The sequence below is a fragment of the Amycolatopsis sp. NPDC033938 genome (assembly GCF_055575975.1).
Genome location: NZ_JBVIRO010000011.1, coordinates 2,137 through 57,405, shown reverse-complemented (window position 1 = coordinate 57,405; position 55,269 = coordinate 2,137). Strand labels below are relative to the sequence as shown.

Sequence of the window (55,269 nt, the reverse complement as noted above, 5' to 3'; positions counted from 1 at the left end):
TAGGCGGATTTCCTGATCCGTGCGCGGATCGCCGACACCAGTTCGCCGACCCCGTCCTCCTTGAGGACGCTGTAGTGATCGCCTTGGAGCGTGACCACCTCCGGCGGCGTGGCCGAATACCCGGAGCTGTTCTCGACGAACGAGTAGTCGTCGCCGTCGGCCTTGAAGAGGGTCACCGGAGCCGCGATCCGCCGCCGCGCCAGTTCGCGGAAGGTGTAGTCGAACTCGTAGGTCTCCTCGACGATACGGATGATCCGCCGGATCAGCCGTTCGTCAAGGGCGGGCAGCAGGTTCGCCACGAAGGCCACGAAACCTTCCTCGTCCCGGACGGTTTCCCGGCAGGCCAGCGGTTCCGGCCCGGAGATCGAGCCGAGGAAGACCGACAGCAGGATCGTCAGGTAGGCCGGATCCAGGTAACTCGCCACCCGCTCACCGCCGTCCCCGAGCTCGGGGTTGCCGGGGCAGATCAGCAGCAGGTCGGCCACCCGCTGCCCCTGCTGTTCCAGCTGCCACGCCGTTTCGAAGGCGACCCGCGCGCCGAACGAGTAACCCCACAGTGTGTACGGGCCCTCCGGCTGGAGGCGCCGGATCTCGGCGACGTCGGCCTTCGCCATCTCTTCGACGGTCGCGTAGGGCGTCTCACCCTCGTTGACGCCATATGCCTGCACGCCGTAGAACGACCGCCCCAGACCGTTTCGCGCGGCCAGTGGCCGCAGGTTCATCGGATAGCCGCCGAGTCCCGGCCAGCAGAACACCGGGCTGCCGCCACCGGTCGCCAGCGGGACCAGCCGCGACGGCGGTTCGGCGGAATCCTCACCGATGCGGGCGGCCAGCTCGGCCAGCGTCGGGCATTCGAAGACGACCTGCAGCGGCAACCGGGTGCCGTACTCACAATTGATCCGGTTCACCAGCGAGACCGCGGTCAGCGAGTCGCCGCCGGCGGCGAAGAAGTCGTCCAGTACCGAGACGTCGTCGTACTTCAGCGCCTTGCCCCACACTTCGGCCAGCCACCGCTCGTGGACCGTCGAAGGTGCGACATAGGGCGTGTCACCGCTCGCGGAACGGACGGCGCCGCTCTCCGCCAGCTTCCTGGCGTCGACCTTTCCGTTGGCGGTCAACGGCAACTCGTCCAGTACCAGCACCCGGTTGGGGATCATGTAGTCCGGCAAGATCCGGGCCAGTTCGTCGCGGATGATCTCCGCCGGCCCCTTCATGTGCACCGCGTCTTCGCGCATACCCTCGTCGCGTATCTGCTCCTGACTCACCTTGCCGCCGACGAAGAAGTACGAGGGCCCGGGCGCGATCCCTTGTCCGGCGAGGATGTCGTCGATCCGCCGGGCGGCGGGCAGCGGGTTTCCGCTCTTCGAGCTGTAACCCGACGACATGAAGCCCAGCGCCGAACCGTTGCGCTGCAGGTGATGCAGTTTCCTGCCGAGGCCGAGGTACTCGAGCCGGTCCTCGTTCGCGCGGCTGACGGCGGTGATACCGAAGGCCGCGCGCTCGTACACCTGCTGGTTGATCGCGATCACGTGCTTGCGCTCGATCAGCTTGCCGGAGAGCCGCTCGAAATCCCCGTCTCGCCACCGGTAGGTACCGGCGGGCAGCCCTTCGACCCGGTCCGGATGGGCCTGGACGAACAGTTCGGTGTCCTCCGGTCGCGGCGTGCCGTCGTTGGCGTGCCAGGAAAAAGTGCCGAGATAGTGGTCGTCGGCGGCGGCACCGACGCGGTCGGCCACCCGGGTGTCGAACGCCGCCGGGCTGATCGTGAGGCCGTACCCGGGCAGGATCTCCTCGAATACGCCGACCATGTGGCCTGCCTCGAATTCGAGTACCTCACGGATGTTGTTCCGGTAGACCGGTTCGATGGCTCCGGTGCGGCCGATGAAGTGCACCGAGTGCCCAGTGCCCGCGTTCTCGGCGATCAGGACCAGCGTGTGGTCGATCGGGTGGTAGTAGTAGATCCCGGCGCCGAGCCCGTCGAGACCGCTGGTCTCCAGGTACAACTGCGTCGCGTACAGCGCGCCCGGCGAGGCGTAGGAGTACTTCGGCAGCAGACGCTCGTCGCTGGTGAATCTGCCGAACCATCGCAGCAGCTCACCCAGTTCGGCGAACGAAAGCTCGCCGGGTTCGCGGGAGTACGTGCCGACCGGGCCCGGCGTCAGGAGCGCGGCGAGGTCGTCGCGGGTGACCGCGCCGCCTTCGTAGTACCGGTAGGTCTTGCGGGCGAACACCTCCCGCCGCTGACGGCCGGTCTCCTGCTTGCCCGGCAGCACGGTGACCGGGCGATCCCCCGTGTCACGCACCCCCGGGTTGGACAGCTGCGCCTTGACCTGCAGCTTGCTGGCCTTGGACTGATGGTGCCCGCCGTGGTTGCCCTGATCCATCACCGCGGCTTCCCTCGGATTCAGTTCCACGCAGGCGACGAGTGCCTTCGAGCCGGTCCGCGCGTCGTCGGTCACCACCGCCGCGGCCCGGCGCACCCAGGTGTGTTCCTCGATCGCCACGGTGATTTCGTCCAGTTCGACGCGGTAGCCACGCAGTTTGACCTGGTTGTCGGCGCGGCCGGCGAACTGGATGGTGCCGTCCGGGTTCCAGTAGGCGAGGTCGCCGGTGCGGTACAGCCGCTCGGTCGCCGCGATCGGGTTCGGCACGAACCGTTCGCTCGTCTGCTCCGGCCGGTTCAGATACCCGCGGGCCAGCTGGATCCCGCCGATGTACAGCTCACCCGTCTCCCCGATGTCGACCGGCGCGAGATCGGCGTCGAGCACGAAGCACTGGGTGTTGTCGACAGGCACACCGATCGGAATCGTGCCCGCGCCTTCGTCGATCGTGTCCGGGTCGACGAGGTGGGCGGTCGCGTTGATCGTGCATTCGGTCGGCCCGTAGAGGTTGACCAGCCGCGCCGACGGCAGCTCGCGGACGAGCTCCCTGGCCAGCTGGCGCGAGAGCGCTTCGCCGCCGGAGAACAGCTTCCGCAACGTGGTGCAGGTGCCGAGACGTTCCGTGTCGAGCAGTGCCTGCAGCAGCGTCGGGACGCACTGCAGCGTGGTGACGTCGTACTTCACCACGGTGTCGATCAGGGCCTCGGGATCCCGGAACGCCCCTGGCGCGCTCATCACCACACGGGCGCCCGCGGCGGGCGCCAGGATCTCCCACTGCGCGGCGTCGAAGCTCATCGGCGTCTTCTGCAGCACCGTGACGCCCGGGCCCAGGTGACCGCAGGACCGCAGCCAGCGCATCTGGGACACGACGCCACGGTGCTCGATCAGCACGCCCTTCGGTTTGCCGGTGCTGCCCGAGGTGTAGATGACGTAGGCGAGCGAGTCCGGACAAGGCTTGTGCGGGATCTCCCCGGTCTCGCCGCGGACGTCGGCCACGGACACGATCCGCGTCCCGGCGGGCACCAGCCCGGTGAGCCGCGCGACGAGGTGCGGCTGCGTGACGACGACGCCGGCGCGGCTGTCTTCGAGCATGTAGCGAAGCCGGTCTTCCGGGTACTCGGGAGACAACGGCAGATAGGCGGCGCCGGCGGCGAGGATGCCCCACACGCCGACCATCAGGTCCGCGGAAGGCTCGACGTAAAGGCCGACGGGATCGTCCGCGCCGATCCCCAGGCGCGCGAGATGAACGGCGAGTTCCGTGGTCGCTTCTTCGAGTCCGCGAAAAGTCATTTCGCGGTCACCATCGACGACGGCCACCGCCTCCGGCCGCGTTTCCGACCAGTGCCCGAGCAGATCCGTGAGGCAGCTGCCGGGACGGACGCGATGATGCGGTGTGGCGTTGCCGATCGATGTCATGGTCATCCCCCAGTGCGAATTCCGTGGTTTTCGTTCCCCGGGTCAAAGGAGTGGTGCGGTCTTCCCGAGATACCGGCCGATAAACGAAAATCCGAAAAGCGCCCAGCCGTCCCTTCTTTGCCACCCTTTGGGGCGAGGACGCTCACGGCACGCGCGAATCCAGGACACTCGGAACCATGATTCCCACTTTTGTCTTCGTGCACGGTTCGGGAAGCGCGGCGCACGGCTGGACGGCGACCCAGCGGGAAATGGCGGCGCGCGGGCACCGGACGCTCGCGATCGATCTTCCCGGCCGCGGCGCGGGTTTCACCCGTGCCTACCACGAACAGGACCTCGAAACCTTCGCGGCGGAACCGTCGGTGATGAGCGAACTGACCTTGGACGACTTCGTCGGACAGGTCGTCGACGCCGTTCGTCGAGTACACCACCACGGCCCGGTGATCCTGGTCGCGCACAGCTTCGGCGGGCTCCCGGTCACCGGCGCCGCCAACGCGATCCCCGAGCTGATCGACCGGATCGTCTACATCGCCGCCCAGTGCCCGGTGAATCGCGCGCCGGGGGAATATCCCGCCTTGCCCGAATGGTCGACCGCCGAATTGTTCAAGGCGACGGCGCCGCTCCTCATCGGTGACCCGGCGCGACAGGGTTTCATCCGGGTCAACTGGCGGGGCGCCGACAGTGGGCAGCGGGCCGCGCTGCGGGACGCCATCTCCGGCGAACTCACCGAGGACGAGTTCCTCCAGGTGGTCGTCACGAGCCAGCCGGACGAGGTGTTCTGGCTGACCGGACCCGGATGGGACCTCCGCGCCGACAAGGAGTCCTGGGGCCGGATCCCGCGCACCTTCGTCAAACTGACCAGGGACCGTTCCATGCCGCTCGCCGTACAGGACCTCTACATCGCCGAGGGCGACGCGCTCACCCCCGGCAACCCGTTCGACGTCCGCGAATTCGACAGCAGCCACGCCGGCTTCCTCCGAAAGCCCGCCGGACTGGCCGAGATCCTCGACGACCTCAGTGTCCGAGCAGGCGCCGGATCTCGGTGACGGCCGAACGGCCCGCGCGGTTCGCCCCGACGGTGCTGGCGGACGGCCCGTAGCCGACCAGGTGCAGCCGCGGTTCGGCGACGACCCGGGTGCCGTCCATCCGGATCCCGCCGCCCGCGGCGCGCAGGCGAAGCGGCGCGAGATGGTCGATGGCGGCGCGGAAGCCGGTGGCCCACAGGATGACGTCGGCGGGCTCGAAGGTCCCGTCCGCCCACAGCACGCCGTCCGGGGTGATCCGCTCGAACATCGGGCGGCGGTCGAGGATTCCCGCGTCCAGCCCCGCCCGCACCTCGGGCGTCACCGCCAGATCGGTCACGCTGACGACGCTTTCCGGCGGAAGGCCCTCCCGGACCCGCCGGTCGACCTTGGCCACGGCCTCGCGGCCCCAGTCCTCGCTGAACGGCTCTTCGCGCCAGACCGGCGGACGCCGGGTCACCCAGCGCGTCGACCGGGCGAAGGGCGCGATCTCCAGCAACAGCTGGACGGCCGACGAACCGCCGCCGACCACTACGACGCGTTTGCCGCGGAAGTCGCCGACGCCGGTGTAGTCGGCGGTGTGCAGCTGACGGCCGCGGAAGGTCTCCTGGCCCGGGTAATGCGGCCAGAACGGCCGGTCCCAGGTGCCGGTCGCGCTGATCACCGCGCGGGCGGCCCACGTCTCCGTCGCGCTCGCCACGATCAGGCGGTCTTCCTCAGCACTCACCGACAGGACGTCGACAGGGCGATGGACCGGGAGGTCGTAGGTGCGTTCGAAGCGGCCGAAGTACTCGGAGACGACCTCGGCCGCGGGCAGCTTCGGATCCGGGACGCCGAAGGCCATCCCTGGCAGGTCGTAGACGCCGTGGACCTTCTCCATCACCAGCGAAGGCCAGCGGTACTGCCACGCGCCACCGGGGCGTTTGCCGTGGTCGAGCACGACGAAACCCGTTTCGTTGGCGAAACCCGCGCGGCGGAGGTGGTACGCCGCCGACAGGCCGGCCTGTCCCGCCCCGATCACCGCCACGTCGACTTCGTGATCCGCCTTCATACCGGGTTCAACGGTGGCGGGCCCCGGCTATTTCCTTCTCCGTCAGTGTGTCCGCCGCGTCACAGCCCGCACGATCGCGACGATCACGAGCACGCCGGCGAGCACGACCAGCACGGGCGCGACCCGTTTGGCCACCGATTCGCCCGCGTACTCCATCAGGTCGATGGCTTCGCCCTCCGACACCGGCTTGACCGCTTGCAACGGCGGGCGTTCCTTGGGTTTCTCGGGTTCGGGCTCGGGCGTGCCGAGCTTGCCGGACAGGCAGTCCGCGAACGAGTCGAGGATCTTGCCGCCGACCTCCGAGATCATCCCGCGCCCGAACTGCGCCGGTTTGCCGGTGACCGCCAGGTCGGTGGCGACGGCGCCATGGGTGACGCCGTCCTTCTCGGTCAAGGTGAGCGTCACCGTCGCCGAGGCCGTACCCGCGCCGCGGGCGTCCTTGCCGGAAGCCTTGATCACCACCCGTTTCGCGTCCGCGTCCTTCTCGACGAACTCGCCGGATCCCTTGTAGAGCAGGGAGATCGGCCCGAGCTTGACCTTCACCGTGCCTTTGAAGGTGTCGCCTTCGAGCCCGGTGATGGTGGCGCCCGGCATGCACGGTGCCACCCGTTCCGGGTCGACGACGGCCTGCCAGACCTCGTCGACCGTGGCCGGGACGGTGAATTCGTGGTCGAGCCGCACGGGCCGACCTCCCTTCTCGTGGTTACGAACCTGCCGCGGCGAGGACCGCCCTGCCGGTCAGGACCCGCGCGAGATGCTGCCGGTATTCGACGTCGGAGTCGCCGTCGGCCGTCGGGTTCGTCCCTTCGGCCGCGTGTTCGGCCGCGCCGCGGATCGCCTCGGCGGTGGCCGCGCAGCCGACCAGCGCCGCCTCGACCCCGGCCGCCCGCACCGGTGTGGAGCCCATGTTGGTGAGCGCGACCCGCGCCTCCTCGATGGTCCCCGCCTCGGTGCGGACACAGGCCGCGACGGCGACCATCGACCACGCCTGCGCGACCCGGTTGAACTTCTCGTAGTGGGCACGCCAGCCGGTGTGCTTCGGGACGCGGACCTCGACCAGGATCTCGTCCGCCGCGAGCGCCGTGGTGAACATGTCCTGGAAGAAGTCCGCCGCGGGCACGGTCCGCCGCCCGCCCGGTCCGGCGACGACGAGTTCGCAGCCGAGCGCGAGCACGGGCGCCAGCAGGTCACCGGCGGGATCGGCGTGCGCGATCGCGCCGCCGAACGTGCCGCGGTGGCGGATCTGCGGATCGGCCACCGTGTCGGTGGCGGCCTTGAGCAGCGCGGCGTGTTCGGCGACCAGCGCGTCCCGCTGGACGTCGTAATGCGTGGTCATCGAGCCGATGACCAGCGCGTCGCCGTCTTCGGTGATCCCGCGCAGCTCGCCGATCTTCCCGAGGTCGATCAGCGTGGTCGGTGTGGCGAGCCGCATCCGCAGCACCGGCAGCAGGCTTTGCCCGCCCGCCAGCACCTTGGCGTCCTCGCCCGCCTCGGCGAGCGCGCTGATCGCTTCGTCCACTGTGGACGGAGCGACGTAGTCGAACGGGGCGGGGATCACTGGGCACCTCCGGAGGCGTCGATCGAACCGAGACCGCCACCGGCTTCGGAACCGAGGCCGCCCGCCGAGGCGGCCCCGTGCTGGATGGCGTGCCAGACCCGCATCGGGGTCAACGGCATTTCGATGTCGTTCACCCCGAAATGCCGGACGGCGTCGATGACGGCGTTGACCACGGCGGGCGTCGAGGCGATCGTGCCCGCCTCACCGACTCCCTTGGCGCCCAACGGGTTCGTCGTCGACGGTGTCTCGGTGCGGTCGGTGGTGAAGTGGGGCAGATCAGCCGCCGAAGGGAGCAGATAGTCGGCGAAGGTCCCGGTGGTCAGCGTCCCGCCCTCGTCGTGGACGGCCTCTTCGAACAACGCCTGCGCGATACCCTGCGCGAGCCCGCCGTGCACCTGGCCTTCGACGATCAGCGGATTGACGGCCACGCCGACGTCGTCGACACAGACGTAGGACCGCAACCGCACCCGTCCGGTCTCGGTGTCGACCTCGGCCGCGCACAGATGCGTGCCGTGTGGGAAGGAGAAGTTCTCCGGATCGAACGTGTCCGCCGAATCCAGCGAGGGTTCGACGCCGTCGGGCAGGTTGTGCGCCGAGAACACGGCCCACGCGATGTCCTGGATGGACGTCGACGAATCCGTGCCCTTGACGGAGAACTTGCCTGCCTCGAATTCGAGGTCGTCTTCGGAGCACTCCATCAGATGCGCGGCTATCGGCTTCGCCTTCGCGAGCACCTTGTCCGCCGCGTTGATCACCGCGATCCCGCCGACGACCAGCGACCGCGAGCCGTAGGTGTCCATCCCCTTGTGCGAGGACTGGGTGTCACCGTGGAGGACCTCGATGTCCTCGAACGGGACGCCGAGTTTGTCGGCGACGATCTGGCTCCACGCCGTCTCGTGGCCCTGGCCGTGCGCGGAGGAGCCGGTGATCACCTCGATCTTGCCGGTCGGCAGCACCCGGATCTCCGCGTGTTCCCAGCCGCCCGCCGCGTAGTCCAGCGAACCGAGCACCCGCGACGGTGCCAGCCCGCACATCTCGGTGAACGTCGAGATGCCGATGCCGAGCTGGACCGGGTCACCCGCTTCCCGCCGTTCCTTCTGTTCGCGGCGGAGGCCGTCGTAGTCGAACAACTCCTTGGCCTTGGCGGTGGCGGCCTCGTAGTCACCCGAGTCGTAGGTCAGCCCGGCCACCGTGGTGAACGGGAACTCCTCGTGTTTGATCCAGTTCTTCTCCCGCAGCTCCATCGGGTCCATGCCCAGTTCGACGGCGAGCTCGTCCATCATCCGCTCGATCCCGAACGTGGCCTCCGGCCGCCCGGCGCCGCGATAGGCATCGGTGAGCGTGGTGTTGGTGAACACGTTGGTGCAGGCGAAGTGGTACGCCGGGAACTTGTAGATGGCGTTGAACATGAACGCGCCGAGGATCGGCACGCCGGGGCCGACGAGACCGAGATACGCGCCCATGTCGGCGAGCAGTTCGACCTTGAGGCCGGTCACCGTGCCGTCGCGGTTCGCGGTGATCGTGAGGTCCTGGATCTGGTCGCGGCCGTGGTGCGCGGCGACCATCGTCTCCGAACGCGACTCGGTCCACTTGACCGGTTTGCCCAGCCGCTGGGCGATCAAGGTCGACATCATTTCTTCCGGCAGCACGGCGATCTTGCCGCCGAACCCGCCGCCGACGTCCGGCGCGATCACCCGCACCTTGTGCTCGGGCAGGCCGAGCGTGGCCGCGGTCATCGTCTTGAGGATGTGCGGGACCTGGGTGGCCGACCACATGACCAGCTGGCTGCCGGTCGGGTCGACGACACACGCCCGCGGTTCCATGAACCCCGGGATCAGCCGCTGCTGGCGGAACCGCCGTTTGACCACGACCTCGGAGTTCGAGATCGCGTCCTCGACACTGGAACCCGTTCCCGCGTCGGCGGAATCGAAGACCCACACGGCGTTCTGGTTGGTGCCGAGTTCCTCGTGCACCAGCGGAGCACCCTCGGCGAGCGCGTTCTCGAGTCCGAGGACGACCGGCAGTTCGTCATACTCGACGTCGATCGCTTCGAGCGCGTCATGCGCTTCGGCCGACGTGCGGGCGACGACCACCGCGACGCCTTCACCGGCGAAGTTCACCGTGTCCGAAGCGAGGATCGGCCGCCTCGGCGATTTCATGTCCGGCGTGATCGGCCACGCGCAGGGCATGCCGATGGCGCTTTCCGGGTCGAGGTCCTTCCCGGTGAACACCGCGACGACCCCTGGCGCGGACTTCGCCCCGGTGACGTCGATCGACACGATCTTGGCGTGCGCGAACGGGCTGCGGAGCACCGCGAGATGCAGCATCCCCGGCAGCGTCAGGTTGTCGGTCCACCGTGTCCTGCCGGTGATGAGCCGCTCGTCCTCCTTGCGGCGGCGGGCCTTGCCGACCTCAGGCTCGATCGTGGAGGTCATCACTCACCACCCGCGCCGACGCGGGAAGCGGTGTCCGAGGCGAGCCGCTCGGCCTCCGGACCGGCACCGGGCCGCATCTGGTGGGCGGCGTCGCGGACCGCGCGGACGATGTTCTGGTAGCCCGTGCAGCGGCACAGGTTGCCTTCGAGTCCTTCACGGACGGCCTTCTCGTCCGGATCGGGATTGTCGGCGAGCAGGTCTATCGACTGCATGATCATGCCGGGCGTGCAGAAACCGCACTGGAGCGCGTGGTTCTCGTGGAAGGCCTTCTGCACCGGATGCAGTTCGCCGTCGCGGGCCAGTCCCTCGATCGTGGTGACCTCGCAGCCATCGGCCTGCACCGCGAGTACCGAACAGGATTTCACGCTGTGCCCGTCGAGGTGGACGGTGCAGGCCCCGCAGTTGCTGGTGTCGCAACCGACCACGGTGCCTACCTTCCCGACCCGTTCGCGCAGATGATGCACGAGGAGGGTGCGGGGCTCGACGTCGTCTGTGTAGCTGGTGCCGTCGACGGTGACGGTGATGCGCATCAGGCCTCCAAAAGCGAGAGAAACCCCGCGCTGGTCCGGGGTCGTTCGGGAGCGGCCGGTCAGTCGGCGGTCACGGGCGGACCGTGATCGGACTCACAGCCGAGCGTGCTACTTCTGCCCGTCCGGGACAACCCCCACCAGGGGGTCACTCCCAGCCGGAACCGCAGACGCGTTGCCAGTCAAGGTTTTTCGCCGCAAGCGCGGACTTGTGAGCCTTACTTCAAGCGCTCGAGGAATCCGTTGGCGATCAACCATCCGACAGTGACCGAAGGCGGTGAACCGGGCAGCAACGCACCGTCCACTTGGTACTGGAGGCCACCACCCGGCTGGGCGAACCACGCGGCGATCGGACCGGACTGGACCGCGAAGGACTTCGCCACCCGGTAGGCGTGATAGTTGCAGCTCGCGGCCGGCGCGGAGTCGAGGCTCTGCGGCGGGATCGCCCTCGAAGCGTACGGAGAGCCCTTCGGCGCGAGGAACGAGCCGTACTCGCTGCCATACCGGTCGATCCGCTTGCCCGGCGTCAACGTGATCACGTACTGGATGGGCGTCCCGTCGGGGCGCAGGACGTAGCCGTTCTTCGGCGGGTAGCGCCACGAGGAGGCCGCCGGGTCGTAGTAGGTGTCGAGGAAACGCTGCTCGGTCAGTGCCCCGGTGCGGCGGTAGCCGATGAGCTGGAAACCGACGTCGCCCAGCACCGGGAGTTTCTCCGGGCCGAGCCGTTTGTCACCGTGGTGATCGGCTTCCGAGCATTCGGTGAGCGATCCGGCTTGGGCGGCGCCGGTCTGTGCTGTCGTTCGTGCGGCGGCGGTCTGGGTCGTGACCGGGGCGAGGAGCAGGCCGATGGCGGCGAACACCGTCAAGGTGCGTCTCAGCAGCATGCTCCGAGCACACCAGCCGGTGCGCGGGACGGGCGACGGCTGATCGACTGACTTCGTTGAGCCGACCGGCTAATTCCGCTACCGGGCCGCCCGGCATCAGTGGGTCATGAGCGCCACGCTTGACGGTGAGCGCCGCCGCCCCAAAGTCACCGGGTGTCCTGCGGCCTTGCTGACGTGAGGTACATGATGGCCCCCTTCCTTGCGCTAGGCGCAAGGAAGGGGGCCATCATGTACTGGGGAAGGTGTGAAGGGGCCGTCACCGGGCTCAGGCCGTCATGCCGAGCACCGAGAGGTCGGCGTTCGCCCCGGTGACCACGGTGGCGACCAGGTCGCCGGGAATGTCGTGCACGGTCAGCGCGGCCAGACCTGCCGCACCCGCGGGTTCGGGGACGACGCCGAGGGTTTCCGCGCCCAGCCGCATGGCCGCGCGCAACTCGTCGTCGTCGACGAGCACGAAGTCGTCGACCAGCGACCGCAGGCGCCGCACGGATTCCGGCTCGGGGGTCCGGATCGAGATCCCGGCGGCGAACGAGTTGGCGCGCTCGACGGTGATCGGCTCACCCGCCCGCCAGCTCGTCACCATGGCCCGCGCCGACTTGGCCCCGACGCCGACGATCCGGACGTCCGGCGTATGCGCCTTGAGCCAGAGCGCGACCCCGGCGATCAGCGCGCCGTCGCCGACCGGGAGCACGACGGTGTCGATCCCGCGCTCCGCCGCCAGTTCGAGGCCGATCGTGCCCGCCCCTTCGGAGATCGCGGGGTCACGGCCGTCGACGGCGAAGACACGGTCCGGGGCTTCGGCGGCGAAGGCGGCCGCCGCGAGCTTCGCCTCGCCGTCGACCCGGCGCACCCTCGCGCCCAGTGCCTTCATCCGCCGCAGTTTCACCGGCGAGATGTCGGCGGGGACGAAGATCTCCGCTCGCAGGCCGCGCTTGCGGGCGGCGAACGCGATGGCCTGCCCGAAGTTGCCGCTGGTCCCGCACACCAGGGTCGTCCCCGGCTCCAGTCCGGCCGCGAAGTATTCCGCGCCGCGGCCTTTGAAGCTGCGCAACGGATTCAGCGTCTCGATCTTCACCAGCACACGTCTGCCGAGACGCTCGTTCAGCTGTTCGTCGCTGTACTGCGGGGTGTTCAGGAAAACGGGATCGATCACCTTCGCCGCTTCGGCGACGTGGTCCAGCTGCAGGTCGATGTCGGTCATGACGTCGAAGTTAGGCGGGAAGCCGATCATCCCGATTGTAAATTTTCCCGCTCGCGTGCAAAAATCTTGCGTGCCTCTGGACGAGATCGACCACCTGCTGCTCGACCTCGTCCAGGTGGACGCGGCCCGCCCGCTGCACGAATTGGGTGACGCCGTCGGCCTCTCCCCGAGCGCGGTCCAGCGACGGCTGACCCGGTTACGCGCCGCGGGCGTGATCCGCGCGCAGGTCGCCGTGCTCGATCCGGAAGCGCTGGGCGCCGGGATGGCGTCGGTCATCCTGGTCGCGCTGACCGACGACGACGAGAAACACCACACCGCTTTCCGCGAGCGCATGCTGGCCGAACCCCGCGTCCAGCACTGCTACAGCATCGTCGGGCAGTGGGATTACGTCGTCGTCCTGCTCACCCCGGACCTCAAAGAGAGCCGCTACCTGTCCAGGGAACTGTTCGAGGAGCACGTCAAACGCTTCGAGACCTTGCCCGCCTTCGAAGTGGTCAAGTCGAGTCAGTCCGTCCCGGTGCCCGGCGTCAGCCGTGGATCCGGCCGGTGAGTTCGGCGAGCCTCGAACCCGAACCGCTCCACCGCAGCGCGATGATCTCCGCCGCGATCGACACGGCCGTCTCCTCCGGCGTCCGCGCGCCGAGGTCGAGGCCGATCGGCGAGGACAGCCGTTCGAGTTCCGCCTCCGTCAGCCCGGCCTCGCGCAGCCGCGCGAACCGGTCGTCGTGGGTCTTGCGCGAGCCCATCGCGCCGACGTAGCCGACGTCGAGGCGCAACGCGACCTCCAGCAGCGGCACGTCGAACTTCGGGTCGTGGGTGAGCACGGCGATCGCGGTCCGGCCGTCGATCCGGCCAGCTTCCACCTCGGCCGCGAGGTACCGGTGCGGCCAGTCGACGACGACCTCGTGCGCGTCGGGGAACCGGCTCTTCGTCGCGAACACCGGTCGCGCGTCGCAGACCGTGACCTGATAGCCCAGGTACGCGCCCATCTTCGCCATCGCGGCGGCGAAGTCGATCGCGCCGAAGACCAGCAGGCGCGCGGGCGGCTCGAAGGAGTTGACGAAGACCGTCATCCCCTCGCCGCGGCGCTGCCCGTCCGGGCCGTAGTGCAGGGTGCCGGTGCGGCCGGCGGCGAGCATGCCACGCGCGTCGTCCACGACGGCGTCGTCCATCCGCGACGAGCCGAGCGAACCGGCGACACGGTCCGGCCAGACGATCAGATGCTCCCCGACCAGTCCGGGACTTTCGTGCTCGACCACCGTCACCACGGCGACCGGCTGTCCACTGTGGACCGATTCGACGACGTCACCGAGTTCCGGCATCGAGTCGCGGTCGACGTGCTGGACGTAGATGTCGATGATCCCGCCGCAGGTCAGCCCGACGGCGAAGGCGTCGTCGTCGGTGACGCCGTAGCGCTGCAGCACGGGCGCGCGCTCGGCGACGACCTGCTGCGCGAGCTCGTAGACCGCTCCCTCGACGCAACCACCGGAAACGCTGCCGGTGACCGTGCCGTCCGGGGCGACGAGCATCGCCGCGCCGGGGCTCCGCGGCGCCGACGAGAACGTCGCCACCACCGTGCCGACCCCCACCGTCTCACCGGCGGCCCAGCGGCGGTGCAGTTCGTCCAGTACGTCACGCATCGGCGATCTCCACAAGCAGTCGTTCCAACGTGGCCAGGCTGTGCCCGGCCAGCAGCCGGTCAAGGTACGGGAGCGCGGCCACGATGCCGGACTGCACGGGAGCGTAACCCGCCCGCCCCGCATGGGGATTCACCCAGAATACGACGTGCGCGAGCCGGCGCAGCCTGGCGAGCTGCTCGCCGAGCAGTCCCGGGTCGCCCCGTTCCCAGCCGTCGGAGAACACGGTGACCACGGAACGCCTGGCCACACCGCGTTGCCCCCAGCGGTCGAGGAAGGCACGGAGGGTCTCGCCGAGCCTGGTCCCGCCCGCGAAATCGGGGACCGCGGCGGCCGCGGCGAGCATCGCGTGTTCGGGATCGCGCAGCCGCAGCTGGCGGGACACCCGGGTGAGCCGGGTACCGAGGGTGAACACCTCGACCCGGCCGGGGGCGCTCCGGGACACGACATGCGCGAACCGCAGCAGGGCGTCGGCGTACGGGCCCATCGAGCCGGAGACGTCGATCAGGAGGACGAGACGGCGCGGCTTCACGCCCTTCCGCCGGTACGCCAACCGCGCGGGCTCGCCGCCGCCTGCCAGCATCGCCCGGAGCGTGCGTGACGGATCGAGGGCGCCTCGCCGGGCGGCGCGGCGGCGCGGCGATGACCGCGGTGGGAGGGCGGGCCGCAGTTTCGCGAGCAGTTCCCGCAGGTGAGCGCGTTCGGCGACGGTCAACTCGGCGAGGTCTCGGTGTCGCAGGAGCTCGTCGTCGCTCGCCGCCACGCGGAGCCGATCGGGCTCCGCGCCGGACTCGCCTTGGCCCGGCGCCTGCACGAGCGTGGCGATCTTGGCCCGTTTCGGCACCGCTTCCCTGCCCCGGCGGCGCGGTCCGGCTTCCGTCTCGGTGAACCAGCCGTCGAAGGCGGCGTCGTAGCGTGGGAGGTCGTCGGGATCGGCGCACAGCGTCAGCCGTCCGGCCCAGTACAGCTGTTCGGGATCGGCGAGGTCGACCTCGCCGACGGCCGCGAGGTACGCCTGGACCCGGTGCGCGTCGCACGGCAGGCCCGCTTCGCGCAATGCCTCCGCGAAGCCGACGAAACCCGCCAAAGGATCGCTCACACTCCCATTGTGCGCGCGTCAGCGGCGGGCGAACACCGGGGTTTTCTCCCGCAGGGGGCCGATGCCACCGAGGAAGGCGGCGACACCGGTGAGCAGCGGGAATCGATCCGAGAGCCGGAGCGGGAACGGCACCGTGGCACCGGTCAGCGTCCCGTCGAGCGCGGGCTCGATGAGGATCTTGTGTTCCCCCAGTTGCTGCTTCTGGGCGAGGGAAACGGCCACGGACCGGCGGCGCTGCACCCGCGCGAGGTCACGCGCGGTCAGCGTGCCGCGTAACAGCGGTGCGGCGAGGATCCGCGCGGCCGCCACCGCGTCCTGTACCGCGATGTTGACGCCCATCCCGCCGACCGGCGACATCGCGTGCGCGGCGTCGCCGAGGCACAGCACCCGGCCGGAGTACCACCGCGGGAGCTTGGTCATCCGGACCTTCAGCAGTTTGACGTCGTCCCAGTCGCGGATCGCTTCGAGTTCGCCGTCTCCCCAGCCGAACAGGCCGCCGATCCGCTCACGGAACTTCTCGATCCCCTCGGCCCGCTGCGCCTCGTCCTCGCCCTTCCTGATCAGGTACGACGTCTGGTAGTAGTCGCCGCGATCCATGGTCACGCCGGCGAGCCCGTCCGCGAACCGGCCGAACACCTGGGCCTCCTTGCCGGTGTCGCGGAGTTTGGGCACCCGGACCCACCAGACGTCCATCGGCACCTCGTACTCCTCCGGAACGAGACCGGCCGCGGCGCGTACGAGGGAATCACGGCCGTCGCAGCCGACCACGAGCGACGCGGCCAGTTCCCGTTCGACGCCGTCGGAATCGCGGTAACGCACGCCGCCGCCCTCGCGCAGGCCCGTCACCTCCGCCCCCATGCGCAGGGTGAACGTCGGTTCCTCGGCGGCGGCTTCGGCGAGCAAGTTGAGGAAGTCCCATTGCGGGACCATCGCGATGTACTTGTGCGGCCCGGGAATCCGGCTGAAATCGGCGGCGACGATGGTCGTGTCGCCGATATGCATCCGCATCTTTTCCAGCCGTTTCGACGGGAGTTCCGCGAACCGCTCACCGAGGCCGAGTTCGTCGAGCAGCAGCAAGGTCGGGGGATGTACCGTGTCGCCGCGGAAATCGCGGAAGAAGTCCACGTGTTTTTCCAGGACCGTGACCTCGACCCCGGCCCGCGCCAAGAGCAGGCCGAGCACCATCCCCGCCGGACCGCCCCCCACCACACAACACTGTGTACGTTCCATAATGGAGTTGTAGCGCGCCAGGGCCGTCCATCGCCATGGATCCGGCACCGAAGAGGACCTTGGTCCTACTCGAAAACCGCGTTTCTCGCTACGGTGACGCCATGTTCCCGTCTCGTGCCGTGCTTTCCGCTCTGCTCGCCTGCGCCCTCGGCGTTGCCGCCGCCCCAGCCGCCTCGGCGACGCCGACGTCCTCCCCCGTCCCGGTCGTGTACGACGGCGATTCCGATTTCGCGGACATCGCGACGCTCGCGTATCTGTGCCAGGCGCACAAACAGCGCCGCATCGACCTGCGCGCGGTCACCGTCACCAACAACGGCGCCGGCACCCCCGGCCGCGCGCTGACCCATGTCCGGACGGCGCTCGGGAAATGCGGTCTCTCCGGCATTCCGGTCGCCGACGGCTCCGACACCGGCGTGAACCCGATGCCCGCCGATGGCCGCGCCTGGACCGAGAGCATCCTCAACGGCGCGCTCGGCGACGCGGGGGTCCCGGATCGTCCGTCACGGGTCCGCGCGTCGACGCTGCTCGCCGCGACGGTGCTCACGTCGGCGAAGCCGGTCGTCGTGATCGCGACCGGCCCCCTCACGAATGTCGCCAAGGCGCTCGACATTCCCGGGGTGGCACCGCGGATTTCACGGCTCGCGGTGATGGGCGGCGCCTTCGACGTCCCCGGCAACCTGTTCGGTCCCGGCGCGGAGAAGTTCGACGGCACCCAAGAGGTCAACATGTGGCTGGACCCCGCGTCGGCGGACAAGGTCTTCGCCCGGCTCCGCCGCGTCGACATCGTGCCGCTGGACGCCACGAACGACGTCCCGATCACACCGTCCTATGTGGAGCGACTGGGCCGGGAAGGCCGTACCGCGGAAGCGAAACTGGTGCACGCGATCGTCACGCAGCCCGATCTCACACCCTACGTCCAAGACGGGACGGCGTTCTGGTGGGACACCCTCGCCTCGTCCGAGTTGTTCGACGCGGTGAGCCCGGTGAAGCTGCGTCCGGCGAAGGTCGACGTGCGGCAGGACGGCGCCGCGGCGGGCCGCACTTACGTGACACCGAAGGGAACGCCGCAGAACGTCGGCTACGACGCTGATCCCGTGGCCTACGAGAACGGCTTCCTGAAGATGCTCAACGGCTGACGCGCAACCCCGCGATGAGAACGCCGACCAGTCGTCGCGCGTCGTAGCGGGGATCGCTGTCGGCGCCGATGCAGAGGTTCCCGATCCCGCGCATGACCTCGTACGCCTGGAGGTCCGCGCGGATCTCGCCCGCTTCGGCCGCCGCTTCGAGCAACCGGGTGCAGACGGGCAGAAGGGTGTCGAGGAAAGAGGAGTGCAGCGTCTCGAAGCCGGCGTTGTCGGACTGCAGCACCGCGGCGAGACCGTGTTTGGTGACCAGGAAATCGACGAAGAGGTCGATCCAGCGCCGCAACGCCTCGTACGGGGAATCGCTCCGCGCCAGCAGTTCCGGACCGGCTTCGGCGCAGGCGTCGATCTGGTGCCGGTAGACGGCGATGATGAGATCCGCCCTGGTCGGGAAGTGCCGGTAGATCGTGCCCATCCCGACGCCCGCTTTGGCCGCGATGTCGCGGACCGGCGCCTCGACGCCCGAAGTGACGAAGACGGCGGCGGCCGCGTCGAGCAGGGTCTTCTCGTTGCGCCGGGCGTCCGCCCGTTTCGACCTGCGACCCTCGCCGTTGCTCACCACGTCGCTCCTCGTCACCTCGCGGTTACCGGATCGGCGTTCCGCTTGGCCATGGTAACCCGCACGCCTGCTCAGGCGAGGAGTTTGTCCAGCTTGGCCCGGACCCGGTCGAGGTCCTCGCTGTACTTGAGGACCGAGCCGAGCGTCCGCGCGGTCACCGCGGCGTCCAGTTCGGATTTGCCCAGCGCGAGAAGGGCCTGAGCCCAGTCGATCGACTCCGCGACGCCGGGCGGCTTCAGCAGCTCCATCGCTCGGAGCCGGTGCACCGCCGTCGCGACCTGGGCGGCGAGATCCTCGCCAAGGCCGGGGATCTTGCGGCGCAGGATCTCGATTTCGCGGGCGAGGCCGGGGTGTTCGAGCCAGTGGTAGAGGCAGCGGCGCTTCAGCGCGTCGTGCACTTCCCGGGTCCGGTTGGAGGTGAGCACCACGAGCGGCGGATGCTCGGCCCGCACTTCGCCGAACTCGGGGATCGTCACAGCGTTCTCGTCGAGGAGTTGCAGCAGGAACGCTTCGAACTCGTCGTCCGCCCGGTCGATCTCGTCGACCAGCAACACGCACGGCGAGGTCTGCAACGCCTTCAGCAGCGGCCGGGAGAGCAGAAAACGCTCGGTGTAGAGGGATTGCTCGGCGGTCTCGACGTCGAGACCACCGTCGCCGGAGGCTTCGAGCGCGCGCAAATGCAGCAGCTGCCGGGGGAAGTCCCATTCGTACAGTGCCTGTGCCGCATCGATCCCCTCGTGGCATTGGAGCCGGATGAGGGGTATGTCGAGCGCTTCGGCCAGTCCCAGCGCGAGCGAGGTCTTGCCGGTGCCCGGTTCACCCTCGCAGAACAGCGGGCGGCCGAGCCGCAACGCGAGGAACCCGGCCGTGGCGATGCCGTCGTCGGCGAGGTAGCCGACCGCTTCGAGGGCTTCGGCCAGTTCCTCCGGCGATTCGACGGTCACGCCCCGATCGTAGGCCTCGCGAAGCCGGAGATCAGCCTGGAAGCTCCTCGCGGCGGTCCACGTCGTGGCCGGTGCCGAGGTCGCCGCATTCGACGAGCCGCAGATCCGGACGGCCCTTGAGCCAGTCGCGCGCACCCTTGTCCCCGGACGCACCCGCCACGATCTCCGGCCACCAGCGGCGGCCGAGCACGACGGGATGACCGGGGACGCCGTCAAAGGCCGCCCGGCCGACGGTCTCCGCGTCGGCCCCGGCCGCGACCCGGCGCACGACGTCGGCGCCGACACCGGGCAGATCCACGAGGTGCACGACGGCGGCTTCGGCGCCGGTCTGTTCCAGTGCCCTCAGGCCCGCACGCAGCGACGCACCCATCCCGGACTCCCAGCCGTCGGCCACGAGGGCCGCCTCCGGGTCGGGCAGGAGCGCACGGACTTCGGCGGCCGAGGCACCCAGCACTACCCGGACCGGCGTGCAGCCCGCGTCGGTGAGCACCCGCAGCGCCCGGACGACGAACGGCTCGCCGTCGAGGACGGCCAGCGCCTTCGGCCCGCCGAACCGGCGCCCGGCCCCCGCCGCGAGCAGCAGCCCGGCGATCTCAGCCATGTCCGGCCTTACTCGGCGGCGCCGAGGCAAGATCGGCTTCGATGGCCCGTGCCGCCTCGAGCAACGGCGGCAGCAGTTCGCGTTCGACCGACTCCCGTGTCGTGCGGCTGGCGTGCGTGGACAGGTTGACCGCGGCCACGACCCGGCCGCGCCGGTTCCGGATCGGCGCGGCGATCGAGCGGAGGCCTTCTTCGAGTTCCTGGTCGACCATCGCGTAACCCTGCCGGTACACCCGCTCCAGCTCGGCGAGCAGATCCTGTCGCCTGGTCAGCGTATGCGCGGTCAGTTTCTCGAGTTTGGCCGCGTCGAAGTAGCCGTGCAGGTCCTCGCCGTCGAGGCCGGCCAGCAGAACGTGCCCCATCGAGGTCGCGTGCGCCGGGAACCGGGTGCCGACGTTGATGCTGACGGTCATGATCCGCGAGACGGCCACGCGCGCGACGTAGACGATGTCCGGGCCTTCGAGCACCGAGACCGAACTGGACTCGTGCACCTCGGCGGACAACCGCTCCAGATGTGGCTGGGCGACCTCGGGCAGTGACAGACTCGACAGGTACGAGTAGCCCAGTTCGAGCACCCGCGCCGTGAGCGAGAAGTACTTGCCGTCCGTGCGCACGTACCCCAGGTCGACGAGGGTCAGCAGGAACCGGCGGGCGGCCGCCCTGGTCAGCCCGGTGGCACGGGCGACGTCGCTCAAGGTCAGCTCCGCCGCGTCCGCGTTGAACGCCTTGATCACCGCCAGTCCGCGCTCCAGCGACTGGACATGGTGCGCTCCGCGCTCGGTCACCTCGCCTTCGTCCATATGAGAACCCTATCCGCCACCCTCTTCCTGGGCGGCAGGCTCACCGAGTTCGGCCAGCACCCGCTGCGCGACGGCGAACGCGGCATTGGCGGCGGGGGCGCCCGCGTAGACGGCGGTGTGCAGCAGAACCTCGGAGATCTCCTGCGCGGTAAGTCCATTGTGGACGGCGGCCCGGACGTGCATGGCGAGTTCGTCGTGGGCGTGCAGCGCGGTGAGCGCGGCCAGGGTGACGCAACTGCGGGTCTTGCGGTCGAGTCCGTCACGCGACCAGACCGAACCCCACGCGCCACGGGTGATGTAGTCCTGGAACGGGCGGCTGAACTCGGTGGTGCGGGCCACCGCACGATCGACGTGCGCGTCTCCGAGGACTTCGCGGCGCACCCGCATCCCGGTCTCGTAGGCGTCGTCACTCATCGGACCTGCTCCAGATGGTCGAGGATCAGCGCGGTGAACCGCTCGGGCTTTTCGAAGTTCCCCAGGTGCGCGGCACCTTCGACGATCTCGAGCCGGGCGCCCGGGATACCGCCCGCGATCACCTCGGCGTGCTCGACCGGGGTGGCCGGATCCTCGGATCCGGCGATGACCAGGGTCCGCACCGGGATCTTGAGCAGGTCGCCGACGAGGTCCATCTCTTCGATGGCCCGGCAGGAGGCCGCGTATCCCTCGGCCGGGACCGCGGCGATCATCTCGCGCAGGTAGGCGGCCCTGTCGGGATGGGCGGCGGCGTAGCCCGCCGTCACCCAGCGGCCGGCCCCGGCTTCGGCGACCGCTCCGGTGCCGTGCTCCCGGACCGTCTTCGCCCGCTCCGCCCACATCTCCGGCGGCCCGAGTTTCGCGGACGTGCAGCACAGCACCAGGCTCTCGATCCGGTCCGGTGCGTTCACACCGAGCCACATCCCCGTCATCCCGCCAAGCGAAAGCCCGACGAAGTGGGCGCGTTCGGCGCCGTATTCGTCGAGCAGCGCCAGCACGTCACCACCGAGATCTTCGAGCGCGTACGGCCCCGGCGGCACCGGGGACGCGCCGTGCCCGCGGGTGTCGTAGCGGACCACCCGGAACCCTTTGTCCACCAGGGGTTTCACCTGCGGCTCCCACATGCGGTGGTCGCTTCCGAGCGATCCGCTGAACACCACGACGGGACCGTCCGCGGGCCCCTCCGCGACGCTGTGCACCTTCACCGGCTTGGACATCGAAAACCTAGACATCGAAGAACACCGTCTCCCCTTCGCCCTGCAACCGGACGTCGAACCGGTAGCCGTCGCCGGTCTTGGCGGCGATCAACGTGCTCCGGCGCGCCTCCGGGACCGAAGCCAGTACCGGATCCGCGGAGTTGTCGTCGTCCTCGAAGTAGATCCGGGTGACGACGCGGTGCAGCAGGCCGCGGGCCAGCACCGAGACGTCGATATGCGGAGCCTGGGTGCTGCCCGCCGGACCGGGTACTGCACCGGGTTTGATCGTCCGGATCTCGTAGTTGCCGCCCGGATCGGTCGGGCAGCGCCCGAAGCCCCGGAACCCGCTCGCGACCGCTCCCCGCGGGTCGTCGGGGTGATCGAACCGGCCGTCGGCGTCGGCCTGCCAGGTCTCGATCATCGCGTCCGGCACCGGTTCGCCCGCGCCGTCGAGGACCCGGCCGTGGATGCGGATCGCGGCCGGTTCGTCTGCGGGGACGACATCGGGCCCGTCCGGCCAGGGCAGGCCGAGGGAGAGATACGGGCCGACGGTCTGGGAAGGCGTCGTCTCCGGCATCAGTGCTCGTCCTCCTCGTCCTCGAAGACCGACGCCTCGCGGCCCCGGACGACGATGTCGAACTGGAAGGCCAGCGCCCATTCGGCCTCGGTGCGGTCGAGGTCGAACCGCGCGATCATCCGCTGCCGCGCCTTCTCGTCCGGGATGGAGTTGAAGATCGGGTCCTGCGAGAACAGCGGATCTTCCGGGAAGTACATCTGCGTGACCAGCCGCTGGGTGAACGCGCTGCCGAACACGGAGAAATGGATATGCGCCGGCCGCCAGGCGTTGTCGTGGTTCTTCCACGGATACGCGCCCGGCTTGATGGTGGTGAAGGTGTAGCGGCCTTCGCCGTCTGTCAGCGTCCGGCCCGCGCCGTCGAAGTTGGGGTCGATCGGCGACGGCCACCGGTCCCCGGTGTGCCGGTACCGGCCACCCGCGTTCGCCTGCCAGATCTCCACGAGCGAATCCCGGATCGGCCGCCCGTCGCCGTCGAGCAGCCGCCCGGTGACGATGATCCGCTGCCCCTGCGGCTCACCCGCGTGCCCCTTGGTGAGGTCGTTGTCGAACTCGCCGATCCGCCCCGGCCCCAAGGCCGGCCCGGTTACCTCGGTCAGCAGCTGCGGGAGCACGATCAGCGGCTCCTTCGGGTGCCGCAGCGCCGTCGACCGGTAACCGGCGTAGTCCAGCGGCGGATGCGTCCCCTCCGGATCGCGCCGGTAGCGCGGGAGCCTCAGTTCTGCGGGTGCGGACATGCTGTTCCCTCCAGCGCGGTCAGTGGATCACTGGGCTTCGAGGACGACGGCCAGCCCCTGGCCGACGCCGATGCAGATGGCGGCCAGCCCCCACCGGCCACCGGTGCGGCGCAGGTGATGGGCCAGGGTGCCGAGGATCCGGCCGCCGGAAGCGCCCAGCGGATGCCCGATCGCGATCGCGCCGCCGTTGACGTTGAGGATCTCCGGATCGAGCTTCGACCAGTCGCGCAGGCAGGCCAGCGACTGCGCGGCGAACGCCTCGTTCAGTTCCACGGCCGACAGGTCGTCCCAGCCGATCCCGGCGCGCTCCAGGGCGATCTCGGCCGCGCGCACCGGGCCGATGCCGAAGACGTCGGGATCGACGCCCGCCGCGCCCCGGCCGGCGATCCGGGCCAGTGGCGCCTTGCCGAGCCGCTTCCCGGCCGCCTCGTCACCGAGCAGCAACGCGGACGCGCCGTCGTTCAGCGGCGAGGCGTTCGCCGCCGTGACCGTCCCTTGTGGACGGAAGACGGGCTTGAGTTTCGCGAGTTTCTCCGGGCTGGAATCCGGCCGGATGCCTTCGTCACGGGTGAGTTCGACACCCTCGACGGGCACGACGTGATCGTCGTAGAAGCCCTCGTCCCAGGCGCGGGCGGCGTTGACATGGCTGCGGACGGCGAACGCGTCCTGTTCGTCGCGGCCGATGCCGTAGCGCTCGGCGAGCTGTTCGGTGGACTCGCCGAGGGAGACCGTCCACTGCTCGGGCATCTTCGGGTTGACCATGCGCCAGCCGAGTGCGGTGGAGTACAGCGTCTGGTTACCGGCGGGGAAGGCCTTTTCCGGCTTCTGCATGACCAGCGGCGAACGGCTCATCGACTCGACCCCGCCCGCGACCGCGAGCGACGCGTCACCGACCTGGACCGACCGGCTCGCCTGCATGACCGCGTCGAGCCCGGAACCGCACAGCCGGTTGACCGTGGCACCGGGAACGCTCGTCGGCCAGCCCGCCAGCAGCGCCGCCATCCGCGCGACGTTCCGGTTGTCCTCACCCGCGCCGTTGGCGTCGCCGAGCACCACCTCGTCCACGGAGGCCGGGTCGAGATCGTTGCGCTCGGCCAGCGCCCGCAGCACGGTGGCGGCGAGGTCGTCCGGGCGGACCCCGGACAGGGCACCGCCGTACTTGCCGAACGGGGTACGGATGGCGTCGAACAGGAAGACGTCGGTCATGCGCTCGCCCTTTTGAGGTCTCGGAGGATGCGGAGTTCTGCCTCGGTCGGCGCCGGGGTGGTTCCCAGGTCGGCCGCCACCTTCAGTTTCCACCCGGTGGCCTCGACGACCTGATCGACCTCGATCCCGGGATGCAGCTCGGTGAGCGTGAGCTCGGCGGTCTCGGGGTCGGGCCGCATCAGGCCGAGGTCGGTGACCACCAGCGTCGGCCCGGCGCCGGGGAGGCCGAGCCGCTCGCGGTCGCCCTTGCCGGTGCCGTGGCCGAACGACGTCACGAAGTCGACCTTCTCGACGAACGTGCGGGTGCTCTGCCGCAGCACCACGAACACCTCGCGGCAGGACGCGGCGATCTCCGGCGCGCCGCCCGCGCCGGGCAGGCGCACCTTCGGGTTGGCGTAGTTCGAGGTACTCGTTCCCGCCGAGAACCCATCAGCGGAGTCCAGGCCGATGACGGTGGTGTTGATGTTGCCGAACTTGTCCAGCTGGGCGGCGCCGAGGAAGCCGACGTCGATCCGGCCGGGCTGGAGCCAGTAGTTGAAGATCTCGGGAACGCTGACCACGGCGTCCGCGGTGTCGGCGAGTTCGCCGTCGCCGATGGACAACGGCAGCCGGGACGGTTTGGCGCCGAGACAGCCGGATTCGTAGATCAGCGTCAGGTTCGGCGCGTGCCCGCGCCGGGCGAGGTTCGCGGCCGTGCTCGGCAGGCCGATGCCCACGAAACAGGACATCCCGTCGCCGAGCGCGCGAGCGGCGGCGACACTCATCATCTCGTCGGAGGTGTACTCGGTCATGCCTTCACTCCCGTCAGCTCGTCGAGCCAGCGGGTGAAGCTTTCCCTGTCCCGCCCGATCGCGTCCCAAGCCTGGTAGGCGTCGTTGTCCCGTTCGTAGTACCCCGCCGCGTACGACGGCCTCGCGCCGCCGGGCACCTCGGCGACGGCGGTGACCGCCCACGACGGCAGCACGATCGCGCCAGGCCGGGGCTCCAGCTCGTCCACGACCTCCTCCACGGTGACCAGCGACCGCTTCGCCGCGAGCACCGCCTCCTTCTGCACGCCCGTGATACCCCAGATCTGGACGTTGCCGGACCGGTCGGCGCGCTGGGCGTGCACGATCGACACGTCCGGGTTGAGCGCGGGGACGGCGGCGAGTTGCTCGCCGGTGAACGGGCAGGTGATGGGCTTGATCGTGTCGGTCTGTGCGGGAAGATCGGTGCCGGTGTAGCCGCGCAGCACGGCGAACGGGAGGCCCGAGGCACCGGCGACGTACCGGTTCGCCATCCCCGCGTGGCTGTGTTCCTCTATTTCCAAGGGCACCGGCCAGTCGTGCTGGACCGCGTCACGAAAGCGGTGCAGCGAGCCGACTCCGGGGTTGCCACCCCACGAGAAGATCAGCTTGCTCGCGCAGCCGGCGCCGATGAGCTGGTCGTAGACGATGTCCGGGGTCATGCGGACGAGCGTCAGCCCGGTGCGGCGCTGCCGGATGATCTCGTGACCGGCGGCCACGGGAATGAGGTGCGTGAAGCCCTCGAGCGCGACGGTGTCCCCGTCGTGCACCAGCCGTGCCACGGCCTCCTTCAACGACAGCAGCTCCGCCATCCCCACTCCCGGATTGTTCGGATCGCGCACACATGTTCTTCATATGAACATAGCTCAGCCGACGCGGTCGCGCAACCAGGCGCGATAGCGACGAAGGGCCCGTCCCTGCAGCACCGTTTCCACGACGAGCGCCAGTTTCGGATCGGCACCCGGCCTGGTCCGCCGTCCCGCGCCGAGGCGGCGCAGCTGCCGCCGGACGCGGGCCATGCTCGCGGCGGACGCGACGGCCTTGTCGCCGATCCGGACCGGCTCGAGCTCCACCTTGGCGTCCGCGTCGTGCCGCCATTTGAGGGGCAGCCCGGGGTCGACCGCCAGCGCGGTGCCCATGCCGACGAGTTCGACGCCGCTCGCCAGTACCTCCTCCGCGACCGGACGGCGGACCACGCCGCCGGTCAGCATCAGCGGCAGCGCACTGGTCCGCACGAGCTGTTCGGCGAGGTTCAGGAAGTAGGCCTCGCGCGCACGGGTGCGGTCGTCGCCGGACTGCCCTGTCATCGCCGGGCTCTCGTAGCTGCCACCCGACAGTTCGACCAGGTCGACACCGAGCGGCGCGAGCATCTCGATGACCGAGGCGGCGTCGTCGGCGTCGAAGCCGCCGCGCTGGAAGTCGGCGGAGTTGAGCTTGACGGCGACGGCGAATCCGGGCGACACGACGGCGCGGACCGCGCGCACGACGTCGAGCAGCAGCCTGGCCCGGTTCTCCAGACTTCCTCCCCATTGGTCTTCACGGCGATTGGCCAGCGGGGAAAGGAACTGTGAAAGCAGGTAGCCGTGCGCCGCGTGGATCTCGACGCCGTCGAATCCGGCCTCTTCGGCGCGGCGGGAGGTCTCGGCGAACCGCGCGACGGTCTCCTCGATCTGCCGCGCGGACATCTCGACCGGCTCGGCGAACCGCTTGCTGTTCTTGCCGACGTCGACGCGGACGGCCGACGGCCCCCAGGCGACGCCGGGCATGTCCGCCCGGACCTGACGCCCGGGGTGGTTGATCTGCATCCACACCCGCGCACCGCCACTCTTCGCGGCCGACGCCCACTGCCGGAACGGTTCCAGCGGGGACTCCGTGTCGAGGACGACGCCGGCCGGGCCGGTGAGCGCCTCCGCGTGGACCATGACGTTGCCGGTGATGATCAGCCCGGCGCCACCCTCGCTCCACCGGCGATACAGCTCGAACAAGGGCTTGCCGGGCACCTGCCCGCGGCTCGCCATGTTCTCCTCCATCGCGGCCTTCACCAACCGGTTCGGCACCACCGAGCCATTGGGAAGCGTGAAGGGTTCGAACACCGGCGACGAGGTTTTCCGGACTGCGGATGACATGACTGCTCCCGAACGCGGTATGTTTACATTGCTCACATGAGCATAGGAAGGGAATGTAAGCAGTGTCAACATCGACGAAGAGTGGCTACCATCACGGCGACCTGAGAGCGTCATTGCTGGCCACCGCGATGCGCATGCTCGAAGCAGGCGAGCAGTTCTCCCTGCGCGCCGTCGCCCGGGAGGCGGGAGTCTCGGCGACCGCGCCATACCGGCACTTCGCCGACAGGGACGCCCTGGAGTCGGCCCTGGCCGCGCAAGGGTTGCGCGACCTCAAGGCGGACCTCACCAAGGGACGCGAACTTCCGGCGTCCGCGGCGGACCTGGCCGAGCTCGCGGTCGCCTACGTCGGGTTCGCCCTGCGCCGCCCGGCACTGTTCCGCCTGATGTTCGGAAACGCCTGCGACACGGGCAGCGAGGAACGCGTCCAGGCGGCGACGGAGATCCACGACCTCCTGCGCCTGGCGATGACCCGAGTGTTCTCCGAGGACGCCTCGGACGCGCTCGCCTCGGCGGGCTGGGCACTGGCCCACGGGCTGGCATACCTGTTCCTGGACGGCAAGCTCCCGGCGGCGTCGGACGAAGAAGTGGCCGATCACGTCCGCGCCGCGTTCTCCGCGATCCTGGCGGCACGACCGGGTTAACCGGTGTTGACAGTGCTCACATCAAGTCTTACGCTCGTCGATGTAAGCACCGTAAACATTTGGAGTTCCGATGGCTCAGGACACGGTCACCGTCGAACTGGGCGGACGCTCGGTCGACGTCCCGAAAGGCGGTCTGTACGACCGCTACCGCATGGACACCGACCTCGACACCGTCGCCGCCGACCCGCGCGTGAGCGGCGTCGACTTCTTCCGCCGCCTTCCCAAGGTGCGGGTCGACTCGCCGATCGGTCCCACGCTGACCCCCAACTTCTACTACCGGATCGCGACGGCCCGGCTGACCTTCCCCGCGCCCTCCCGGGCGATCCGGCGCCGTCTTCCCGGCGAGCTGTCGCCGTTGGAGATCGCGCCCGGCCTCGGCCTGGTGTCGGTGATGCTGTTCCGGTACGACGTCTGCGACATCGACTTCTACACCGAGGCCGCCGTCGGCATCGCCGTCCGGCCCGCCCGGCACGGACGGCTCGGGTTCTTCGACCTCGTGACCGGACTCAAGAACGAGCACCTCCACTCGTACGTGCTGTCCCTGCCGGTCAGCAGCGACATCGCCCAGGTCCGCGGCCACGACGGCTACGGGTTCCCGAAGTGGGTGACGAGCCTCGACGTCGACATCGACGCCGAGCGCACCGAAGCACGCGTGACGAACGACCGCGGCGAGACCGACCTCGCCCTTTCGGCGGCGACACCCCGCCAGACCGCGCACAGGACCGGCGAGCAGGTCGCGAGCCTCACGTCGTACACCACCATCGGAGACGCCTGGCACTCGACGCTCAGCCAGACCAACGTCCTCTCGGCCGGAAGCGCGACCTTCCCCCGCGGCGTCGAACTCCGGCTCGGCGAAGGCCGTCTCTCCGACGACGTCCGCTCGCTCGATCCCCTCAAACCGATCCGCTTCGACGTGATGACCGAGGGGCAGCTCGCACTCCACCTGCCCGTCCCCACCTCCGTCCGGAACCTGGAGGCCCGCAAATGACCAAGCGCGTCCTGAACGTCGTCACCAACGTCGGTCACTACGACGATCCGTCCCACCCCACGGGTTTGTGGCTTTCCGAGCTCACCCACGCCTACGACGTCTTCGCAGAGCGGGGCTTCGAGCAGACGATCGTCAGCCCCCAGGGCGGACGATCGCCGCTCGAACCCCGATCGCTGAAGTTCCCCGCCTACGACAAGACCGCCAAGGCCTGGCGGGCCGATCCGGAACGGATGGCGCTGCTGGAGAACACCGCGGCCCCCGACGAGATCGACTCGGCGGACTTCGACGCGATCTACTTCACCGGTGGCCACGCGGTCATGTACGACTTCCCCGACAGCGAAGGGCTCCAGCGGATCACGCGCGAGATCTTCGAACGCGGCGGCGTCGTCTCCTCGGTCTGCCACGGCTACTGCGGCCTGCTGAACACGAAGTTGTCCGACGGCTCGTATCTCGTGGCAGGACGCAAGGTCACCGGATTCGCCTGGCGGGAGGAAGTCTTGGCGCGGGTGGACGAACTCGTGCCCTACAACGCCGAAGAAGAGATGAAGAAGCGCGGCGCGCTCTACGAAAAGGCGAAGCTGCCCTTCGTCTCCTACGCCGTGGTCGACGGCAACCTCGTCACCGGTCAGAACCCGGGATCCGCGAAGGAGACGGCGAAGAAGGTCGCCGACCTTCTTCGCCGTCCCGGAAAGGACTGACGGCTCAGCTGATCCCGCTGCCGGGCGGGAACCATTCGACGGCCTTGAAGTCCCCGGTCTCGACCCGCTCGAAAGGCGCACTGCTCAGGCACGGCGGCACGATCTGCTTGCTGTCGGGGTCGGGGCCCCAGCTGTAGCCGACCCTGTCGTGCCCGCCGTGGTCGTACACCGTCATCCCGACCCGGCGATCCTTGAGCTCCGGGACGTTCGTGTCCTCGACGATGCCGGTGACCACGGCGACCGGGCCGCCGACGACCAGGCAGTCGACCCTGCCCTGGAAATAGGCGGAGAACCCCTCACCCGCATGGCTCACCCGGAAGGTTCCCTTGCTTTCCGGGAAGAGACCGCGCGCGTCGAAGGTGAACCGGACGTCCTGGCCGTCCTTGCGCAGCATCTTGGCGCTGCCGGTCAGGCTCGGTTCGGCCGGCTTCCCCTTGCCCTCTTCCGCCCCCGACGCCGGGCCCGACGCGACGAGGGTCGTGGCGATGACCATCGCGGCCCCGATGGCCGCGAGTTCTCGTGATCGTTTCATTTCCACCCCTGGAATCCCCTGCTCGCGGAACCTTTCCGCGGTTACGACCCTCCCGGCACGACGGGTGGTGACGACTCCCCCGCGCAGGGGAAGCGCCTCCCTCATAGCGGGGATTCGCGCGTTTGGGATACCAACTGCCGCCCACTAGGCTGGGGCCGTGACCTCGACGATCGCGGTGACCCGGTGGATTCCCGACGAAGCGCTGAAAGTGCTCGCCGAAGCCGGGGAGGTGAAACTGTCGCGCGCCGACCGGCCACTGACGCCGGACGAACTGCGCGAATTCGTCCAGGGCGTGTCCGCGATCGTCGGCATGCTGCACGACCGGATCGACGGCACGGTCGCCGACGCGGCGGGCCCGGCGCTGAAGGTCGTGGCGAACGTGGCCGTCGGCTACGACAACATCGACGTCCCGGCGCTGGCCGAACGCGGCGTCACGGTCACCAACACCCCCGGCGTGCTCACCGACGCCACCGCGGATCTGGCGTTCGGGCTGATCCTCGCGGTCACGCGACGGCTCGGTGAGGGCGAACGGCTGCTCCGCTCGCGCACCCCTTGGTCGTTCCACCTGGGTTTCCTGCTCGGTTCCGGACTGCAGGACAAGACGCTCGGCGTCGTCGGGCTCGGCCAGATCGGGCAGGCGGTCGCGCGGCGGGCGCTCGGTTTCGGGATGCGGATCGTCTACTCAGGACGGTCGCGGGCCGCCGAAGAGGTCGAGAGGACCTTGGGCGCGGAGTACGTGTCCTTCGACGAACTGCTGAAGAGCGCCGACGTCGTCTCACTGCACTGCCCTTTGACCCCGGAGACCCGGCACCTCATCGACGCGGACGCGCTGAAGACGATGAAACCGGGCGCCTTCCTCATCAACACCACGCGCGGACCCGTCGTGCACGAAGCGGCGCTGGCGGACGCGCTCGAAACCGGGGAAATCGCCGGAGCGGGCCTCGACGTCTTCGAGGCCGAACCCGAGGTAGAGCCCCGCCTGCTGAATCGCGAAAATGTCGTCTTGACGCCGCACCTCGGATCGGCGACGGTCGAGACCCGTACCGCCATGGCCGTGCTCGCGGCCGAGAACGTCGCGTCGGTGCTCACCGGCGGAAACCCGCTGACGGAGGTTCGTCCATGACTCGTGTGGTCATCGCGCCCGACAAGTTCAAGGGAAGCCTGACCGCGGTCGAGGCCGCGGAGGCGATCGCCCACGGCGTCCGCGACGCACTGCCCGAGGCCGAAATCTCCGCCTGCCCGGTCGCGGACGGCGGCGAGGGAACGCTCGACGTTCTCGTGGCGGCGGGTGGCCGTCTCGTGGAACTCCCGGTTCGCGGACCACTCGACGACACCGTCGACGCGCGCTACGTGACACTCGACGGAACGGCCTACATCGAATCGGCCCGCGCGTGCGGGATCGAGTTCGTCGAGCCGAGCCCGGAGGTGGCGCTGGCCGCACATACCTGGGGCGTCGGCGAACTGCTCGCGCACGCCATCGACAACGGCGCGCGGCGGCTGGTGCTGACCGTCGGCGGAACCGCGAGCACCGACGGCGGCGCCGGGATGCTGGCGGCACTGGGCGCCGGGGTGTTCGACGCGTTCGGGGCGCCGGTCGGGCTTGGCGGCGGCACGCTGGGCCGCGTCGCGTCGGCCGAACTCGGTCCGGTGCGCGAGCGACTCGGCTCCGTGACGGTCGCCGTCGCCACGGACGTGACGAATCCGCTGCTCGGACCGCGGGGCGCCGCCGCGATCTTCGGCCCGCAGAAGGGCGCCGGACCACGCGAAGTCGAGCAACTGGACGCGTCGCTGGCCCGCTGGGCACAAGCGCTGCGGAACGCCGGGACTCCCGACGTCTCCGACATCCCCGGAGCCGGGGCGGGCGGCGGGGTGGCCGCCGGCGCGATCGCGGGACTCGGCGGTCGTGTCGAATCCGGTTTCCAGCTCATCGCCGGGCTCACCGGTGTCGACGGCGCCATCGAGCGCGCCGACCTGGTCATCACCGGCGAGGGATCGCTTGACGAGCAAAGCCTCGACGGCAAGGCCCCGGCGGGCATCGCGGCCCGCGCGCACGAGCACTCGGTGCCGCTGATGGTGCTCGCCGGACGGATCCAGCTCGACGAGGGCCAACTCGCCGGTCTGGGAGTCGTGGGCAGCGCCGCCCTGATCGATCACGCGCCTTCGCTCGACCACGCACGTGCGCACGCGGCGGCACTCCTGCGCGAGCGGGCCGGAGAACTGGTCCGCGCCTGGGCCCGGACTTAGTGAGTGGTAAGTCAAGCGTGCCTGTTGCTGGTCCGTGAAGGCCTCCTTCCCTACCTTGAGGGTAAGTAAGGGGACCTTCACGGGACGGGTGGGGAACTTCGAGGGACTTTCAGGCCCTGGGGACCCGCATTCGCCCGGTCACACCTTGATCAACGGAAGATCCGGGTACTCGACGTCCCCGATCCTCCGTTGATCAAGGTCGTGCCGGTCAAGACCGGTGGACCGGCGCCCCGCACGAACTCCACACCACGCGCCCGGTTCAGCTGCCAGGCTGAGGCTGCGGAAGCACGGCGAAGGCGACTTCGCCGGTCTCGTCCTGCTGGACGTCGAGCACCTTGTCGTCGAGCAACGCGGCCGCCTCCGGCTCCAAGAAAACCTTCGGGCCCCCATCGGCGCCGAGCACCTTGTCGCCGCTTTCAGGCTGCGGAGCGACGGAAACCGCGAGCTGCGGACTGTCTCCTTGCTGGGAGTGCATCGCGAACCGCAATCCGCTGCCGTCCTCGGTTCCCTCCTGCCCGGTCAGTGCGGTGATCGCCTCGGCGGCGGCTTCGGTGACTGTCAGCATCTCTGCCCTTCCTTCGTCGCGGTCTTGCACTTGACGGACCACGCTAGGGGGTGACGACACGGCCCGCCGTCTGAGTGAAGATCATTTTTCGCCGACGTCCGGCTCCTCTTCGGCCAGCCGCATGGCGTGCGACTCCCCTTCGCGGATCTCCGCGGGCGTCGTCCCGAACCGGTCGGCGCCACTCCAATGCTCGGGTGGCTCGACGCCTTCTTCGAGCGGATCGGCCCGGAGTTCGTCCTCGTCGAGCGCCTCGGTGGGGCTCAAGGTTTCCGGCTCAGCCGTCTCGCGGTCGTCCATCGGCCGTTCCCTCCTCGTCGGACGTTCGCCGGGCCGTGTTGTACTCGACCCGGTCCCTGTGGCCTACCCGATGCCGCCGGAGGCCAAACGACGGCGCTGTCGGGGGGATCACAGTTCTCAACGGCTTTAGCAGCTTCACAAATTTGTGAAACGAGGGGTAGCGTCGTCTTCATGACCACCACCAGGTGGGCGCCAGGGCACCGGATCATCCGGCGCGCGCCGGAACGGCATCACGAGCTCGGCCACCATGCCGCCTGGTACGTCGTCGCCGGGGTCGCCGCCACCGGCCTCCAAGCGGTGCTCTTCCTTGTCCTTCAGCCGGTATTGGGCCCCCAGCTGGCCAATCTGGTCGCGCTCGCGGTCACGACGGTCGGGAACACCGAGTTCCACCGTCGAGTCACCTTCGCCACCCGGAAGAGTCATGCGGGCAAACGGCATTTCCAGGACGTGGTGACCTTCGCCTTCTACGCCGCGTACGGCTCGATCGTGCTCGCGTCCCTCGACGCGGTGATCTCCGAGCCGACCGCGCTGGAGCAGACGGGCGCCTTGCTCGCGGCCAGCGTCGTGGGCGGCATCGCGCGCTTCGCGGTCCTTCGCTGGTGGGTCTTCCCGCGCCAGAAGGCTTAGTCTTCGTCACGTGGCAGAGATCAACGGCCCGCACGACGGCGGTTCGGAACCCGACTACCGATTCACGCTCGCCAACGAACGGACCTTCCTCGCCTGGCTCCGGACGGCGCTGGGCCTGCTCGCCGGCGGCGTCGCCGTGCACCAGCTGGTGCCGGACCCGAGCACGCTGAGCACCGTCCTCGCCGGACTGTGTGTCGTACTGGCCGCCGTACTCGCGGCGAGCGCGTATCCGCGCTGGCGGCAGGTGCAGACCGCGATGCGCGCGGGACGGCCGCTGCCGAAGAGCGGGATGCTGATCGTGTTGACCGCCGGGATCCTCGTGATCACGCTGACGGCCGCGGCACTGGTGGTCTTCTCGTGAACTTGGCGAGCGCGTGAGCGATCACGGAGCGCAAGCGGAACGGACGGGACTGGCCTGGCGCCGGACGGCGCTCGCGGCTACTGCCTGCACACTCCTGCTGCTGCATCTGGCCGCCCGGCGGGGCTGGGGGACAGCGGTCATCCCGGTGGTGTTCGCCGGTGCCATGGTGATCACCCTCACCGCCGTCGGAGCGGTTCGTGAACGGGCACTGCGCAGGGCGGTCACCCCGAAATCTCTTAACCCTGCCTTGGCTGTCACCGTGTCGGCACTCGTCGTAGCGACGGCGGTCGCTTTGATCGCGGTGCGCTAACCGGCGCGCACATCGAGCGATCGCGGACGCCCTTTTCACGACACAGAGTCTCGGTTCTATTAAGCCGACTCCGGCGAATGGGCTATCTCTAGTTGAAATCTTTACTGCCGTCCGATCGGCGCCTACGATTACGCTGCGTCGCAACGGCGGCAGGTGAATCTGATCTTACGGAGCATCTGCCGCCCTCAATCGTTACGGATTGTTGACCCCTCGACAGCGACGGTCGCAGGGTCGGCCGGGGAGGACGACCATGCAAGCAATCTCCAGCGCGTCCAGAACCGTCACCACCGATGCGGTCCCCGGCTATACGACACCGGAGAACCTGCCGCGACCGGGCGGACGGTTGACGAAGGAGGATCTCGATCCTCTCGTCAAGGACGCGGGCGACGGGAATCCCGCCGCCATCCAAGCGCTGCTGCGGATGATCGGCCCCGTCGTGGTCCGCTACTGCCGCGCCAGGATGGGCGGCCGCGACCTGTCCTACCTGTCGGCGGACGACGTCGCTCAGGAAGTGTGCATGGCCGTGCTGAAGGCACTGCCGGGCTATCAGGATCGCGGTGGGTCGTTCCTCTACCTGGTGCACGCGATCGCCGCCAACAAGGTCGCCGACGCCTACCGCGCGGTCTCCCGTGACCGGTCGGAACCGGTACCGGAACTGCCGGAGCGGCCCATCGGCGACAACGAGCCCGAAACACACGCCCTGCACCTGGATCTCGGTGCCCGGCTCAACCGTCTGCTCTCCACCCTGCCGCGAGTGCAGCAGGAGATCCTCGCGCTCCGCATCGCCGTCGGCCTCTCCGCCGCCGAAACCGCCGAGGCTCTCGGAATCTCCGCCGGCAACGTGCGCGTGACGCAGCACCGCGCACTCGCCCGCCTGCGGACGATGGTCACCCACGAGGAATTCTGATCTTTCCTTCCCCCTGTCGCAGGTCGTTGATCGGCGGCTACCCGGCGCCCGGACCCCGCGCCTCTCCCTTTCCCGACCCGCCGCTCACGTGAGCCGATAGGCCCGCCGAGCCGTGCCGTCGAAGAACTCCAGCCGCTCGGCGTCGCTCAGCGAACCGGTCAGCGAGAACGCCGTGTCCACGACCACCTCGTACGCGGCCGCGAGCTCACAGACAGGCCAGTCGGAGCCGAACATCAGCCGCGAAGCCCCGAAGCACTCCAGTACGTGCTCGGCCCAGCGCGCCAGATGTCCGACCTTCCACGCTGCCCAGTCCGCCTCGGTCACCAGTCCCGAGAGCTTGCAGTACACGTTCTCCAAGGCGCCCAAGGCCGCGATCCCGTCCGCCCACGGCTGCCATTCCCCGGCGATGATCGGTGGCTTCGCGGCGTGGTCGAGGACGAAAACCTGATCAGGCAACGACTTCGCCGCGGCAACGGCCGCCGCGAGCTGAGGCGGCTTCACCAGCAGGTCGTACGCCAGCCCGGCCTCGCCGAGGGCGGCGAGACCGCGCAGGACCTCGGACCGCGTCAGCCACGACGGGTCCGGTTCGTCCTGCACCTGATGCCGGATTCCCACCAGTGGCCCGGAAAGGGCGGCGAGGCGGTCGGCGACATCGGGAGCGGTGAGATCGACCCAGCCGACGACACCGGCGATCAGGGGTTCGGCGGAAGCGGTCTCGAGGAACTCGCGCGTCTCCTCGTCCGACGAGATCGTCTGTACCAGCACGGTCGCCTGCACACCCGCCGCCTCGGTCACCGCGCGGAGATCGTCCACTGTGTACGGACGGCGGATCGGATCGAGTGCGGCGTCCTCCAGCCACGGATACCGCCGCCGCGAGGGATCCCAAAGGTGGTGGTGCGCGTCGATCACGACTGTCCTCCCGGTCGCAGCACGGTGTCCTCACGCAACAGTCCCGCACGGATCAGGTCCGTCCACAACCCGCGCGGTACCGGCCGCCGGAACCGCTCGGCGTTGAGCCGCACCTGGCCGGGGTCGTGCGCGCCGACGACGACGGACACCACCGCCGGATGCGCCGCCGGCAGCGCCAAAGCGGCCTGCGGGAGTTCGACGCCGTGCCGTCCGCAGACTTCGGCGATGGCCTGCGCCCGCGCGACCAGCTCGGTGGGCGCCTCGGCGTAGTCGTACATCGTGCCCGGCGACACCGTGGCGAGGATGCCCGCGTTGAACGCTCCCCCGGCCACCACGTCCACCCCGCGTTCCGCGCACAGCGGCAGGAGATCGTCGAGCGCGGGCTGGTTGAGCAGGGTGTACCGGCCGGCCAGCAGGATCACGTCGAGGTCGAAGCGGCGGACGAACTCCGCGAGCATGGGCGCCTGGTTCATCCCCGCGCCGATGGCGTCGACGACACCCTGCTCCCGCAGCTCGAGCAGCGCGGGGAACGCGCCGTTGACGGTGTCTTCGAAATGTTCGTCCGGATCGTGCACGTAGACGACGTCCATCCGGTCGAGGCCGAGCCGTTCCAGACTGTCCTCAAGCGACCGCAAGATCCCTTCTCGGCTGAAGTCCCAGCGGCGTTTGTAGGCCGCGGGCACGACGAAACCCTGGCTGTCGGTCCGTGAAGCGCCCTCGGGGTCGGGTTCCAGCACGCGGCCGACCTTGGTCGACACCACGTAGTCCGCGCGGGGGTACGCCGAAAGCGCCGCGCCCAGCCGTCGTTCGGACAGCCCGAGACCGTAGTGCGGGGCGGTGTCGAAATAGCGGATGCCTTCGTCCCATGCCTGCCGGACGGTCGCTTCGGCTGTTTCGTCGGTGATGGCGTGGTACAGGTTGCCCAGCTGCGCGCAGCCGAGCCCGAGTGGGGACAAGGAGATCTTCACGGAAGCTCCCAGACCAGGCCGAGACCCGAATCGCCGCCCGAGTAGTCGTCTTCGACGTCGAGCAGTTCCGACATCCGCGCCTGCCAGGGAATGTTGGCCGGATGATCACGCAGGATCGCGCGCATCTTCGCGTAGTCCTCGACCTCCACCACGTGGAAGAGGTCGAGACCGTCCCGCCAGATCCGCCACGAACGCACGCCCGCGGACCGCAGCGCGGCGTCGAGATCGGGCGGGATGACGGCGTGGACGGACTCGTATTCGGCCTCCTTGCCCGGCTTCAACCGGGTGTGGAGTGCCACCCTTTGTAGTGCGACACCGTGGGTCAACGCTCCTCCTCAGCGGGAAACATGGCACTCTGTCAACTGACACACAAACATCCGAGGTCTTCGGGGAGGGCGGTGGAAGATGCCGGTCACCGATGTCGCGATCGACAAGATCAAGGACATGATCATCTCCGGTGAGCTTGCTCCCGGCGACAGGCTGCCGAAGGAGGCCGAATTGGCCCAGCGGCTCGGCCTGTCCCGCAGCTCGCTGCGCGAAGCGGTGAAGGCGCTGTGCCTGATCCGCGTACTCGACGTCCGCCAGGGCGACGGGACATACGTCACCAGCCTCGAACCGAATCTCCTGCTCGACGCGATGACGTTCGTGGTGGACTTCCACCGGGACGACACCGTGCTGGACTTCCTCGCCGTCCGCCGGATCCTCGAACCGGCGGCGACGGCGCTGGCCGCGATGCACATGAGCGACGAGGACATCGCGGAACTAGGCCGCCTGCTCGACGAACTGGCCGACTCGCCGACGGTGGAGGCGCTGGTCGCGAACGACCTGCAGTTCCACCGCAAGATCGCCGACGGCTCCGGGAATCCGGTGCTGTGTTCGCTCCTGGACAGCCTGTCGGGCCCCACCGCGCGCGCCCGTATCTGGCGCGGGCTCACGCAGGAGGGCGCCGTCGCGAAGACCCGCGAGCAGCACACGGCGATCTACGAGGCCATCGCCGCCCGCGAACCCGAACTGGCGCGTTCGTGGGCGACCGTGCACGTGGCGGGCGTGGAGCAGTGGCTCCGCAACGCCCTCGGCACCGCCGACGATCCCACCGCGGCCGCCGAAGCTTCCTGACACAGTCCCTCTCCTCACGTCCTCGAACCGGCCTCCGGCGCGCCATGAAAGGTCCTTTCCTTGCAAATTTCGCAAGGAAAGGACCTTTCATGGCGTCGGCGAGGCTAGGTCTGGGCCTTCCCGCCGGCATAGCGGGAGATGATCAACGCGACCAGGATGATCACGCCGTAGATCGCCTTCAGCCATTCCGGCGGCACCTGCGCCACCTGCAGCAGGTTGGTGACCGTCTGCAGGAGCAGCACGCCGGTGAGCGCCCCGACCAGAGTGCCCTTCCCACCGTCGAGTGAGACACCGCCGATCACCGCAGCCGCGAACACCTGCAGGATCAGCCCGTCGCCCTGATCCGCGCCGAGCGCGCCGACGTAGCCGGTGTACGCGAGGCCGCCGAGCGCGGCCAGCACACCGGCGACCACGAAGACACCCCAGGAGATCCGGTCGACGCGGATACCCGCGGCCCGCGCGGCCTCACGGTTCCCGCCGATGGCGTACAGCGACCGGCCGATCCGGTGATACCGCAGCCCCAGTCCGAACACGGCGAACAGCGCCGCGGCCAGCCACACCGACATCGGCAGCCCGATGAACGTGGTCGTCGCCAGCGCGGTGAACACGTCCAGCTGGTCGAACAGCGTCTTCCCTTGGGTGGACCCGATCTGCGTACCGCGCAGCACCGTCAGCATCGCCAGCGTGACGATGAAGGCGTTCAGCTTCAGCTTGACGATCAGGAAGCCGTTCACGAAGCCGACGGCGGCACCGGCCACCAGCACGGCGAGAATGCCCGCGAAGCCGGGGAATTCGGTGCCGAAGCCGGAAGAGGCCACCGGGATCACCAGCATCGCGCCGAGCGCGGGCGCCATCCCCATGGTGGATTCCAGCGACAGGTCGAACTTCCCGGTGAGCAGGACCAGCGATTCGCCGAGCACCACCATCGACAACGCCGCCGAGGCGGACAGGATGCCGACGATGCTGCCGAAGGTCAGGAACGTGTCACTGATCAGTCCTCCGATGATCAGCACCACGATGAGCGCCGGTACCAGTGCCAGTTCCCGCAGCCATTTGAACTTCCGGCGCTTCGGTGGTGGCTGCCCCAAGGAAGCCGTTTTCGGATCCGTCATCAGTTCGGTCATCCGCGCTCGACTCCTTCGATGTCGGCCACCAGGTCGCCGTCGGACCAGCCCGCCCGGTGTTCGGCGACCACCGCACCGGCGCGCAGCACCAGCACCCGGTCGCTCAGGCGCAGGTCGTCCAGCTCGTCGCTGACGATCAGCACCGCCTTGCCCTCGGCCCGCACCCGGTCGACGACCGCGAGCAGGGCCTCCTTCGATTTCACGTCCACGCCGGCGGTCGGGTTGATCAGCACGACCAGCCGCGGGTCCCCGGCGAGCGCGCGGGCCAGCACGACCTTCTGCTGGTTGCCGCCGGACAGGTCGGACACCGGCTGATCGGCGCCCGCCGCGACGATGTCGTAGTCCGCGAGCGCCTTCGAGCCCCGCTCGTACCGGGCACTCGGTGACGCGATGCCACCCTTGCCCATCCGGTCCAAAATGGACAGGGTGGCGTTGTCCATGATGGAGTGTTCGAGGACCAGTCCTTCCTGATGCCGGTCCCTCGGCACACAGCCGACCCCGGCGCGGATCGCGGCCGGGATGTCGCCGGGTTTCAACGGCTTTCCCTCGACCCGGACCGTCCCGGACGACGCCGCACGCAGTCCGTACACGGTTTCGGCGACCTGGTGTTTGCCGCTGGCGTTGCTGCCCGCGAGCCCGATCACCTCGCCGCGATGGATCCGGAAGGTCACGTCGGCGAACCCGTCACCGCAAAGCCCGTCGACGGTCAGCACCTCGTCCGCGCCGGAATCCAGCGCCTCCCGCGTCGAGGCGTCGCGGACGGAAAGCCCGCCCTGTTCCCCGGTCATCGCGTCGATCAGCTCCGCGCGGCCGACCTCCGAGACCGGCGCGGTGAGGATGTGCTTGGCGTCGCGCAGCACGGTGACCGCCTGGCACACCTCGTACACCTCGTGGAGGTGATGCGAGATGAACAGGAAGGTCACCCCGTTCGCCTGCATCTGGCGCATCCGCTCGAAAAGCCGTTCGATCGCCTGGCTGTCCAGCTGCGCCGTCGGCTCGTCGAGCACGATGAAGCGGGCACCGTAGGAAAGCGCTCTGGCGATCTCGACGAACTGCCGGTCTTCGACCGAGAGCTCACCGGCCGGGGTGTCGACGTCGACGTGGACGTCCCAGGAGTCGAGTAGTTCCCTCGCCTGGCGGCGCAGGCGCTGCCAGCCGATCGCGAACCCCTTCCCCGACTGGCGGTTCAGGAACAGGTTCTCCGCGACGGTCAGCTGCGGGACGACCATCGCGTGCTGATAGACACAGGCGACCGCGCGTTTCCAGTCGTCCTGTTTGGACAGAGGAGGGGCGGGGACGCCGCCGAACTCGACCCGCCCGGTGTCCGTTTTGGACAATCCGGTGAGGATCGAGACGAGCGTGGACTTCCCCGCGCCGTTGCGGCCGACGAGCGCGTGCGACTCGCCGGGGTGCACGGTGAGGCTGACGTCGGAGAGCGCCACGGTCGGGCCGTAGCGTTTACCGACGCCCTGTGCGCTGACCACCGGTACGGCGGCGGAGCCGGCGGGCAGCGCGCTCACAGGTTGTTCCCCCAGAGGGCCTTGTCGTCCACGTTGTCCTTGGTGACGACGGGCGCGGGAAGCTGGTCTTCCAGTATTCCGGGCCGGACCTCGACGACGGTGCTGCCGTGGTCGGTCGGCCCTGCCTTGAAGGTCTCCCCCGCCATCGCCTTCTTGATCCAGTACATGCCGTACTTGGCGTAGTCGTCGGCGGGCTGGGAGACGGTCGCGTCGAGTTCACCCGCGCGGATCGCGGCCAGTTCCTGCGGGATGCCGTCGTTGCTGACCAGCACGACGTGCTTCGGGTCGCCGACCGGGAAGTACAGGTTCTTGCGCTTGAGGGCCTGCTGCGTCGGCGCCAGGTAGACGCCGCCCGCCTGCATGTACACGGCCTTGATGTCCGGGTTGGCGGTCAGGAGGCTGTCCAACCCGGACGAAGCCTTGTCCGCCTTCCACTCGGCGGAGATCTCCAGCACCTGGACACCCGGGAACTTCGTCTTCATGCACTGCCGGAAAGCCTCGGAGCGGTCACGGCCGTTGACCGAGGCGAGGTCGCCCATGATCTGCACGACCTTGCCCGAAGTGACCTTCGCGCCGATCGCCTCGCAGGCCTTGGTGCCGTACGCCTTGTTGTCCGCGCGCACCACCATCGCGACCTTGCCGCTCTCCGGCGCGACGTCGACGGCCACCACCGGGACGCCCTTGTTCTCCGCGGCCTTCAGGCCCGCCACGACGGCGGCGGAGTCGAGCGGCGTCACGACGAGACCCTTGACGCCCTGGTTGAGCAGGGTGTTGATGTCGGTGATCTGCTTCGCCGAGTCGCTGTCCGCGTTGACCGTCGGCAGCGCGTCGACACCCTGCTCCTTGGCCTTCGCCGGCACGTAGTTGTTGTAGGCCTGCCAGAACGGCGAGGTCAGCAACGGGATCGTCGCGCCGACCTTGCCGCCTTGGGCCCCACCGGCTCCCGGTGCGGCCACGTTGTCCTTTGTGGACCCGCACGCTGACAGCGCCAGCCCGAGCGCGGTGGCCGCGACGGCCACCTTGATCACCCTCGTACGCACCGCATCCTCCTTGATGACAGCCGGGAACCGGAGTATCGAGCTACTGCTGGACCGGGCCGCGTGGACGCAACCCGTACATCCCACCGTCGACGGCGAGCGCCGTGCCGGTGGTCGAAGCCGACAGCGGGCTGGCGAGGTACACGATCGCGTTCGCGACCTCGTCCGCGGTCACCAGCCTGCCCATCGGCTGGCGGGCGGCCAGCGCGGCCCGTTCGGCCTCCGGGTCACCCGCCGAGTCGAGGAGCCTGCCGACCCACGGGGTGTCCGCGGTGCCGGGGCAGACACAGTTGACCCGGATCTTGTCGGCGAGGTGGTCGGTCGCCATCGCCAGGGTCAGCGAGAGCACCGCGCCCTTGCTGGCCGAGTACAGCGCGCGGTTGGGCAGCCCCGCCCACGCGGCGATCGAGCAGGTGTTGACGATCGCGGCCGACGGCGAGTCCTTCAAATGGGGCAGCGCCGCCCGTGCCAGCCGGACCATACCGACGACGTTGATGTCGAGCACCCGGTGCCATTCGTCGTCGTCGTTGGCGGTGACGTCACCTTGCGCACCGATACCGGCGTTGTTGACCAGGATGTCCAGCCTGCCGAACCGCTCGGCCACCGCGTCGATCGCGGAGCGCACTTCGTCGTCGGAACCGACATCGCAGCGGAAGCCGGTGAGCCCCTCGGGGAGGTCGTCCGGTTTCAGGTCGAGCACCGCGACCGTCGCCCCGCGGGAGGCGAGCAGATCCGCGGTGGCCCTGCCGATCCCGGACGCGCCGCCGGTGACGGCGGCGACGAGGCCTTCGAACTCACTCACTGGCAGTCTCCGTCCATTCTGGACCGTCGGGGAAGGTGAACCGGCGCAACGTCGCGTCGTGCATCCGCGCGGAGAAGCCCGGCGCGGACGGGGCGAGGTACCGTCCGCGCGCGACGACGGCCGGGTCGGTGAAGTGCTCGTGGAGGTGATCGACCCACTCGATCGACCGGTCGGTGTCCGAGCCGGACACCGCCACGAAGTCGAACATCGACAGATGCCGCACGAGTTCGCACAGCCCGACCCCGCCGGCGTGCGGGCACACCGGGACGCCGAACTTGGCCGCCAGCAACAGGATCGCCAGGTTCTCGTTGAACCCGCCGACCCTGGCGGCGTCCAGTTGCAGTACCGAGATCGCGCCCGCCTGCAGGAGCTGCTTGAACACCACACGGTTCTGGACGTGCTCACCGGTCGCCACGCGGATCGGGGCGAGCGCCTTGGCGATCGCGGCGTGCCCGAGCACGTCGTCCGGCGAGGTCGGCTCCTCGATCCAGTACGGGTCGTACGGCGCGAGCGCGGTCATCCAGGTGACGGCGGTACCGACGTCCCAGCGCTGGTTCGCGTCGACCGCGACCCGGATGTCCGGGCCGACCGTCTCGCGGGCGAGTTTCAGCCGGCGGACGTCGTCCTCCAGATTGCCGCCGACCTTCAGTTTGATCATCTCGAAACCGTCGGCGACCGCCTGCTCGGCGAGCCGGACGAGCTTCGTGTCCGAGTAACCGAGCCAGCCGGGGGACGTGCTGTACGCGCGGTATCCGTCGCGCTCGATCCGGGCGATCCGCTCGGCGCGGCCGGGTTCGGCGGCACGCAGCAGCTTCAGAGCCTCTTCCTCGGTCAAGGCGTCGGACAGGTAGCGGAAGTCGACGAGGGAGACCAGCTCCTCCGGCGACATCTCGGCGGCGAACCGCCAGACCGGGAGCCCGGCGACGCGCGCGGCGAGATCCCAGGCGGCGTTGACCACCGCGCCGATCGCCATATGCGCGACCCCCTTCTCCGGGCCGAGCCACCGCAGTTGCGAATCACCGATCAAGGCGCGGGACAGCTCGCCGAGCCCGGCGGCGCCGGTGGGTACTTCGCGGCCGACGACGTGGGGTTCCAGCGCGCGGATCGCCGCGGCCTGGACGTCGTTGCCGCGACCGATGGTAAAGGCGAGGCCGTACCCGTCAGGACCGCCGTCGGTGTGCAACACGACGTACGCGGCCGAGTAGTCCGGGTCCGGGTTCATGGCGTCCGAGCCGTCCAGCTCCCGCGAGGTGGGGAAACGGACGTCGAGCACCTCCATGCCGACGATCTTCGCCATCACGCCTGCCTCACGTTCTGGCGCTGACGGCCGAGACCGTCGATTTCGAGCTCGACGACGTCACCCTCGCGCAGGTACGGCTTGGGGTCCGGCTGACCGAGCGCGACGCCCTGCGGGGTGCCGGTGTTGATGAGGTCGCCGGGGCGCAGCACCATGAACTGGCTCAGATAGTGCACGATCTCGGCGACCGAGAAGATCATGTCCTTGGTGGACGAGTCCTGTTTCTTCTCGCCGTTGACCCACAGCCGCAGGCCGAGCGCCTGCGGATCGGGCACCTCGTCGGCGGTGACCAGCCACGGGCCGAGCGGGTTGAAGTTCTCGCACGACTTGCCCTTGTCCCACGTGCCGCCGCGTTCGAGCTGGAACTCGCGCTCGGACACGTCGTTCGAGACGGTGTACCCGGCGACGTACTCAAGAGCCTCTTCGACGCTGTCGAGGTAGCGCGCGGTCTTGCCGATGACGACGCCGAGCTCGACCTCCCAGTCGGTCTTGGTCGACTTCCGCGGCACGAGCACGTCGTCTTCCGGGCCGACGACGACGTCGGAGGCCTTCATGAAGACGACCGGCTCGTCTGGTACGGCGGCACCGGACTCCTCGGCGTGCTGCCGGTAGTTGAGGCCGACGCAGACGACCTTGCCGGGCCGCGCGATCGGCGCGCCGACCCTGGCGCGCGCCGCTGCCTCACCGGCTTCCGGCACCTCACCGGCGGCGAGCGCGGCCGCGACCCTGGCGACGCCGTCGCTCGCGAAGAAGGTGCCATCGATGTCGGCGGTCAGACCCGCGAGGTCGCGCAGCGTGCCATCCCCGGCACGTACGAACGGACGCTCACTTCCCGGCTCCCCGAGACGCAACAGCTGCACGGATTTTCCCTTCCGGCCGAACCGCCAAGAATCAACGGCTCCAACAGCAACAAACAGACATCCGATGTATACCCGACGACCTCCGGCGAGATCTAGAGGCCATCCGGATTTGTCCAGAAAAGTGATCGGATCAGTCTCGGGGCGCGAAAGTGCCATGGGTCACACCTGGAATAGTTACCTACTCTAAGCAAGTTGTTCCTCGCGGAACCATCACTGGGGAAGGGAAGAGCATGACCATCGCGCCCGAGCGAATGGCGGAACCCGTCGCGCGACCGATACCGACCGGACGCGCCCGGTTCGTCCTGATCCTCGGCGGCCTGTCCGCCTTCGGGCCCCTGTCCATCGACATGTACCTGCCCGCGCTGCCGCAGATGGCGGGCGAACTGCACGCGGCGGACGCGACCGTCCAGCTCACGCTGAGCGCGTTCATCATCGGTCTCGCCCTCGGCCAGCTGATCCTCGGACCGCTGTCCGACGCGATCGGCCGTCGCAAACCGCTCGTGGCCGGCCTCGCGCTCTACATCGTCGGATCGCTGCTGTGCGCCTTCGCCCCGAGCGCCGACCTGCTCATCGCCGCCCGCGCCGTCCAGGCCTTCGGCGCCGCGGCGGGCATCGTCATCGCCAGGGCGACCGTGCGCGACCTCTACTCCGGCACCGCGATGACGAAGTTCTTCTCGCTGCTCATGCTCGTCAACGGGCTCGCGCCGATCCTGGCGCCGATCATCGGCGGCCAGATCCTGAACTGGACCTCGTGGCGCGGGGTGTTCGTCTGCCTGACCTTGTTCGGCGCGATCCTGCTCACCGTCGTGTTCTTCCTGCTGCCGGAACCCCTCCCCGAGGAACGGCGTACGCCCGCCCGGTTCGGCTCGGTGATGCGGACTTACGCCGGTCTGCTGCGCGATCGCGGTTTCCTCGGTTACGCGCTGGCCTCCGGGCTGATGTTCGGCAGCCTGTTCGCCTACATCTCCGGGTCGTCCTTCGCGCTCCAGGGCGTCTACGGCCTGAGCCCGCAGGCGTACAGCCTGGTCTTCGGCCTCAACGGCATCGGCATCGTGCTCGTCGGCCAACTGAACGGGCGAATCGTCGGACGCTTCCCGGAACGGACGCTGCTGACCGTCGGCCTCGTCATCGCGGCGGTCGCCGGTTTCGGCGTGCTGGCCGCGGTCGCGCTGGACCTGAGCCTCATCGGGCTCCTGATCCCGCTGTTCGTCCTGGTGTCGAGCATCGGCATGGTGGCGCCGAACGCGAGTTCGCTGGCACTCGCCGAACAGGCACGGTCCGCCGGTTCGGCGTCGGCGTTGCTGGGTGTGCTGCAGTTCGTCGTCGGCGGGCTGGCGACGCCGCTGGTCGGACTGGGCGGCGCGGGCACCGCGGTCCCGATGGGGATCACGATGGCGGCGTTCGGCGTTCTCGCGCTGCTGGCCTTCGGGACCATGACGCGGTCTTCGCGGGCTTTGGTTCCCCAGGAGGTTTAGCTCTCGTAGCGCGCACCTGTGGCCTGCGGACCTGCTGGCTTGGGGAGCGCGTGAAGGCCCCCTTCCCTCGGCTCAGCCGAGGGAAGGGGGCCTTCACGCGCAGCCGCTACGAACCCACCCACGCAGGTACCTGAAGCCCCCTGGCCAGAACGACACTGACCACTCACGACACCCACACCTCTGGCCCCCCAGGACGAAAAAGGCTGCAATGAAAGGTCCTTTCCTCGCAAATTTTGCAAGGAAAGGACCTTTCATAGCATCCAGAGGGGTCAAGCGAGGGTCTTGAGATCAGCCGTCCTCAACTGGTCCGCGGTCACCGCCGCGCGTCCGTCGACCAAGGCCTTCAACGCGTCCCCGTCATCCCACTGGTTGACGTTCATCGCGGCGGTCACCTGTCCGTCCCGCAACCAGAACGCCGTGAAGTCCCGCGCCGCGAGATCGCCCCGCACCACGAGTTCGTCGCTTTCGGGATCGGCGAGGCCGCGGTATTCGCAGCCCAGGTCGTACTGGTCCGAGAAGAAGTACGGGCTCTTCAGGTAAGGCTCGTTCTCCCCCAGCAGGTTCCCTGCGACGTGCTCGCCCTGCCATTTCGCGTTCGACCAATGCTCGACGCGCACCCGTTTGCCGTAGCGCGGATGGAAATGCGCGGCGATGTCGCCGATCGCGTAGACGTCGGGCGCGGCGGTCCGCAGTCCGGCGTCGGCGCAGACACCGCCGTCGTCGGACAGCTCCAAACCGGCGGCGTGCGCGAGGTCGATCCGCGGCGCCGCACCGACGGCCACGAGGACGACGTCCGCCGGAAGCTCGTCACCACTCTTCAGGCGGACACCGGTCACGCCGTCCGGACCGCCGGTGAATTCGGCGACGCCTTCACCCAGCCGCCAATGCACGCCGTGTTCGGTGTGAAGGTCCTTGAACACTCCGGACACCTGTTCGCCCAGTACCGCGAGCAGCGGCGAGCCGACCTGATCGACCACGGTCACCTCGGCACCGTGTTCCCTGGCGGCCGCCGCGGCCTCGGTCCCGATCCAGCCGGCACCGACGATCACCACCCGTTCGGCGGCCTTGAACGCCGAACGCAGCGCCAGCGCGTCGTCGAGGGTGCGCAGGGTCCGCAGTCCCGGCAGATCGCCACCGGGCACCGGCAACGAGCGCGGCCGGGAGCCGGTCGCGAGCACGAGCCGGTCGAACCGGTGCTCACCGCCCGCGTCGTCGGCCACGAGCCGCGCGCCGAGTTCGATCCTGGTCGCGGTCGCCCCGCTCTTGTGCGCGATGTCCTTCTCTTCGTAGAAACCCGCTTCGTGCACCCAATCGGGTTCGTCGGCCTTGCCCATCAGAAGTCCTTTGGACAACGCCGGTAATTCGTACGGGCGATGCGTATCGGTGCCGAGCAGCAGGATCTCGCCCGCGTAACCACGTTCTCGCAGCGTTCCCGCGGCCGTCGCTCCCGCGAGACCGGCTCCGACGATGACGATTTTCCTGGGTTCGGACATTCACGACCTCCCGAGCAGGCTCTCTTCGGACGCTACTACCGATCGGGCGTCCTCGCCCAGACACGGCAGCCCGTCCGGCCTAGCCCGCCCGGAAGTCGATCACGATCCGAAGGGCCGGTTAACCCATCAGTAGGAACGTCGAGTAATCCGCGTCACGGCCCCCGGACCGCCTCGTCCCAGCCTCGGACGAGAAAGGGAGATCATGGGAAACGGGAGGATGAGGACCTTGGCACCCCGCGACGAATGGTCGGTCGGCTGCCGGGATCTGGCAGGCAGGCGCAGGGACGTGACGGTGTTCGTGAGCGCGGACAAGATCGTGCTCGTGGCGCCACCCGGAGAGGCCGCCGTACTCGGGCCGCTGGACGTGGGGCGCCTGCGCGCCGCGCTCCGCGACGCCGTGGTCGCGGTGGCGGAACACCCGGACCACCACGAATGACAACTACCGTTCCTACTTCTGAGTAGGTAGAGTCTGCTCCGTTCGGAAGGAGCAGGCCATGACCACCTACTTCGTGACGGGCGCGACGGGCTTTCTGGGAAAACGCCTGGTCGCGCGCCTACTGCGGCGACCGGAGACCGCAGCCGTCCACGTTCTCGTGAGGGAGACCTCACGCGGGAAGCTCCCGAGCCACGAGAAGCTCGTTCCCGTCACCGGCGATCTGACCGAACCCACGCTGGGCATCGACCCCGCCAAAGTGGGTCCCCTCGACCACGTCGTGCATCTGGGCGCGATCTACGACCTCACCGCGGACGAGGCGGCCAACCGCGCCGCCAACGTCGACGGCACCCGCAACGTCCTGGAGTTCGCCGCCGCCGCGAACGCCGGGCTCTTCCACCACGTCTCTTCGATCGCGGTCGCCGGGCAGTACGCCGGGCGTTTCACCGAAGCCGACTTCGACCTCGGCCAGAGCTTCGCGTCGCCGTATCACGCGACGAAGTTCGAGGCCGAGAAACTCGTGCGACGGCACGGGAAAACGCCGTTCCGCGTGTACCGGCCGTCCGCCGTGGCCGGTGATTCGCGCACCGGCGAGATGGACAAGATCGACGGCCCGTACTACTTCCTCCCGGCGATCTCGCGCCTCGCCGCGCTGCCTCGCCGTCTTCCTTTGGCCGCCCCGGATCTCGGCGCCACGAACATCGTGCCGGTCGACTACGTCGTCGAAGCGATGGAACACCTCATGCACGTCGACGCGCCCAGCGGCAGCACGTATCACCTCGCGTCACCGCGCCCCCAGCCGCTGCACGAGGTCTACAACGCCTTCGCGCGGGCCGCGGGCGCGCCGAAGATCTCCGCCGTCCTTCCGCCGCGACCGTCCGGAGCGCTCAAGCGCGCCGGGACCCGCCTGGCGAAGTCCGCGGCGGCCGGGGTGGACCGGGTCCCCGGCGGCCGTTCCGCCCGCGCGGCGGTGCTGAAGGAACTCGGCATCCCGCTCGAAGTCCTGCCGCATCTGAGCATGGAGGTCGACTTCGACACGAGCGCGACCACCGCCGCCCTCGAAGGCAGCGGAATCACCTTGCCCCCGTTGAAGGAGTACGCCGGTCCGCTCTACCGGTACTGGCTCGCGCATCTCGACCCCGATCGCGGCCGCCGCCGTCCCGGGCCGGAACCGCTCGACGGCCGCAAGGTGCTGATCACCGGCGCCTCTTCGGGAATCGGGCGCGCGTCCGCGCTGGCCGTCGCCGCGAAGGGCGCCGACGTGATCCTCGTGGCCAGGCGCGCCGACCAACTCGAAGAGGTCCGCGAACAGATCGTCGCGGCGGGCGGGAAGGCGTCCGCGTACCCGTGCGACCTCACCGACGGCGACGCGGTCGACGCGCTGGTCAAGGACGTGCTCGCCGCGCACGGCGCGGTCGACATGCTGGTCAACAACGCGGGCCGCTCGATCCGGCGCTCGCTTTCGCTGTCCACCGAACGGTTCCACGACTTCGAGCGCACGATGGCGATCAACTACTTCGGTCCCGTGCGGCTGATCCTCGGCCTGCTGCCGTCGATGACGGAACGCGGCTTCGGCCACGTGGTCAACGTGACCACGCAGGGACTGCAGACGGACACGCCTCGGTTCTCCGCTTACCTCGCGTCGAAGGCCGCGCTGGAGGAGTTCGGGCTGACCGCCGGCCGGGAAACGCTTTCCGACGGCATCACCTTCACCTCCGTGCGGATGCCGCTGGTCCGCACCGACATGATCGCGCCGACCGGCTCCTACCGCGGCATGCCGGCGAGTTCGCCGGAGCGCGCCGCCGGTCTCGTGGTGAAAGCCCTTGAAGAACGACCGGAGATCTTGAACCTGCCCGAAGGCAAGGCCGCCGAATTGGTGACCCTCGTCGCACCCAAGACCGCCCGGTTCTTCGCGCATCTCGTCTACCGCGCGATGCCGGAGTCCGCCCCGGAAACCCGTGGCCTGCCCAGAAAGGCTCCGCTCGCGTCGGTCGCGGGCGCGGTCACCAGGCTGGTCTGGCGCCGCCGTCCCTGACTTCCCCGCGGCCGGGCTCGATCGGGGGAGGCCCCCGGCCGCTACCATCGGTTTCCGATACGCCGGGGTCGGCGGGCACGGGCCGAGGTAGGGACGAGCCGGGAAGGGGCAGTGTGGAAGTCGCCAGTCCCCCGCTGCCGACCGGACCGGACGCGGCTGCGGTACGTCCGTCCAGGACAGTGCTGCGGCTTTCCCTGCACGCGGCCTGGGTTCTCGCGCTCGCCGTCGCCACCGAACTGCGCGTGGGGCGCTTCGGTTTCCATCCCTCGGACCAGGGTTTCATCCTCGCCCAGGCGTGGCGGGTGCTGCACGGCGAGGTGCCGCACTCCGACATCATCTCCGCCCGGCCGCTGGGTTCGGCTTACCTGCACGTCGTCGACTTCGTCCTGCCGGGACCGTTGTTCTTCGTCTCCAGTGTGCTCAGCATGCTGGAGATCATCCTGGCGACCATCGCGTTCGCCGTACTGGTCACCCGGCGCCGCGTCCGCGACTGGGGGCCGGGGCTCACCGGGCTGACGGCGGCCGCCTCGTTGTTGAACCTCAACGCCTTCCCGCTGATGGCGTGGCACACGATCGACGGCATCTTCCTGACCGCCTGCGGCGCCTGGGCGCTGGATTCGGGACTGCGCAACGGCAAGGCGTGGCCACGGCGGCTCGGTCTCGTCCTGCTGGGGACAGCGGTGTTCGTCAAACAGAGCTTCGCGCCGGTGCCGGTGATCGCGCTGATCTGGCTGCTGTCGCATCCTTCGACGCGAGACGGCGCTTTCCGCACCGGGCGCTGGTGGGGGCGGCTGGCCTGGGATCTGCTGGCACTCGGCGCTTTCCTGCTCTTCTACCTCGGAATCGTCGCGTTCGACGGCGGGCTCGGCGCGATGGCCGAGCAGCTCACCGGCGGCGTTCCCGCGTACGGTGAACGGCTTCTCGGGCTGTGGGTGGAAAATCCCGAGACCCTCATGCTGCCACCGGTACGGGGCTTGACCTTCTTCGCGATCGCGGGCGTTCTCCTCGCTCTGCTCGCGATCTTCCGCGACCGCGCCGGACTCGCCGGCGCGGTCTTCGGACGGCTGCTGCTACTGGCGGGTGTGGCGGTGATCGTCGGCACCGTCGTGGATGGACACTTCACCGGCGCGTCCCGCTGGGCGGACGTCCTCTGGTGGATCCTCGGGGTCGCCCTGCTGGTCAACTGGGTGGCGACGCGGCGGTTCTCGCGAATGGGCGCGCTGGTCTTCGCGACCGGCTTCATGACGAGTCTGTCGTGGGGGAACGACACCCCGACGCTGTTCACCGGAACGCTGGCGCTGACGGCGATCCTGCTCCTGGCGGACGCGCTGCCGCCGATGCCCGCGCCGCCGGGCCGGGTCGGCCTGGCAGGCGCGACGGCGATGGGGCTGGTCGCGGTGCTGGCGTCGGGCTGGGCCGTGGTCGCGCACCACGACGAAGCCGCGTACCTCGACATGGCGCACGAGAGGCTGACCGGTGACCTCGGCACGGTGACGCCGTCGATGCGCGGCATCCGGACCAACCCCGGCACTTTCACCTACGTATCCCAGATCCGGGACTGCGTCACACGGTTCCCCGCGGCGCGCACGGCGATCCTGCCCGACAACCCGTTCGCCTACCCCGCGTTCGGCCTGCGCAACCCGTTCCCGCTGGAATGGCCGCTGCCGCTGGAGATCGTCGCCGACGCTCCGCAACGGATGCTCACGACCGCGGACGGCCTCAACCGCGACGGCGACTACCTGGTGCTGTTCCAGACCGTGCGCACGCCGACCCTGACCAAGGGCGGTCCGGTACCGGCCGAGGTCGCGGCCGACACGCCGATCTTCGACTACCTGGGGCTGGAAAACGCGCTGCGGTCCAGGCTCACCGGGCAGACCGTCACCTGCGGCAGCTTCATCGGCAAGTGGGCTCCCGGCCCGCGCCCCTGACGCGTCAGTCGACGCCGCCGTCTTCGGGACGTCCGGCGGCGAGCCCGGCGAGGACGTCCAAGGCGGCCGAGAGCGTCTCGAGGGGCGGCGACGACACCGCGAGCCGCACCGCGTTCGGCGCGTGCCCCGGGACGACGGCGAACGCGGCCGCCGGGGTGACCGCGATCCCGCGCCGCGCGGCCGCGGCGACGAAGGTCTCGGCACGCCAGTGCTCGGGGAGTTCCCACCAGCAGTGATACGCGCGCGGATCCGCGCGCAGCGTGAACCCGGCCAGCCGGGCCGCCGTCACCCGCTGGCGTTCGGCGGCGTCGAGCCGTTTGGCCCGCTCGACCGTTTCCAGGGTGCCGCCGGTGATCCACCGCGTGGCGGCTTCGACTGCGAACCGGGGCGCGACCCAGCCGCCCGAGCGCACCGCCGCGGCGAGCCGCTCCGTCCATTCCGCCGGGACGGCGAGGAAACCGGTGGTCAGCCCGGGTGCGAGCCGTTTGGACATACTGTCGGCGAACACCGTGCGTTCCGGCGCGTACGTCGCGAACGGACGGACCTCGGGCCGGAGGAAGGTGTAGATCCCGTCCTCGATCACCGGGATGTCCAGCCGTCGCACGGTTTCCGCCAGCGCGGCGCGCCGACCTTCGTCCATTGTGGACCCGAGCGGGTTGTGCAACGTGGGCTGGACGTAGAGCGCGCGGACGGGCGCGGCGGCGTGCGCGGCTTCCAGCGCTTCGGGTACGAGGCCCTGGTCATCGGTCTCGATGGGCACCAGCTGAGCGCCGAGCCGTCCGGCGAGTGCTTTGACCACGGGATAGGTGATCGCCTCGACGGCGAGCCGTTCCCCCATCGGCACGAAGGCGGCGATGGCGGCCGCGATAGCCTCGCGGCCGCTACCGGCGAAGAGGACCTCCGGCGTCCAACCGTCCTTCACGAAGAGTCCGGCAACGGCGTCCCTGGCCTGCTTCGAGCCGGTGACGCTCCCCGGGCGGAGCGCCGCCGACAGGACGTCGTCACGCAGCAGCGGCTCCAGCGCCTTCCCCACCAGCGCGGTTTGCTCCGGGAGGACGGCGAAGTTGAGTTCGAGGTCGATCAGCGCACCGCCGGGCTCGGCGAGCGCGGGCTCCAGCGGCGGCCTCGCGGCGCGGACGAACGTGCCGCGGCCGACCTCGCCGACCACGACGCCTCTCCGGACGAGTTCGCCGTACACCCTGGCGGCGGTCGAGTTCGCGATTCCGCGTTCGCGGGCGAACCTCCGCTGCGGCGGCAGCCGGTCACCCGGGCGCAGCCTGCCGGCCTCGATGTCGGCGGAGATCTCGTCCGCGACTATCCGGTAGTCCTCCACGCCTCATGATGTCATCGGAGGAGGTTGTGAGCCGACTGCGACCTACGGAACACCACAACGGCGGACTCCTAGGTTAGCCTAACCTGCGTGGAGACCGTGGAAACCCTCACCGAGCAGAGCACGACGTCCCGTCTGCACGCGGACGCGCTGACGCTCGCCTACGACGGCCGGACCGTGGCCGAAGACCTCGGGGTGGTCATCCCCGACCGGTCGTTCACCGTCATCGTCGGCCCGAACGCCTGCGGGAAGACGACCCTGCTGCGCGCGCTCGCGCGCATGCTCAAACCCCGCCAGGGTTCGGTGTTCCTCGACGGCCAGGTGATCAGCTCGTTCCCCGCCAAGGAGGTCGCGCGACGGCTCGGCCTGCTGCCGCAGAGTTCGATCGCGCCCGACGGCATCACGGTCGCCGACCTCGTCGCACGCGGCCGGTACCCGCACCAGCGCCTGCTGCGCCAGTGGTCCCGTGAGGACGCCACCGTGGTCGCGGAGTCCATGCGCGCCACCGGGGTCGACGATCTCGCCGAGCGGCTGGTCGACGAACTGTCGGGCGGCCAGCGGCAGCGCGTCTGGATGGCGATGGCGCTCGCGCAGGAGACCGACCTCCTGCTGCTCGACGAACCGACGACCTATCTGGACATCGCGCATCAGATGGACATCCTCGACCTGTGCGCGCAGCTGCACCAGGAACAGGGCCGCACCCTGGTCGCGGTGCTGCACGATCTCAACCACGCGGCCCGGTACGCGACGCACATGATCGCGATGCGGGACGGCGAGGTACTGGCGACCGGAGCGCCCGAAGAGGTCGTGACCGCCGACAACGTCGAAAAGATCTTCGAGCTGCCGTGCCGGGTCATGCCGTGCCCCGAGACCGGGACGCCGCTGGTGATCCCGAAAGCCGGCCGCCGCGCCGCCTGATCGCGGGTAGATTGGCGGCGGAGGTGCCATGTCACAGCAACTGTGGTCCGAAGTGGACGAGTACCTGTCCGGGGTGCTCGTCCCGTCCGATCCCGCTCTCGAAGCCGCGCTGAAGGCTTCGGAAGAGGCCGGGCTCCCCTCGATCGCCGTCGCGCCGAACCAGGGGAAGCTGCTCAACCTGCTGGCCAGGATGATCGGCGCGCGGTCCATCCTGGAAATCGGCACACTCGGCGGCTACAGCACGATCTGGCTCGCGCGCGCCCTGCCGCCGCAAGGCAAACTCGTCACGCTCGAGTTCGACCCGAAGCACGCCGCCGTCGCGCGGGAGAACATCGACACGGCCGGGCTCGGCGGGCTGGTCGACGTTCGCGTCGGCAAGGCGCTGGACCTCCTGCCGTCGGTCGAGGGTCCGATCGATCTGGCGTTCATCGACGCCGACAAGGTCAACAACCCGGCCTACTTCGAAGCGTCGCTGAAAATCGTCCGGCCCGGCGGCGTGATCGTGGTCGACAACGTCGTCCGCGGCGGCGCGGTGGCCAACGCCGCCAGCGAAGACCCGAACATCCAGGGGATCCGGCGGCTGCACGAGATGATCTCCACCGAACCACGCGTCGACGCGACGGCGTTCCAGACGGTCGGCGCGAAGGGTTACGACGGGCTGACCATCGCGCTCGTGAAGTCCTAGCCTGGTTGGTCGTGAGTGGCGGTTCGGGGTCTAAACCCCAACGCCAACCACCGCCAACTAGACCCAGCCCGCACCCGCGCCGAGCACCC

The 55,269-nt window shown here is 69.3% G+C and carries 56 protein-coding genes (1 of these 56 only partly in view); 19 read left to right on the top strand and 37 right to left on the bottom strand.

Annotated elements, in window-relative coordinates; translation table 11 throughout:
• Window positions 1-3,803: the 5' portion of an amino acid adenylation domain-containing protein gene (locus tag ACZ5ZX_RS25630; protein ID WP_465504517.1), read on the bottom strand. It extends 1 nt beyond the left edge of the window; 3,803 of the gene's 3,804 nt are visible here — the first part of the coding sequence; the start codon lies at window positions 3,801-3,803; its stop codon straddles the left edge of the window (only 2 of its three bases are visible, at window positions 1-2).
• 170 nt (window positions 3,804-3,973) lie between these two features.
• Here ACZ5ZX_RS25630 and ACZ5ZX_RS25625 point away from each other — a divergent pair, with 170 nt between their 5' ends.
• A complete protein-coding gene (locus ACZ5ZX_RS25625; protein ID WP_465504516.1) occupies window positions 3,974-4,840 on the top strand; it encodes an alpha/beta hydrolase in 867 nt (288 codons plus the stop codon).
• On the opposite strand, the gene ACZ5ZX_RS25620 is transcribed toward ACZ5ZX_RS25625, so the two are convergent.
• The 7 genes from ACZ5ZX_RS25620 to ACZ5ZX_RS25590 form a co-directional block, all read right to left on the bottom strand.
• On the bottom strand, window positions 4,809-5,867 hold the full coding sequence (locus ACZ5ZX_RS25620) for an NAD(P)-binding domain-containing protein (RefSeq protein WP_465504515.1): 1,059 nt from the start codon (window positions 5,865-5,867) through the stop codon (window positions 4,809-4,811). The genes ACZ5ZX_RS25625 and ACZ5ZX_RS25620 overlap by 32 nt on opposite strands.
• A 42-nt stretch (window positions 5,868-5,909) precedes the next feature.
• Window positions 5,910-6,548 (bottom strand): SRPBCC family protein, encoded by a 639-nt coding sequence (locus ACZ5ZX_RS25615; RefSeq protein WP_465504514.1) that lies wholly within the window; start codon window positions 6,546-6,548, stop codon window positions 5,910-5,912.
• 22 nt (window positions 6,549-6,570) lie between these two features.
• Window positions 6,571-7,425, bottom strand: coding sequence for an FAD binding domain-containing protein (locus ACZ5ZX_RS25610; protein ID WP_465504513.1), 855 nt, complete (start codon window positions 7,423-7,425; stop codon window positions 6,571-6,573).
• On the bottom strand, window positions 7,422-9,860 hold the full coding sequence (locus ACZ5ZX_RS25605; protein WP_465504512.1) for a xanthine dehydrogenase family protein molybdopterin-binding subunit: 2,439 nt from the start codon (window positions 9,858-9,860) through the stop codon (window positions 7,422-7,424). The genes ACZ5ZX_RS25610 and ACZ5ZX_RS25605 overlap by 4 nt, the downstream gene beginning before the upstream one ends.
• Window positions 9,860-10,390, bottom strand: coding sequence for a (2Fe-2S)-binding protein (locus ACZ5ZX_RS25600; protein WP_037303592.1), 531 nt, complete (start codon window positions 10,388-10,390; stop codon window positions 9,860-9,862). The genes ACZ5ZX_RS25605 and ACZ5ZX_RS25600 overlap by 1 nt, the downstream gene beginning before the upstream one ends.
• Window positions 10,391-10,605: 215 nt before the next feature.
• A complete protein-coding gene (locus ACZ5ZX_RS25595) occupies window positions 10,606-11,271 on the bottom strand; it encodes a TNT domain-containing protein (RefSeq protein WP_465504511.1) in 666 nt (221 codons plus the stop codon).
• Between the two features lie 265 nt (window positions 11,272-11,536).
• Window positions 11,537-12,472 carry a threonine ammonia-lyase gene (locus tag ACZ5ZX_RS25590; protein ID WP_465504510.1) on the bottom strand — a complete coding sequence of 312 codons (936 nt, stop codon included), beginning with the start codon at window positions 12,470-12,472 and terminating at the stop codon, window positions 11,537-11,539.
• Between the two features lie 70 nt (window positions 12,473-12,542).
• Between ACZ5ZX_RS25590 and ACZ5ZX_RS25585 the strand changes: the two genes are divergently transcribed.
• Window positions 12,543-13,022, top strand: a complete 480-nt coding sequence (locus ACZ5ZX_RS25585; RefSeq protein ID WP_465504509.1) for an Lrp/AsnC family transcriptional regulator — start codon at window positions 12,543-12,545, stop codon at window positions 13,020-13,022.
• On the opposite strand, the gene ACZ5ZX_RS25580 is transcribed toward ACZ5ZX_RS25585, so the two are convergent.
• From ACZ5ZX_RS25580 to ACZ5ZX_RS25570, 3 genes are read right to left on the bottom strand one after another with little or no spacing between them, the layout of a single operon-like run.
• Entirely contained in the window at window positions 13,000-14,112 is a 1,113-nt protein-coding gene (locus tag ACZ5ZX_RS25580) for an XdhC family protein (RefSeq protein WP_465504508.1), read from the bottom strand. The genes ACZ5ZX_RS25585 and ACZ5ZX_RS25580 overlap by 23 nt on opposite strands.
• Window positions 14,105-15,208 (bottom strand): vWA domain-containing protein, encoded by a 1,104-nt coding sequence (locus ACZ5ZX_RS25575; RefSeq protein ID WP_465504507.1) that lies wholly within the window; start codon window positions 15,206-15,208, stop codon window positions 14,105-14,107. Before ACZ5ZX_RS25575 ends, ACZ5ZX_RS25580 begins: the two co-directional genes overlap by 8 nt.
• An 18-nt stretch (window positions 15,209-15,226) precedes the next feature.
• Complete coding sequence (locus tag ACZ5ZX_RS25570; protein ID WP_465504506.1) at window positions 15,227-16,438, bottom strand: FAD-dependent oxidoreductase; 1,212 nt, start codon at window positions 16,436-16,438, stop codon at window positions 15,227-15,229.
• A 101-nt stretch (window positions 16,439-16,539) separates the two neighbouring features.
• On the opposite strand from ACZ5ZX_RS25570, the gene ACZ5ZX_RS25565 reads away from it, so the two are divergent.
• Window positions 16,540-17,574 (top strand): nucleoside hydrolase, encoded by a 1,035-nt coding sequence (locus tag ACZ5ZX_RS25565; RefSeq protein ID WP_465504505.1) that lies wholly within the window; start codon window positions 16,540-16,542, stop codon window positions 17,572-17,574.
• Here the strand turns inward: ACZ5ZX_RS25565 and ACZ5ZX_RS25560 are convergent.
• The 12 genes from ACZ5ZX_RS25560 to ACZ5ZX_RS25505 form a co-directional block, all read right to left on the bottom strand.
• A complete protein-coding gene (locus ACZ5ZX_RS25560; protein WP_465504504.1) occupies window positions 17,564-18,139 on the bottom strand; it encodes a TetR/AcrR family transcriptional regulator in 576 nt (191 codons plus the stop codon). The two genes, ACZ5ZX_RS25565 and ACZ5ZX_RS25560, sit on opposite strands and share 11 nt — an antisense overlap.
• 71 nt (window positions 18,140-18,210) lie before the next feature.
• Entirely contained in the window at window positions 18,211-19,083 is an 873-nt protein-coding gene (locus ACZ5ZX_RS25555; protein ID WP_465504503.1) for an AAA family ATPase, read from the bottom strand.
• Between the two features lie 31 nt (window positions 19,084-19,114).
• Window positions 19,115-19,684: a nucleotidyltransferase family protein gene (locus tag ACZ5ZX_RS25550; RefSeq protein ID WP_465504502.1), complete on the bottom strand. Its 570-nt coding sequence runs from the start codon at window positions 19,682-19,684 to the stop codon at window positions 19,115-19,117.
• Window positions 19,677-20,483, bottom strand: coding sequence for an IclR family transcriptional regulator (locus ACZ5ZX_RS25545; protein WP_465504501.1), 807 nt, complete (start codon window positions 20,481-20,483; stop codon window positions 19,677-19,679). The genes ACZ5ZX_RS25550 and ACZ5ZX_RS25545 overlap by 8 nt, the downstream gene beginning before the upstream one ends.
• 9 nt (window positions 20,484-20,492) lie before the next feature.
• Window positions 20,493-20,897 carry a 4-carboxymuconolactone decarboxylase gene (gene pcaC, locus ACZ5ZX_RS25540; protein WP_044855397.1) on the bottom strand — a complete coding sequence of 135 codons (405 nt, stop codon included), beginning with the start codon at window positions 20,895-20,897 and terminating at the stop codon, window positions 20,493-20,495.
• Entirely contained in the window at window positions 20,894-21,673 is a 780-nt protein-coding gene (pcaD, locus tag ACZ5ZX_RS25535) for a 3-oxoadipate enol-lactonase (RefSeq protein ID WP_465504500.1), read from the bottom strand. Before pcaD ends, pcaC begins: the two co-directional genes overlap by 4 nt.
• A 7-nt stretch (window positions 21,674-21,680) precedes the next feature.
• Window positions 21,681-22,229 (bottom strand): protocatechuate 3,4-dioxygenase subunit alpha, encoded by a 549-nt coding sequence (gene pcaG / locus ACZ5ZX_RS25530; protein WP_465504499.1) that lies wholly within the window; start codon window positions 22,227-22,229, stop codon window positions 21,681-21,683.
• On the bottom strand, window positions 22,229-22,963 hold the full coding sequence (pcaH, locus tag ACZ5ZX_RS25525; protein WP_465504498.1) for a protocatechuate 3,4-dioxygenase subunit beta: 735 nt from the start codon (window positions 22,961-22,963) through the stop codon (window positions 22,229-22,231). The genes pcaG and pcaH overlap by 1 nt, the downstream gene beginning before the upstream one ends.
• Before the next feature lie 27 nt (window positions 22,964-22,990).
• Complete coding sequence (locus ACZ5ZX_RS25520; RefSeq protein ID WP_465504497.1) at window positions 22,991-24,169, bottom strand: thiolase family protein; 1,179 nt, start codon at window positions 24,167-24,169, stop codon at window positions 22,991-22,993.
• Window positions 24,166-24,960, bottom strand: a complete 795-nt coding sequence (locus ACZ5ZX_RS25515; protein ID WP_465504496.1) for a CoA-transferase subunit beta — start codon at window positions 24,958-24,960, stop codon at window positions 24,166-24,168. The genes ACZ5ZX_RS25520 and ACZ5ZX_RS25515 overlap by 4 nt, the downstream gene beginning before the upstream one ends.
• Window positions 24,957-25,766: a CoA transferase subunit A gene (locus ACZ5ZX_RS25510; protein WP_465504495.1), complete on the bottom strand. Its 810-nt coding sequence runs from the start codon at window positions 25,764-25,766 to the stop codon at window positions 24,957-24,959. Before ACZ5ZX_RS25510 ends, ACZ5ZX_RS25515 begins: the two co-directional genes overlap by 4 nt.
• 54 nt (window positions 25,767-25,820) lie before the next feature.
• Window positions 25,821-27,080: an NADH:flavin oxidoreductase/NADH oxidase family protein gene (locus ACZ5ZX_RS25505; protein ID WP_465504494.1), complete on the bottom strand. Its 1,260-nt coding sequence runs from the start codon at window positions 27,078-27,080 to the stop codon at window positions 25,821-25,823.
• A gap of 62 nt (window positions 27,081-27,142) precedes the next feature.
• Here ACZ5ZX_RS25505 and ACZ5ZX_RS25500 point away from each other — a divergent pair, with 62 nt between their 5' ends.
• From ACZ5ZX_RS25500 to ACZ5ZX_RS25490, 3 genes are all read left to right on the top strand, one after another.
• Complete coding sequence (locus ACZ5ZX_RS25500; RefSeq protein ID WP_465504493.1) at window positions 27,143-27,721, top strand: TetR/AcrR family transcriptional regulator; 579 nt, start codon at window positions 27,143-27,145, stop codon at window positions 27,719-27,721.
• A 70-nt stretch (window positions 27,722-27,791) separates the two neighbouring features.
• Window positions 27,792-28,709 carry an acetoacetate decarboxylase family protein gene (locus ACZ5ZX_RS25495; protein WP_465504492.1) on the top strand — a complete coding sequence of 306 codons (918 nt, stop codon included), beginning with the start codon at window positions 27,792-27,794 and terminating at the stop codon, window positions 28,707-28,709.
• Window positions 28,706-29,407: a type 1 glutamine amidotransferase domain-containing protein gene (locus ACZ5ZX_RS25490; RefSeq protein ID WP_465504491.1), complete on the top strand. Its 702-nt coding sequence runs from the start codon at window positions 28,706-28,708 to the stop codon at window positions 29,405-29,407. Before ACZ5ZX_RS25495 ends, ACZ5ZX_RS25490 begins: the two co-directional genes overlap by 4 nt.
• A 4-nt stretch (window positions 29,408-29,411) precedes the next feature.
• Here the strand turns inward: ACZ5ZX_RS25490 and ACZ5ZX_RS25485 are convergent, their stop codons facing one another.
• Window positions 29,412-29,939, bottom strand: coding sequence for a hypothetical protein (locus ACZ5ZX_RS25485; RefSeq protein ID WP_465504490.1), 528 nt, complete (start codon window positions 29,937-29,939; stop codon window positions 29,412-29,414).
• A 157-nt stretch (window positions 29,940-30,096) separates the two neighbouring features.
• On the opposite strand from ACZ5ZX_RS25485, the gene ACZ5ZX_RS25480 reads away from it, so the two are divergent.
• Together ACZ5ZX_RS25480 and ACZ5ZX_RS25475 are read left to right on the top strand one after the other, a co-directional pair.
• A complete protein-coding gene (locus ACZ5ZX_RS25480; RefSeq protein WP_465504489.1) occupies window positions 30,097-31,062 on the top strand; it encodes a 2-hydroxyacid dehydrogenase in 966 nt (321 codons plus the stop codon).
• Entirely contained in the window at window positions 31,059-32,183 is a 1,125-nt protein-coding gene (locus tag ACZ5ZX_RS25475) for a glycerate kinase (RefSeq protein WP_465504488.1), read from the top strand. Before ACZ5ZX_RS25480 ends, ACZ5ZX_RS25475 begins: the two co-directional genes overlap by 4 nt.
• Before the next feature lie 259 nt (window positions 32,184-32,442).
• Here the strand turns inward: ACZ5ZX_RS25475 and ACZ5ZX_RS25470 are convergent, their stop codons facing one another.
• Both ACZ5ZX_RS25470 and ACZ5ZX_RS25465 read right to left on the bottom strand, forming a co-directional pair.
• Complete coding sequence (locus tag ACZ5ZX_RS25470; RefSeq protein ID WP_465504487.1) at window positions 32,443-32,748, bottom strand: iron-sulfur cluster biosynthesis protein; 306 nt, start codon at window positions 32,746-32,748, stop codon at window positions 32,443-32,445.
• A gap of 81 nt (window positions 32,749-32,829) precedes the next feature.
• Complete coding sequence (locus tag ACZ5ZX_RS25465) at window positions 32,830-33,045, bottom strand: hypothetical protein (RefSeq protein WP_465504486.1); 216 nt, start codon at window positions 33,043-33,045, stop codon at window positions 32,830-32,832.
• A gap of 171 nt (window positions 33,046-33,216) precedes the next feature.
• Between ACZ5ZX_RS25465 and ACZ5ZX_RS25460 the strand changes: the two genes are divergently transcribed.
• The 4 genes from ACZ5ZX_RS25460 (at window position 33,217) to shbA (ending at window position 35,250) form a co-directional block, all read left to right on the top strand.
• Window positions 33,217-33,672: a GtrA family protein gene (locus ACZ5ZX_RS25460; protein ID WP_465504485.1), complete on the top strand. Its 456-nt coding sequence runs from the start codon at window positions 33,217-33,219 to the stop codon at window positions 33,670-33,672.
• A 10-nt stretch (window positions 33,673-33,682) separates the two neighbouring features.
• Complete coding sequence (locus ACZ5ZX_RS25455; protein ID WP_465504484.1) at window positions 33,683-34,033, top strand: YidH family protein; 351 nt, start codon at window positions 33,683-33,685, stop codon at window positions 34,031-34,033.
• A 13-nt stretch (window positions 34,034-34,046) separates the two neighbouring features.
• The gene (locus ACZ5ZX_RS25450; RefSeq protein WP_465504483.1) at window positions 34,047-34,343 is read left to right on the top strand and encodes a DUF202 domain-containing protein; all 297 of its coding nucleotides are present in this window, start codon (window positions 34,047-34,049) and stop codon (window positions 34,341-34,343) included.
• 250 nt (window positions 34,344-34,593) lie between these two features.
• A complete protein-coding gene (gene shbA, locus ACZ5ZX_RS25445; RefSeq protein WP_465504482.1) occupies window positions 34,594-35,250 on the top strand; it encodes an RNA polymerase sigma factor ShbA in 657 nt (218 codons plus the stop codon).
• Between the two features lie 84 nt (window positions 35,251-35,334).
• Here the strand turns inward: shbA and ACZ5ZX_RS25440 are convergent, their stop codons facing one another.
• The 3 genes from ACZ5ZX_RS25440 to ACZ5ZX_RS25430 are packed head-to-tail and all read right to left on the bottom strand — an operon-like array spanning window position 35,335 to window position 37,426.
• On the bottom strand, window positions 35,335-36,159 hold the full coding sequence (locus ACZ5ZX_RS25440) for an amidohydrolase family protein (RefSeq protein WP_465504481.1): 825 nt from the start codon (window positions 36,157-36,159) through the stop codon (window positions 35,335-35,337).
• Window positions 36,156-37,127: an aldo/keto reductase gene (locus ACZ5ZX_RS25435; protein ID WP_465504480.1), complete on the bottom strand. Its 972-nt coding sequence runs from the start codon at window positions 37,125-37,127 to the stop codon at window positions 36,156-36,158. The genes ACZ5ZX_RS25440 and ACZ5ZX_RS25435 overlap by 4 nt, the downstream gene beginning before the upstream one ends.
• Window positions 37,124-37,426, bottom strand: a complete 303-nt coding sequence (locus ACZ5ZX_RS25430; protein ID WP_465504479.1) for an L-rhamnose mutarotase — start codon at window positions 37,424-37,426, stop codon at window positions 37,124-37,126. The genes ACZ5ZX_RS25435 and ACZ5ZX_RS25430 overlap by 4 nt, the downstream gene beginning before the upstream one ends.
• A gap of 106 nt (window positions 37,427-37,532) precedes the next feature.
• On the opposite strand from ACZ5ZX_RS25430, the gene ACZ5ZX_RS25425 reads away from it, so the two are divergent.
• Window positions 37,533-38,243 (top strand): FadR/GntR family transcriptional regulator, encoded by a 711-nt coding sequence (locus ACZ5ZX_RS25425; RefSeq protein WP_465504478.1) that lies wholly within the window; start codon window positions 37,533-37,535, stop codon window positions 38,241-38,243.
• 104 nt (window positions 38,244-38,347) lie between these two features.
• Here the strand turns inward: ACZ5ZX_RS25425 and ACZ5ZX_RS25420 are convergent, their stop codons facing one another.
• Genes ACZ5ZX_RS25420 through ACZ5ZX_RS25395 form a run of 6 tightly spaced genes read right to left on the bottom strand, consistent with a single transcriptional unit; the run spans window position 38,348 to window position 44,883 of the window.
• On the bottom strand, window positions 38,348-39,367 hold the full coding sequence (locus tag ACZ5ZX_RS25420) for an ABC transporter permease (RefSeq protein WP_465504477.1): 1,020 nt from the start codon (window positions 39,365-39,367) through the stop codon (window positions 38,348-38,350).
• Entirely contained in the window at window positions 39,364-40,887 is a 1,524-nt protein-coding gene (locus ACZ5ZX_RS25415; RefSeq protein ID WP_465504476.1) for a sugar ABC transporter ATP-binding protein, read from the bottom strand. Before ACZ5ZX_RS25415 ends, ACZ5ZX_RS25420 begins: the two co-directional genes overlap by 4 nt.
• Complete coding sequence (locus ACZ5ZX_RS25410) at window positions 40,884-41,927, bottom strand: sugar ABC transporter substrate-binding protein (protein WP_465504475.1); 1,044 nt, start codon at window positions 41,925-41,927, stop codon at window positions 40,884-40,886. Before ACZ5ZX_RS25410 ends, ACZ5ZX_RS25415 begins: the two co-directional genes overlap by 4 nt.
• A 40-nt stretch (window positions 41,928-41,967) precedes the next feature.
• A complete protein-coding gene (locus ACZ5ZX_RS25405) occupies window positions 41,968-42,726 on the bottom strand; it encodes an SDR family NAD(P)-dependent oxidoreductase (RefSeq protein ID WP_465504474.1) in 759 nt (252 codons plus the stop codon).
• Window positions 42,719-44,023: an enolase C-terminal domain-like protein gene (locus ACZ5ZX_RS25400; RefSeq protein WP_465504473.1), complete on the bottom strand. Its 1,305-nt coding sequence runs from the start codon at window positions 44,021-44,023 to the stop codon at window positions 42,719-42,721. Before ACZ5ZX_RS25400 ends, ACZ5ZX_RS25405 begins: the two co-directional genes overlap by 8 nt.
• Window positions 44,023-44,883 (bottom strand): fumarylacetoacetate hydrolase family protein, encoded by an 861-nt coding sequence (locus ACZ5ZX_RS25395; RefSeq protein WP_465504472.1) that lies wholly within the window; start codon window positions 44,881-44,883, stop codon window positions 44,023-44,025. Before ACZ5ZX_RS25395 ends, ACZ5ZX_RS25400 begins: the two co-directional genes overlap by 1 nt.
• Before the next feature lie 230 nt (window positions 44,884-45,113).
• On the opposite strand from ACZ5ZX_RS25395, the gene ACZ5ZX_RS25390 reads away from it, so the two are divergent.
• Entirely contained in the window at window positions 45,114-46,358 is a 1,245-nt protein-coding gene (locus ACZ5ZX_RS25390; protein WP_465504471.1) for a Bcr/CflA family multidrug efflux MFS transporter, read from the top strand.
• Window positions 46,359-46,627: 269 nt separating this feature from the next.
• Here ACZ5ZX_RS25390 and ACZ5ZX_RS25385 read toward each other — a convergent pair whose 3' ends face one another.
• On the bottom strand, window positions 46,628-47,851 hold the full coding sequence (locus ACZ5ZX_RS25385) for an NAD(P)/FAD-dependent oxidoreductase (RefSeq protein WP_465504470.1): 1,224 nt from the start codon (window positions 47,849-47,851) through the stop codon (window positions 46,628-46,630).
• A gap of 217 nt (window positions 47,852-48,068) precedes the next feature.
• Here ACZ5ZX_RS25385 and ACZ5ZX_RS25380 point away from each other — a divergent pair, with 217 nt between their 5' ends.
• The 3 genes from ACZ5ZX_RS25380 to ACZ5ZX_RS25370 all read left to right on the top strand — a co-directional run bounded on the left by ACZ5ZX_RS25380 (window position 48,069) and on the right by ACZ5ZX_RS25370 (window position 52,247).
• The gene (locus ACZ5ZX_RS25380; RefSeq protein WP_037303652.1) at window positions 48,069-48,287 is read left to right on the top strand and encodes a hypothetical protein; all 219 of its coding nucleotides are present in this window, start codon (window positions 48,069-48,071) and stop codon (window positions 48,285-48,287) included.
• Between the two features lie 58 nt (window positions 48,288-48,345).
• The gene (locus ACZ5ZX_RS25375) at window positions 48,346-50,319 is read left to right on the top strand and encodes an SDR family oxidoreductase (protein ID WP_465504469.1); all 1,974 of its coding nucleotides are present in this window, start codon (window positions 48,346-48,348) and stop codon (window positions 50,317-50,319) included.
• Window positions 50,320-50,432: 113 nt separating this feature from the next.
• Window positions 50,433-52,247: a hypothetical protein gene (locus tag ACZ5ZX_RS25370; protein WP_465504468.1), complete on the top strand. Its 1,815-nt coding sequence runs from the start codon at window positions 50,433-50,435 to the stop codon at window positions 52,245-52,247.
• A 4-nt stretch (window positions 52,248-52,251) separates the two neighbouring features.
• Here the strand turns inward: ACZ5ZX_RS25370 and ACZ5ZX_RS25365 are convergent, their stop codons facing one another.
• Window positions 52,252-53,580, bottom strand: coding sequence for an aminotransferase-like domain-containing protein (locus ACZ5ZX_RS25365; RefSeq protein ID WP_465504467.1), 1,329 nt, complete (start codon window positions 53,578-53,580; stop codon window positions 52,252-52,254).
• 87 nt (window positions 53,581-53,667) lie between these two features.
• Between ACZ5ZX_RS25365 and ACZ5ZX_RS25360 the strand changes: the two genes are divergently transcribed.
• Window positions 53,668-54,495 (top strand): ABC transporter ATP-binding protein, encoded by an 828-nt coding sequence (locus ACZ5ZX_RS25360; protein WP_465504466.1) that lies wholly within the window; start codon window positions 53,668-53,670, stop codon window positions 54,493-54,495.
• A gap of 28 nt (window positions 54,496-54,523) precedes the next feature.
• Window positions 54,524-55,180, top strand: coding sequence for an O-methyltransferase (locus ACZ5ZX_RS25355; protein ID WP_465504465.1), 657 nt, complete (start codon window positions 54,524-54,526; stop codon window positions 55,178-55,180).
• The last annotated feature ends 89 nt before the right edge of the window (window positions 55,181-55,269 follow it).

Bases quoted from the DNA above. Each gene is read 5' to 3' on its own strand.
- ACZ5ZX_RS25625 (WP_465504516.1), top strand. From the start codon at position 3,974: ATGATTCCCACTTTTGTCTTCGTGCACGGTTCGGGAAGCGCGGCGCAC.
- ACZ5ZX_RS25620 (WP_465504515.1), bottom strand. From the start codon at position 5,867: ATGAAGGCGGATCACGAAGTCGACGTGGCGGTGATCGGGGCGGGACAG.
- ACZ5ZX_RS25605 (WP_465504512.1), bottom strand. From the start codon at position 9,860: ATGACCTCCACGATCGAGCCTGAGGTCGGCAAGGCCCGCCGCCGCAAG.
- ACZ5ZX_RS25600 (WP_037303592.1), bottom strand. From the start codon at position 10,390: ATGCGCATCACCGTCACCGTCGACGGCACCAGCTACACAGACGACGTC.
- ACZ5ZX_RS25595 (WP_465504511.1), bottom strand. From the start codon at position 11,271: ATGCTGCTGAGACGCACCTTGACGGTGTTCGCCGCCATCGGCCTGCTC.
- ACZ5ZX_RS25590 (WP_465504510.1), bottom strand. From the start codon at position 12,472: ATGACCGACATCGACCTGCAGCTGGACCACGTCGCCGAAGCGGCGAAG.
- ACZ5ZX_RS25580 (WP_465504508.1), bottom strand. From the start codon at position 14,112: ATGCGTGACGTACTGGACGAACTGCACCGCCGCTGGGCCGCCGGTGAG.
- ACZ5ZX_RS25570 (WP_465504506.1), bottom strand. From the start codon at position 16,438: ATGGAACGTACACAGTGTTGTGTGGTGGGGGGCGGTCCGGCGGGGATG.
- ACZ5ZX_RS25565 (WP_465504505.1), top strand. From the start codon at position 16,540: ATGTTCCCGTCTCGTGCCGTGCTTTCCGCTCTGCTCGCCTGCGCCCTC.
- ACZ5ZX_RS25550 (WP_465504502.1), bottom strand. From the start codon at position 19,684: ATGGCTGAGATCGCCGGGCTGCTGCTCGCGGCGGGGGCCGGGCGCCGG.
- ACZ5ZX_RS25545 (WP_465504501.1), bottom strand. From the start codon at position 20,483: ATGGACGAAGGCGAGGTGACCGAGCGCGGAGCGCACCATGTCCAGTCG.
- pcaC (WP_044855397.1), bottom strand. From the start codon at position 20,897: ATGAGTGACGACGCCTACGAGACCGGGATGCGGGTGCGCCGCGAAGTC.
- pcaD (WP_465504500.1), bottom strand. From the start codon at position 21,673: ATGTCCAAGCCGGTGAAGGTGCACAGCGTCGCGGAGGGGCCCGCGGAC.
- pcaG (WP_465504499.1), bottom strand. From the start codon at position 22,229: ATGCCGGAGACGACGCCTTCCCAGACCGTCGGCCCGTATCTCTCCCTC.
- pcaH (WP_465504498.1), bottom strand. From the start codon at position 22,963: ATGTCCGCACCCGCAGAACTGAGGCTCCCGCGCTACCGGCGCGATCCG.
- ACZ5ZX_RS25520 (WP_465504497.1), bottom strand. From the start codon at position 24,169: ATGACCGACGTCTTCCTGTTCGACGCCATCCGTACCCCGTTCGGCAAG.
- ACZ5ZX_RS25515 (WP_465504496.1), bottom strand. From the start codon at position 24,960: ATGACCGAGTACACCTCCGACGAGATGATGAGTGTCGCCGCCGCTCGC.
- ACZ5ZX_RS25510 (WP_465504495.1), bottom strand. From the start codon at position 25,766: ATGGCGGAGCTGCTGTCGTTGAAGGAGGCCGTGGCACGGCTGGTGCAC.
- ACZ5ZX_RS25505 (WP_465504494.1), bottom strand. From the start codon at position 27,080: ATGTCATCCGCAGTCCGGAAAACCTCGTCGCCGGTGTTCGAACCCTTC.
- ACZ5ZX_RS25495 (WP_465504492.1), top strand. From the start codon at position 27,792: ATGGCTCAGGACACGGTCACCGTCGAACTGGGCGGACGCTCGGTCGAC.
- ACZ5ZX_RS25490 (WP_465504491.1), top strand. From the start codon at position 28,706: ATGACCAAGCGCGTCCTGAACGTCGTCACCAACGTCGGTCACTACGAC.
- ACZ5ZX_RS25485 (WP_465504490.1), bottom strand. From the start codon at position 29,939: ATGAAACGATCACGAGAACTCGCGGCCATCGGGGCCGCGATGGTCATC.
- ACZ5ZX_RS25475 (WP_465504488.1), top strand. From the start codon at position 31,059: ATGACTCGTGTGGTCATCGCGCCCGACAAGTTCAAGGGAAGCCTGACC.
- ACZ5ZX_RS25470 (WP_465504487.1), bottom strand. From the start codon at position 32,748: ATGCTGACAGTCACCGAAGCCGCCGCCGAGGCGATCACCGCACTGACC.
- ACZ5ZX_RS25465 (WP_465504486.1), bottom strand. From the start codon at position 33,045: ATGGACGACCGCGAGACGGCTGAGCCGGAAACCTTGAGCCCCACCGAG.
- ACZ5ZX_RS25460 (WP_465504485.1), top strand. From the start codon at position 33,217: ATGACCACCACCAGGTGGGCGCCAGGGCACCGGATCATCCGGCGCGCG.
- shbA (WP_465504482.1), top strand. From the start codon at position 34,594: ATGCAAGCAATCTCCAGCGCGTCCAGAACCGTCACCACCGATGCGGTC.
- ACZ5ZX_RS25425 (WP_465504478.1), top strand. From the start codon at position 37,533: ATGCCGGTCACCGATGTCGCGATCGACAAGATCAAGGACATGATCATC.
- ACZ5ZX_RS25420 (WP_465504477.1), bottom strand. From the start codon at position 39,367: ATGACCGAACTGATGACGGATCCGAAAACGGCTTCCTTGGGGCAGCCA.
- ACZ5ZX_RS25400 (WP_465504473.1), bottom strand. From the start codon at position 44,023: ATGGCGAAGATCGTCGGCATGGAGGTGCTCGACGTCCGTTTCCCCACC.
- ACZ5ZX_RS25390 (WP_465504471.1), top strand. From the start codon at position 45,114: ATGACCATCGCGCCCGAGCGAATGGCGGAACCCGTCGCGCGACCGATA.
- ACZ5ZX_RS25385 (WP_465504470.1), bottom strand. From the start codon at position 47,851: ATGTCCGAACCCAGGAAAATCGTCATCGTCGGAGCCGGTCTCGCGGGA.
- ACZ5ZX_RS25380 (WP_037303652.1), top strand. From the start codon at position 48,069: ATGAGGACCTTGGCACCCCGCGACGAATGGTCGGTCGGCTGCCGGGAT.
- ACZ5ZX_RS25375 (WP_465504469.1), top strand. From the start codon at position 48,346: ATGACCACCTACTTCGTGACGGGCGCGACGGGCTTTCTGGGAAAACGC.
- ACZ5ZX_RS25355 (WP_465504465.1), top strand. From the start codon at position 54,524: ATGTCACAGCAACTGTGGTCCGAAGTGGACGAGTACCTGTCCGGGGTG.